Annotated in this window: 54 protein-coding genes and 8 pseudogenes (2 of these 62 running past the window's edge); 24 read left to right on the top strand and 38 right to left on the bottom strand. The window is 68.8% G+C overall.

What is annotated here, in order from left to right; all coding sequences use genetic code 11:
* Nucleotides 1-286: pseudogene (locus tag L6444_RS18895) on the top strand (ISL3 family transposase) (it extends 988 nt beyond the left edge of the window).
* 120 nt (nucleotides 287-406) lie between these two features.
* On the opposite strand, the gene L6444_RS18900 reads toward L6444_RS18895, so the two are convergent.
* Nucleotides 407-2092 carry a PE family protein gene (locus tag L6444_RS18900; RefSeq protein WP_236976517.1) on the bottom strand — a complete coding sequence of 562 codons (1686 nt, stop codon included), beginning with the start codon at nucleotides 2090-2092 and terminating at the stop codon, nucleotides 407-409.
* A gap of 122 nt (nucleotides 2093-2214) precedes the next feature.
* Nucleotides 2215-2697, bottom strand: a complete 483-nt coding sequence (locus L6444_RS18905; RefSeq protein WP_236976519.1) for a Fur family transcriptional regulator — start codon at nucleotides 2695-2697, stop codon at nucleotides 2215-2217.
* A gap of 137 nt (nucleotides 2698-2834) precedes the next feature.
* On the opposite strand from L6444_RS18905, the gene nicT reads away from it, so the two are divergent.
* From nicT to L6444_RS18965, 13 genes and pseudogenes are all read left to right on the top strand, one after another.
* Entirely contained in the window at nucleotides 2835-3935 is a 1101-nt protein-coding gene (gene nicT / locus L6444_RS18910) for a Nickel transporter NicT (RefSeq protein WP_236984257.1), read from the top strand.
* An 88-nt stretch (nucleotides 3936-4023) separates the two neighbouring features.
* Nucleotides 4024-4359, top strand: a complete 336-nt coding sequence (locus tag L6444_RS18915; protein WP_236976521.1) for a hydrogenase maturation nickel metallochaperone HypA — start codon at nucleotides 4024-4026, stop codon at nucleotides 4357-4359.
* A gap of 196 nt (nucleotides 4360-4555) precedes the next feature.
* On the top strand, nucleotides 4556-5611 hold the full coding sequence (locus L6444_RS18920) for an NADH-quinone oxidoreductase subunit B family protein (RefSeq protein ID WP_236976523.1): 1056 nt from the start codon (nucleotides 4556-4558) through the stop codon (nucleotides 5609-5611).
* A gap of 54 nt (nucleotides 5612-5665) precedes the next feature.
* Complete coding sequence (locus L6444_RS18925; RefSeq protein WP_236976524.1) at nucleotides 5666-7465, top strand: nickel-dependent hydrogenase large subunit; 1800 nt, start codon at nucleotides 5666-5668, stop codon at nucleotides 7463-7465.
* 8 nt (nucleotides 7466-7473) lie between these two features.
* Entirely contained in the window at nucleotides 7474-8358 is an 885-nt protein-coding gene (locus L6444_RS18930) for a NifU family protein (protein ID WP_236976526.1), read from the top strand.
* Nucleotides 8355-8996 (top strand): DUF5947 family protein, encoded by a 642-nt coding sequence (locus tag L6444_RS18935; protein ID WP_236976528.1) that lies wholly within the window; start codon nucleotides 8355-8357, stop codon nucleotides 8994-8996. The genes L6444_RS18930 and L6444_RS18935 overlap by 4 nt, the downstream gene beginning before the upstream one ends.
* Nucleotides 8993-9652: a DUF6084 family protein gene (locus tag L6444_RS18940; protein WP_236976530.1), complete on the top strand. Its 660-nt coding sequence runs from the start codon at nucleotides 8993-8995 to the stop codon at nucleotides 9650-9652. The genes L6444_RS18935 and L6444_RS18940 overlap by 4 nt, the downstream gene beginning before the upstream one ends.
* Nucleotides 9649-10995 (top strand): hypothetical protein, encoded by a 1347-nt coding sequence (locus L6444_RS18945; protein WP_236976532.1) that lies wholly within the window; start codon nucleotides 9649-9651, stop codon nucleotides 10993-10995. The genes L6444_RS18940 and L6444_RS18945 overlap by 4 nt, the downstream gene beginning before the upstream one ends.
* Entirely contained in the window at nucleotides 10983-11102 is a 120-nt protein-coding gene (locus L6444_RS31215; protein ID WP_373877349.1) for a DUF6893 family small protein, read from the top strand. The genes L6444_RS18945 and L6444_RS31215 overlap by 13 nt, the downstream gene beginning before the upstream one ends.
* Before the next feature lie 19 nt (nucleotides 11103-11121).
* Nucleotides 11122-11584, top strand: a pseudogene (locus L6444_RS18950) (hydrogenase maturation protease); the annotation flags it as partial.
* Nucleotides 11585-11612: 28 nt separating this feature from the next.
* Nucleotides 11613-11879 carry a HypC/HybG/HupF family hydrogenase formation chaperone gene (locus L6444_RS18955; protein ID WP_236976534.1) on the top strand — a complete coding sequence of 89 codons (267 nt, stop codon included), beginning with the start codon at nucleotides 11613-11615 and terminating at the stop codon, nucleotides 11877-11879.
* Between the two features lie 26 nt (nucleotides 11880-11905).
* Nucleotides 11906-12626: pseudogene (locus L6444_RS18960) on the top strand (DUF6390 family protein).
* A gap of 20 nt (nucleotides 12627-12646) precedes the next feature.
* Nucleotides 12647-13762 carry an alkaline phosphatase family protein gene (locus L6444_RS18965; protein WP_236976536.1) on the top strand — a complete coding sequence of 372 codons (1116 nt, stop codon included), beginning with the start codon at nucleotides 12647-12649 and terminating at the stop codon, nucleotides 13760-13762.
* A gap of 62 nt (nucleotides 13763-13824) precedes the next feature.
* On the opposite strand, the gene L6444_RS18970 is transcribed toward L6444_RS18965, so the two are convergent.
* A complete protein-coding gene (locus L6444_RS18970) occupies nucleotides 13825-14559 on the bottom strand; it encodes a TVP38/TMEM64 family protein (protein WP_236976538.1) in 735 nt (244 codons plus the stop codon).
* Between the two features lie 44 nt (nucleotides 14560-14603).
* On the opposite strand from L6444_RS18970, the pseudogene L6444_RS18975 reads away from it, so the two are divergent.
* Nucleotides 14604-15555, top strand: a pseudogene (locus L6444_RS18975) (class I SAM-dependent methyltransferase).
* Here L6444_RS18975 and L6444_RS18980 read toward each other — a convergent pair.
* From L6444_RS18980 to dxr, 12 genes are all read right to left on the bottom strand, one after another.
* Nucleotides 15542-16318, bottom strand: coding sequence for a 3-oxoacyl-ACP reductase (locus L6444_RS18980; protein WP_236976539.1), 777 nt, complete (start codon nucleotides 16316-16318; stop codon nucleotides 15542-15544). The pseudogene L6444_RS18975 and the gene L6444_RS18980 sit on opposite strands and share 14 nt — an antisense overlap.
* Complete coding sequence (locus L6444_RS18985; protein ID WP_236976541.1) at nucleotides 16315-17682, bottom strand: aldehyde dehydrogenase family protein; 1368 nt, start codon at nucleotides 17680-17682, stop codon at nucleotides 16315-16317. Before L6444_RS18985 ends, L6444_RS18980 begins: the two co-directional genes overlap by 4 nt.
* Nucleotides 17679-18581 (bottom strand): gamma-glutamyl-gamma-aminobutyrate hydrolase family protein, encoded by a 903-nt coding sequence (locus L6444_RS18990; RefSeq protein ID WP_236976542.1) that lies wholly within the window; start codon nucleotides 18579-18581, stop codon nucleotides 17679-17681. The genes L6444_RS18985 and L6444_RS18990 overlap by 4 nt, the downstream gene beginning before the upstream one ends.
* The gene (locus L6444_RS18995; RefSeq protein WP_236976543.1) at nucleotides 18562-19911 is read right to left on the bottom strand and encodes a glutamine synthetase family protein; all 1350 of its coding nucleotides are present in this window, start codon (nucleotides 19909-19911) and stop codon (nucleotides 18562-18564) included. Before L6444_RS18995 ends, L6444_RS18990 begins: the two co-directional genes overlap by 20 nt.
* A gap of 11 nt (nucleotides 19912-19922) precedes the next feature.
* The gene (locus tag L6444_RS19000; RefSeq protein WP_236976544.1) at nucleotides 19923-20465 is read right to left on the bottom strand and encodes an alpha/beta hydrolase; all 543 of its coding nucleotides are present in this window, start codon (nucleotides 20463-20465) and stop codon (nucleotides 19923-19925) included.
* A gap of 53 nt (nucleotides 20466-20518) precedes the next feature.
* Nucleotides 20519-21376 (bottom strand): type I methionyl aminopeptidase, encoded by an 858-nt coding sequence (map, locus tag L6444_RS19005; protein WP_236976545.1) that lies wholly within the window; start codon nucleotides 21374-21376, stop codon nucleotides 20519-20521.
* Between the two features lie 29 nt (nucleotides 21377-21405).
* Entirely contained in the window at nucleotides 21406-21969 is a 564-nt protein-coding gene (locus tag L6444_RS19010) for a DUF1707 SHOCT-like domain-containing protein (RefSeq protein ID WP_236984259.1), read from the bottom strand.
* A gap of 57 nt (nucleotides 21970-22026) precedes the next feature.
* Complete coding sequence (locus L6444_RS19015) at nucleotides 22027-23835, bottom strand: penicillin-binding transpeptidase domain-containing protein (protein ID WP_236976546.1); 1809 nt, start codon at nucleotides 23833-23835, stop codon at nucleotides 22027-22029.
* 161 nt (nucleotides 23836-23996) lie between these two features.
* Nucleotides 23997-24851: a GNAT family N-acetyltransferase gene (locus tag L6444_RS19020; protein ID WP_236976547.1), complete on the bottom strand. Its 855-nt coding sequence runs from the start codon at nucleotides 24849-24851 to the stop codon at nucleotides 23997-23999.
* A 61-nt stretch (nucleotides 24852-24912) separates the two neighbouring features.
* Nucleotides 24913-26085 (bottom strand): flavodoxin-dependent (E)-4-hydroxy-3-methylbut-2-enyl-diphosphate synthase, encoded by a 1173-nt coding sequence (ispG, locus tag L6444_RS19025; protein ID WP_236976549.1) that lies wholly within the window; start codon nucleotides 26083-26085, stop codon nucleotides 24913-24915.
* 21 nt (nucleotides 26086-26106) lie between these two features.
* A complete protein-coding gene (locus tag L6444_RS19030) occupies nucleotides 26107-27318 on the bottom strand; it encodes a M50 family metallopeptidase (protein ID WP_236976551.1) in 1212 nt (403 codons plus the stop codon).
* A complete protein-coding gene (gene dxr, locus L6444_RS19035; protein ID WP_236976552.1) occupies nucleotides 27318-28523 on the bottom strand; it encodes a 1-deoxy-D-xylulose-5-phosphate reductoisomerase in 1206 nt (401 codons plus the stop codon). Before dxr ends, L6444_RS19030 begins: the two co-directional genes overlap by 1 nt.
* A 76-nt stretch (nucleotides 28524-28599) precedes the next feature.
* On the opposite strand from dxr, the gene L6444_RS19040 reads away from it, so the two are divergent.
* From L6444_RS19040 to L6444_RS19050, 3 genes are all read left to right on the top strand, one after another.
* Nucleotides 28600-30330 (top strand): cytochrome c biogenesis protein DipZ, encoded by a 1731-nt coding sequence (locus tag L6444_RS19040; protein ID WP_236976553.1) that lies wholly within the window; start codon nucleotides 28600-28602, stop codon nucleotides 30328-30330.
* Nucleotides 30331-30467: 137 nt separating this feature from the next.
* Nucleotides 30468-31001, top strand: coding sequence for a fasciclin domain-containing protein (locus L6444_RS19045; RefSeq protein ID WP_236984261.1), 534 nt, complete (start codon nucleotides 30468-30470; stop codon nucleotides 30999-31001).
* A gap of 72 nt (nucleotides 31002-31073) precedes the next feature.
* A complete protein-coding gene (locus L6444_RS19050) occupies nucleotides 31074-31328 on the top strand; it encodes a DUF2631 domain-containing protein (RefSeq protein ID WP_236976554.1) in 255 nt (84 codons plus the stop codon).
* On the opposite strand, the gene L6444_RS19055 is transcribed toward L6444_RS19050, so the two are convergent.
* The 8 genes and pseudogenes from L6444_RS19055 to pyrH all read right to left on the bottom strand — a co-directional run bounded on the left by L6444_RS19055 (nucleotide 31321) and on the right by pyrH (nucleotide 37697).
* Nucleotides 31321-32139: a DUF4097 family beta strand repeat-containing protein gene (locus L6444_RS19055; RefSeq protein WP_236976555.1), complete on the bottom strand. Its 819-nt coding sequence runs from the start codon at nucleotides 32137-32139 to the stop codon at nucleotides 31321-31323. The genes L6444_RS19050 and L6444_RS19055 overlap by 8 nt on opposite strands.
* Nucleotides 32140-32162: 23 nt before the next feature.
* Nucleotides 32163-32633, bottom strand: a complete 471-nt coding sequence (locus tag L6444_RS19060; RefSeq protein WP_236976556.1) for a histidine kinase — start codon at nucleotides 32631-32633, stop codon at nucleotides 32163-32165.
* A 4-nt stretch (nucleotides 32634-32637) separates the two neighbouring features.
* Nucleotides 32638-33527, bottom strand: a pseudogene (locus L6444_RS19065) (cytochrome c biogenesis CcdA family protein).
* A gap of 4 nt (nucleotides 33528-33531) precedes the next feature.
* Entirely contained in the window at nucleotides 33532-34041 is a 510-nt protein-coding gene (locus tag L6444_RS19070; RefSeq protein WP_236976557.1) for a redoxin domain-containing protein, read from the bottom strand.
* Nucleotides 34042-34109: 68 nt separating this feature from the next.
* Entirely contained in the window at nucleotides 34110-35222 is a 1113-nt protein-coding gene (gene rlmN, locus L6444_RS19075) for a dual-specificity RNA methyltransferase RlmN (protein ID WP_236976558.1), read from the bottom strand.
* 13 nt (nucleotides 35223-35235) lie between these two features.
* Nucleotides 35236-36208 (bottom strand): annotated as a pseudogene (locus L6444_RS19080) (phosphatidate cytidylyltransferase).
* 31 nt (nucleotides 36209-36239) lie between these two features.
* The gene (gene frr, locus L6444_RS19085; RefSeq protein ID WP_236976559.1) at nucleotides 36240-36797 is read right to left on the bottom strand and encodes a ribosome recycling factor; all 558 of its coding nucleotides are present in this window, start codon (nucleotides 36795-36797) and stop codon (nucleotides 36240-36242) included.
* A 120-nt stretch (nucleotides 36798-36917) separates the two neighbouring features.
* Nucleotides 36918-37697, bottom strand: coding sequence for a UMP kinase (gene pyrH / locus L6444_RS19090; protein WP_236976561.1), 780 nt, complete (start codon nucleotides 37695-37697; stop codon nucleotides 36918-36920).
* A 300-nt stretch (nucleotides 37698-37997) separates the two neighbouring features.
* On the opposite strand from pyrH, the gene mbp1 reads away from it, so the two are divergent.
* Both mbp1 and L6444_RS19100 read left to right on the top strand, forming a co-directional pair.
* Nucleotides 37998-38234: a microaggregate-binding protein 1 gene (gene mbp1, locus L6444_RS19095; protein WP_236976563.1), complete on the top strand. Its 237-nt coding sequence runs from the start codon at nucleotides 37998-38000 to the stop codon at nucleotides 38232-38234.
* A gap of 217 nt (nucleotides 38235-38451) precedes the next feature.
* Nucleotides 38452-39192: a winged helix-turn-helix domain-containing protein gene (locus tag L6444_RS19100; protein ID WP_236976564.1), complete on the top strand. Its 741-nt coding sequence runs from the start codon at nucleotides 38452-38454 to the stop codon at nucleotides 39190-39192.
* Between the two features lie 13 nt (nucleotides 39193-39205).
* Here the strand turns inward: L6444_RS19100 and L6444_RS19105 are convergent, their stop codons facing one another.
* Nucleotides 39206-40141 carry a lysophospholipid acyltransferase family protein gene (locus L6444_RS19105; RefSeq protein WP_236976565.1) on the bottom strand — a complete coding sequence of 312 codons (936 nt, stop codon included), beginning with the start codon at nucleotides 40139-40141 and terminating at the stop codon, nucleotides 39206-39208.
* An 84-nt stretch (nucleotides 40142-40225) separates the two neighbouring features.
* A complete protein-coding gene (locus L6444_RS19110; RefSeq protein ID WP_370653107.1) occupies nucleotides 40226-40942 on the bottom strand; it encodes an MPT63 family protein in 717 nt (238 codons plus the stop codon).
* Nucleotides 40943-41476: 534 nt separating this feature from the next.
* Here L6444_RS19110 and L6444_RS19115 point away from each other — a divergent pair.
* Entirely contained in the window at nucleotides 41477-41905 is a 429-nt protein-coding gene (locus L6444_RS19115) for a MarR family winged helix-turn-helix transcriptional regulator (RefSeq protein ID WP_236976566.1), read from the top strand.
* A 61-nt stretch (nucleotides 41906-41966) separates the two neighbouring features.
* On the opposite strand, the gene tsf is transcribed toward L6444_RS19115, so the two are convergent.
* Both tsf and rpsB read right to left on the bottom strand, forming a co-directional pair.
* On the bottom strand, nucleotides 41967-42791 hold the full coding sequence (gene tsf / locus L6444_RS19120) for a translation elongation factor Ts (RefSeq protein ID WP_236976567.1): 825 nt from the start codon (nucleotides 42789-42791) through the stop codon (nucleotides 41967-41969).
* A gap of 13 nt (nucleotides 42792-42804) precedes the next feature.
* The gene (gene rpsB, locus L6444_RS19125; protein WP_236976568.1) at nucleotides 42805-43626 is read right to left on the bottom strand and encodes a 30S ribosomal protein S2; all 822 of its coding nucleotides are present in this window, start codon (nucleotides 43624-43626) and stop codon (nucleotides 42805-42807) included.
* A gap of 330 nt (nucleotides 43627-43956) precedes the next feature.
* Between rpsB and L6444_RS19130 the strand changes: the two genes are divergently transcribed.
* Nucleotides 43957-44592, top strand: a complete 636-nt coding sequence (locus L6444_RS19130; RefSeq protein WP_236976569.1) for a M23 family metallopeptidase — start codon at nucleotides 43957-43959, stop codon at nucleotides 44590-44592.
* On the opposite strand, the gene L6444_RS19135 is transcribed toward L6444_RS19130, so the two are convergent.
* The 8 genes and pseudogenes from L6444_RS19135 to L6444_RS19170 form a co-directional block, all read right to left on the bottom strand.
* Nucleotides 44529-45431 carry a tyrosine recombinase XerC gene (locus L6444_RS19135; protein ID WP_370653106.1) on the bottom strand — a complete coding sequence of 301 codons (903 nt, stop codon included), beginning with the start codon at nucleotides 45429-45431 and terminating at the stop codon, nucleotides 44529-44531. The two genes, L6444_RS19130 and L6444_RS19135, sit on opposite strands and share 64 nt — an antisense overlap.
* A 38-nt stretch (nucleotides 45432-45469) precedes the next feature.
* Entirely contained in the window at nucleotides 45470-46630 is a 1161-nt protein-coding gene (locus L6444_RS19140; protein WP_236976572.1) for an alpha-hydroxy-acid oxidizing protein, read from the bottom strand.
* A 47-nt stretch (nucleotides 46631-46677) separates the two neighbouring features.
* Nucleotides 46678-47529 (bottom strand): siderophore-interacting protein, encoded by an 852-nt coding sequence (locus L6444_RS19145; RefSeq protein WP_236976574.1) that lies wholly within the window; start codon nucleotides 47527-47529, stop codon nucleotides 46678-46680.
* A 34-nt stretch (nucleotides 47530-47563) separates the two neighbouring features.
* Nucleotides 47564-48709, bottom strand: a complete 1146-nt coding sequence (dprA, locus tag L6444_RS19150) for a DNA-processing protein DprA (protein ID WP_236976576.1) — start codon at nucleotides 48707-48709, stop codon at nucleotides 47564-47566.
* A pseudogene (locus L6444_RS19155) lies at nucleotides 48706-50218 on the bottom strand (YifB family Mg chelatase-like AAA ATPase). The gene dprA and the pseudogene L6444_RS19155 overlap by 4 nt, the downstream one beginning before the upstream one ends.
* The gene (locus L6444_RS19160; protein WP_236976578.1) at nucleotides 50218-50586 is read right to left on the bottom strand and encodes a YraN family protein; all 369 of its coding nucleotides are present in this window, start codon (nucleotides 50584-50586) and stop codon (nucleotides 50218-50220) included. The pseudogene L6444_RS19155 and the gene L6444_RS19160 overlap by 1 nt, the downstream one beginning before the upstream one ends.
* A gap of 111 nt (nucleotides 50587-50697) precedes the next feature.
* Nucleotides 50698-51522, bottom strand: coding sequence for a formate dehydrogenase accessory sulfurtransferase FdhD (gene fdhD / locus L6444_RS19165; protein WP_236976580.1), 825 nt, complete (start codon nucleotides 51520-51522; stop codon nucleotides 50698-50700).
* 34 nt (nucleotides 51523-51556) lie between these two features.
* On the bottom strand, nucleotides 51557-52567 hold the full coding sequence (locus L6444_RS19170; RefSeq protein ID WP_236976582.1) for an NAD-dependent epimerase/dehydratase family protein: 1011 nt from the start codon (nucleotides 52565-52567) through the stop codon (nucleotides 51557-51559).
* Nucleotides 52568-52703: 136 nt separating this feature from the next.
* Between L6444_RS19170 and L6444_RS19175 the strand changes: the two genes are divergently transcribed.
* Complete coding sequence (locus tag L6444_RS19175; protein ID WP_236976584.1) at nucleotides 52704-54059, top strand: WS/DGAT/MGAT family O-acyltransferase; 1356 nt, start codon at nucleotides 52704-52706, stop codon at nucleotides 54057-54059.
* Between the two features lie 5 nt (nucleotides 54060-54064).
* Complete coding sequence (locus L6444_RS19180) at nucleotides 54065-54862, top strand: GAF and ANTAR domain-containing protein (protein ID WP_370653105.1); 798 nt, start codon at nucleotides 54065-54067, stop codon at nucleotides 54860-54862.
* A gap of 12 nt (nucleotides 54863-54874) precedes the next feature.
* Here the strand turns inward: L6444_RS19180 and L6444_RS19185 are convergent, their stop codons facing one another.
* The 3 genes and pseudogenes from L6444_RS19185 to lepB all read right to left on the bottom strand — a co-directional run.
* Nucleotides 54875-55180, bottom strand: coding sequence for a DUF2469 domain-containing protein (locus L6444_RS19185; protein WP_012393608.1), 306 nt, complete (start codon nucleotides 55178-55180; stop codon nucleotides 54875-54877).
* Complete coding sequence (locus L6444_RS19190; protein ID WP_236976588.1) at nucleotides 55177-55938, bottom strand: ribonuclease HII; 762 nt, start codon at nucleotides 55936-55938, stop codon at nucleotides 55177-55179. Before L6444_RS19190 ends, L6444_RS19185 begins: the two co-directional genes overlap by 4 nt.
* A 13-nt stretch (nucleotides 55939-55951) precedes the next feature.
* Nucleotides 55952-56607: pseudogene (gene lepB, locus L6444_RS19195) on the bottom strand (signal peptidase I); it runs 198 nt beyond the window's last position.

Genomic DNA, 56607 nt, shown 5'->3' on the forward strand with positions numbered 1-56607 from the left:
CCGACGCCGCGCCAAGACCATGATGACCGCGATCATCAACTCGTTACGCCGCGGCGTCCCCGCGATCCTCGCCGAACTGGCCCAACTCGGCCGTACCCTGCACCGCCGCCGCGCCGACATCCTGGCGTTCTTCGACCACCGCGCCTCTAACGGGCCCACCGAGGCCATCAACGGCCGCCTGGAAGCCCTGCGCCGCAACGCCCTTGGCTTCCGAAATCTCCCCCACTACCGATGGCGCTCACTGCTACACAGTGGCGCCTTGCACTCACTGGTCGATGCACTCTGAATTACGAAGAGCCGGAAAACCGCCACTACACAAGTGTTGTCGCGTGCCTAAGGGTTGCCGCGGCGACCCGGGACTGCGCTGAGTGAACAGCGACCCCTGACAACGCGACCGCGGCCGGCGCTAGAGGATCGACGAAAGCGCCCAGAGGCCGAGAATCGTCCACACGCCGGTAGTGGCCGCAATCGGGTTTCCGATCGCGTTGACCAACCCCATCGGATCGCCGGCGAACAACTGCTGCATTCCGTCCGCGAACAGCGCGAGGTCGTACTGCGGAACCGAGATGAAAGCCGCCGCAGCCAGATCCACCAACGGAGTCAGCACCGGCACACCGGTGACGGCAGCCGCCTGCATGCTGTCGAACACCGAAGTCCCCGACGGGATCGTCAGCGTGGGCGGCGTGACGGAGGCCAGCGCGCTTGGTGTTTGCGCGACGCCGGCCATCGACGGCAGCAACGGCGACAACAACGGCGAGAACTGCCCAAAGGTGATGTCGTTGACGAATGCCGCGGCACCCTGCCCGGCCCCCGACACCAGATCGCCGGCGAAGCTGATCGGATTGATCGCCGGCAACAGCCCGAATCCGGTTGGCACATCGGCAAACCCGGTCGAGTAGCCGTAGTGGGGGTCGCCGTAACCCCAGTTGACCAGGTACGTCAGGTCCGGTTGCACCAGATCCGCCAACGGGTTGCCGATGATCGGGATCGCGCGCAGCGGCTCGAGCAGCGGCAGGTTCGGGTAGGTGATCATGTAGTAATTGGTCGCCACGTCGCTCGAAGAGACCGGCAGCTGGACCAGGTGCGCGAAGCCCGGCAGGTTGCTCGGGTCGAGCCCGGCGTACGCGCCGTGGACGAACAGAATGCCCGCGGCCGCATTCAGGTCCGCGAGGAAATTGATCGGATACCGCGGGAAATCGGCGTAACCGTCGTACTGCAGCGTGATCACATTGGTGGGGTACGGCGTGTTCGACGGCGTCGCACCGTAGAAATCCAGGCCGATGCTCGGCAGGCTCAGGCCGGGGAAGCGCGACAGGAAACCCCCGTTGGGATTCACCGGGTTGCCCAACAGGGTGAAGGTGATCTGACTCTGGTAGGGGCTTCCCGCCGCGAGCAGGTTGTGCAACTCGAACGAGTTGATGATGGCGCTCTGCGAATAACCCACCACCGTGACGTTGTTACCAGCCGTAATCTGTTGTGCTATAGCAGAATTCAGCAGCGACACGCCACGCGCCACCGACTCGTTGAGGGTCAGGGTACCCAGGCCGGTGAGCGGATACAGACCCTCAGGTGTGAACACGCCCCGGGAGCTGGTGTAGGGAAAGGCGACGTACTTCAGCACGACGTCGATGTAGGCCTGCGTAGGTGTGGGCATGCCACTGCCGCCCATCACCAGCGCGACGGGATCCACGAGCGCGGGGCCCGTTCCGGCCAGCGCCGACACCAGCGACCCCGCCGATGACGTGCTCGCAGCACCACCCCACAACGACCGGATCGGAGCTACCACGGAGTCCAGCTGCGCCCGCACGGCGTTGGCGGTTTCGGCCTCGGCGTAGGCGAGCCCACCGGTGGCCAGCTTTTGCGCGAAGGCGTCGTGGAATGCCGTGATCTGGGCGAAGATCCCCTGAAAATCCTGGCCGTATGAGCCGAACAGCGCCGCGATAGCCGTCGAGACCTCGTCGGCGGCCGCCGCCGCCAGGCTGGTCGTCCGGACCCCCGCGGCGGCACCGGCCTGGCCGAGAGCCGTTCGAATATCCACCAAATCGGTTGTGGCCGTTGCCAACAAGTCCGGGTGCACACCCAGGTATGCCATCGACTCGCCCCCGACCCGTCTCCCGCTCCCCGGGAATAATCCCCAGCACTAACGACGTGCAGTTTGTCATTATTTGACGGGGACGTCATCCGAACCGCCAATTCCCGCGGCCACCAATCCTGCTAGGGCCGCGCCGGACGATCCTTGCCCTGACACTGCGGGCACAGACCGTGCAGCGTCAGACCGGCCCGCTCCGAGAGCGCGAAGGAACTGCCCGCCATCGCATGCTCCAGCGCCGAACTGAGCTGACGGGCCGGCACCTCGATGATCGAGCCGCACCGGGTGCACACCGCATGATGATGCGGGGCGGTGGCCATCCCGTAGGTGGTGACGCCGCCGTCGAGGGTCAGCGCATGCAGGACACCCTGGTCCACCAGCATGGTCACCGTGCGGTAGATGGTCGCCAGGTCGGGCAGCGGGGTTCCCCCGGCCAAGTGGGCCGGCAGCCGCTCGCGGATCTCGGCCACCGACAGATGCCCGTTGAACGGTTCGAGCACCGCCAGCACCTGAATTCGTGACGGCATCCGCCGCAACCCGCGGGCACGGAGGAATTCACCCAGGCGTTCGGCGGCCGCCGGGTCCAATCCCGCCGATTCGGTGGTCACCCGCCCAGTGTCGCGCCGACGGCCCGGGATTGCCAGCGCGCGCGGCCAGCAGACGGATCAGTACTTGCAAGTCACTTGCACTCAGCTTGTCGGCGAACCTACAGTCGGTGCGTCTCTCGCTCGTGGGAAGGACCCGGATGGCCAGCGGCCTGCTCGACCGGTCCCGCCTACGCGACGCCTTGTCGACGGCGGAGTGGAGGCGGTTGGCACTGATGCTCGCGGTGATCACCGCGCTGCACCTGATCGGCTGGGTCACCCTGGTTATAGTGGTCGAGCCGGCCCATTTGAGGTTGGACGGCAAGGCATTTGGCATAGGCATCGGGCTTACCGCATACACCCTGGGCCTGCGGCACGCTTTCGACGCCGACCACATCGCCGCCATCGACAACACCACCCGCAAGCTGATGGGCGACGGGCAGCGCCCACTGGCAGTCGGATTCTTCTTCTCCCTCGGCCACTCCACCGTGGTGTTCGTGTTGGCACTGCTGCTGGCGGCGGGAGTGCGGGCAATCTCCGGCCCGGTCGAGGACGACTCGTCGCGGCTGCACCATTACACCGGGCTGATCGGCACCAGCGTCTCGGGCGTGTTCCTGTACCTGATCGCGCTGCTCAACGTCGTCGTCCTGGTGGGCATCGTGCGGGTGTTCGCGAAATTGCGTCGCGGCCACTACAGCGAAAGCGAACTCGAACGCCAGCTGGAAAACCGCGGACTGGTCAACCGCTTATTGGGCCGCTTCACCAGGTCGATCACCAAGTCCTGGCACATGTATCCGGTCGGACTGCTGTTCGGGTTGGGATTCGACACCGCCACCGAAGTCGCGTTGCTGGTGCTGGCCGGAACCAGCGCGGCCTCCGGGCTGCCGTGGTACGCCATCCTGTGCCTGCCGGTGCTGTTCGCTGCCGGCATGTGCCTGTTGGACACCATCGACGGCTCGTTCATGAACTTCGCCTACGGCTGGGCCTTCTCCAACCCGATCCGCAAGATCTACTACAACATCGCCGTGACCACGCTGTCGGTGGCCGTCGCCCTGCTGATCGGGACGGTGGAGCTGCTCGGCCTGTTCGCCGACCAACTGCGCTGGCACGGTCCGTTCTGGGACTGGCTGGCCGGGCTCAACCTGAACACCGTCGGGTTCGTCGTCGTCGCGATGTTCGTTCTCACCTGGGCCGTGGCGTTGCTGGTCTGGCGGTACGGGCGCATCGAAGAAAGATGGGGCGCCGAAACCAATCCCGAATAAGCGCTACCGGTCCCGACTCGGCAGTGTAGAGCGGGCAGAGCGGTGTAGAACGGTGCCCATGGGCATTCCGGGACTCGGGTGACCGCCGGTGCATGAGCTGTCGCTGTGTCAGGCGATCGCCGGTGTGGTCAGGTCCCACGCCGACGGACGGCACGTCGAGGTGGTCCGGGTGCGGGTGGGGGCGCTGCGGCAGGTGGTGCCGGATTCGCTGTCGTTCTGCTGGACGCTCGTCCGGGATTGGGAGGCCATGCCCGACGCGGAGCTGGAACTGGAACTCGTGAGCGCTGAAGTGCGCTGCCGGGCCTGCGGAGAGCAGTCGGAGATTACCTCGGCGTGGTCGATCTGGTGTCCGGCGTGCGACAGTCCCGACGTCGAGGTGGTGCGCGGCAACGAATTCTTGGTGACATCGCTCGACGTGACGTGAAATAGCTTCGCAGCGAGCGGGATTCACCTGCAAACCGTTCGCAATTGGAATCCCCCTACCTCCCACCGAATTTCACGCGGCAGCCGTTGACAACGCCAAGCCGCGGGGGTAGACCCAAAAACAGCGCCGCGCAAGTGGGCCGACGGTCGACTCCGGCGGCGCAGGGGCCACCGCCCGGGCCCCGGAAAGCTGCAGCATGCCAACAGAAGCGGCAGTCAAAGCAGAACAAACATTGATCCATGTGTTGTGGATCAACGCTGGTCTCAGTTGTGACGGCGACTCGGTGGCGTTGACTGCCGCCACCCAGCCCAGCGTCGAGGAAATCGCCCTCGGGGCCCTGCCCGGGCTCCCACAAGTCGCCGTGCACTGGCCGCTGATCGACTTCGAGTGCGGACCAACCGGGGGCGCCGACGACTTCCTCGAGTGGTTCTTCAAAGCCGACCGCGGCGAACTGGAACCGTTCGTGCTCGTCGTCGAAGGCTCCATCCCCAACGAGCGGATCAAGGCCGAGGGCTACTGGTGCGGGTTCGGTAACGACCCGGCCACCGGCCAGCCCATGACCACCAGCGAATGGCTGGACCGGCTCGCACCCAAGGCCACCGCGATAGTCGCGGTGGGCACCTGCGCCACCTACGGCGGCATCCACGCCATGGCGGGCAATCCGACCGGCGCCATGGGCGTGCCCGACTACCTCGGCTGGGACTGGAAGAGCAAGGCCGGCATCCCGATTGTCTGCGTGCCGGGCTGCCCGATCCACCCGGACAACCTCTCCGAGACGCTGACCTACCTGCTCTACATGGCGACCGGTCAGGCGCCGATGATCCCGCTCGACGATGCGCTGCGCCCCAAGTGGTTGTTCGGCAACACCGTGCACGAGGGCTGCGACCGGGCCGGCTACTACGAGCAGGGCGACTTCGCCACCGAGTACGGGTCACCGAAATGCATTGTCAAACTGGGCTGTTGGGGTCCGGTGGTGAAGTGCAACGTACCCAAGCGCGGCTGGATCAACGGCATCGGCGGCTGCCCGAATGTCGGCGGCATCTGCATCGGCTGCACCATGCCGGGCTTCCCGGACAAGTTCATGCCGTTCATGGACGAACCGCCGGGCGGCAAACTGTCGAGCACCACGTCTGGTCTGTACGGCTCGGTGATCCGCGGCTTGCGGCACATCACCGAGCACACCCTCGACAAGGAGCCGCGCTGGCGGCACAAGGGCACCGAACTGACCACCGGAGCGCGCCGCACCTGGTAGGTGCCCCGTGCTTTTCCCCTTCAAAGCCGTATGCGGCGGAGAGCAGTATTCGCTATGACAACCATCATCCCCGAGCCGTCGACATCCAAGCGGGAGCCCGGTCAACTCGTCGAGATGGCGTGGGACCCCATCACCAGAATTGTTGGCAGCCTTGGCATTTACACCAAGATCGACTTCGAGAACCGGGAAGTCGTGGAATGCCACAGCACCTCGTCGATCTTCCGCGGCTACTCGATCTTCATGAAAGGCAAGGACCCGCGCGACGCCCACTTCATCACCAGCCGGATCTGCGGCATCTGCGGCGACAACCACGCCACCTGCTCCTGCTACGCGCAGAACATGGCCTACGGTGTGAAGCCGCCGCACCTCGGCGAATGGATCGTCAACCTGGGCGAGGCCGCAGAATACATGTTCGACCACAACATCTTTCAGGAGAATCTGGTCGGCGTGGACTTCTGCGAGAAGATGGTCGCCGAGACCAACCCCGGCGTGCTGGCCAAGGCTGAGAAGACCGCTGCCCCGCACGCCGACGCGCACGGCTACAAGACGATCGCCGACATCATGCGCTCGCTGAATCCGTTCAGCGGCGAGTTCTACCGGGAGGCTTTGCAAGTCAGCCGCTGGACGCGTGAGATGTTCTGCCTGATGGAGGGCCGCCACGTACACCCGTCCACGCTGTACCCCGGCGGCGTCGGCACCGTGGCGACCATCCAGTTGATGACCGACTACATGACCCGGCTGATGCGCTACGTCGAGTTCATGAAAAAGGTTGTGCCGATGCACGATGACCTGTTCGACTTCTTCTACGACGCCCTGCCCGGCTACGAGAAGGTCGGCCTGCGTCGCACCCTGCTGGGCTGCTGGGGTTCGTTCCAGGACCCCGAGGTGTGCAACTTCGCCTACAAGGACATGGAACGCTGGGGCAACGCCATGTACGTCACCCCGGGTGTGGTCGTGGACGGCAAGCTGGTCACCCACTCGCTGGTCGACATCAACCTCGGCATCCGGATCCTTTTGGGCAGTTCGTATTACGACGACTGGACCGATCAGGAGATGTTCGTGCACCGCGACCCGCTGGGCAACCCGGTGGATCGCCGGCACCCGTGGAACCAGCACACCAACCCCCATCCGCAGAAGCGCGAGATGGACGGCGGCAAGTACAGCTGGGTGATGTCGCCGCGCTGGTTCGACGGCAAGGACCACCTGGCATTGGATACCGGCGGCGGCCCGCTGGCCCGGCTGTGGGCGACCGCGCTGGCCGGACTGGTCGACATCGGCTACGTCAAGGCCACCGGCAACAGCGTCCAGATCAACCTGCCCAAGACCGCACTCAAGGGTCCGGTGGAGTTCGAGTGGAAGGTGCCCAAGTTCGGCAGCAACACCATCGAGCGCGATCGGGCCCGCACCTACTTCCAGGCCTACGCGGCGGCCTGCGCGCTGTACTTCGCGGAGAAGGCGCTGGAAGAGATCCGCGCCGGGCGTACCAAGACGTGGGAGAAATTCGAAGTCCCCGACGAGGGCATCGGCTGCGGGTTCACCGAAGCGGTGCGCGGCGTGCTCAGCCACCACCTGGTGATCCGGGACGGCAAGATCGCCAACTATCACCCCTACCCGCCGACTCCGTGGAACGCCAACCCGCGGGACAGCTTCGGCACTCCGGGGCCCTACGAGGACGCGGTGCAGGGTCAGCCCATCTTCGAGGAGAACGACCGGGAGAACTTCAAGGGCATCGACGTGATGCGCACGGTGCGCAGCTTCGACCCGTGTCTGCCCTGCGGCGTGCACATGTACCTGGGCAAGGGGAAGACCCTGGACAGACTGCACACGCCGACCCAGTCGCCGGTCGGGGAGTAGAGCCCGGTATGACTCGGCCGGATCGCCCGCAGGCTTCAGCAGATGACGCGCAGTGGCGCACCGCGGGCGATCGGATCCAGACCCTGCTGGATTCCTGCGCGGCCGGCGGGACGGCGACTTACGAACGGGCCGCGCAGTTGGTCCGCGAGGTGGTCGGGCTCTACGGGGCCGCGCTCGAACGGATTCTTGCCCAAGCCGGTCCCGATTTAGCCGAGCGGCTGGCCACCGACGACCTGGTGGCCAGCCTGCTCCTGGTGCACGGTTTGCATCCGCATGACCTGCACCGCCGGGTGAGCGACGCGCTGGACCGAGTGCGGCCCTACCTCGGTTCGCACGGCGGCGACGTGGATCTGCTGGAGATCGTTCCCGGCGAAGGACCGGGAGAAAGTACCGTGCGGCTGGCGTTCCAGGGCAGCTGCAAATCGTGCCCGTCGTCGGCGGTGACGCTGGAATTGGCCGTCGAGGACGCGGTCCGCGCCGCCGCTCCGGAGATCGCCACGATCGAGGTGGTGACGACCGCGCCCACCCATGTCATCGCGGCGGAATCGCTGCTGTCGCGGGTGCATTCGAGCGGCTCGTGGCAGCCGGCGCCGGAGCTGGCCTTGTTGGCCGCCGGCGAGGTGGCGGGTTTCTGGATCGCCGGAGTCGGCGTGCTGGCCTGCCGGGTCGGCGAGCGGACGCTGGCCTACCGCGACCATTGCCCGGTCTGCCTCGACTCGCTGGCCGGCGCGCGGTTGACCGGCAACTCACTGCAATGTCCGCGTTGCACAACGGAATTCGATGTCGTACGGGCGGGCGTTGGACCGGATGGGGCGCATCTCGAGCCGTTGCCGCTGCTGCCCCGCGACGGGGTGCTGTCGGTGGCGCTGCCGGTGTTGGGGGCGCCGGCGTGACCGGCCCGTACGACGTCCTGACCCGCATCACCAACCGGCGGCAGCCGCAGCCCGCCGGTGAACGTTGCGAGATGTGCGCCGAGTCGATCGCCGACGAGCACCAGCATGTGGTGAATGTGGCGGGGCGGCAACTGATGTGCGTGTGCCGCGCCTGTTATCTGCTGTTCACCGACCCGCACGCCGCGTTGCGCTACCGCGCCGTTCCCGATCGGTATCTGGTGTTTCCGCGGTTCGCGCTGGACCGCCGGGCCTGGGAGGCGCTGCAGATCCCGGTCGGCGTGGCGTTCTTCTTCACCAACTCCGACCTGGGCCGCACGGTCGCGTTCTATCCCGGCCCGGCCGGTGCGTGCGAGTCCGAGCTGGATTTGGAGCTGTGGAATTCGATCCGAGCCGCCGACCCCCGGGTGCAGATACTGGCCGACGACGTGGAGGCGCTGCTGGTGCGGGTCCCCGACAACCCGGACGGTCCAGACGGCGGCGCGCCGCAGACGTTTCTGGTGCCGATCGACGCCTGTTACGAGTTCGTCGGGCGGCTGCGGATGTTGTGGCGCGGGTTCGACGGCGGCCAGCAGGCGCGGCAGTTCATCGACGACTTCTTCGCCCGGGTCGCCGGGCGGGCGCGGGAGGTGCCGCGATGACCGAGCAGCCGATCGACGTGAGCTTCGCGGTGCTCGACGTGACGCCCGAACCGTACGCCGTCACCCCGGTGCTGACGGCACGCGTCGGCGTCTGCGCCGACCCGGACGACCCGGTGCACGCCATCGCACTGCGCTGCCAGGTCCGGATCGAACCGCTGCGCCGCAACTACACCGACGCCGAGGCCGCCGGTTTGACCGACCTGTTCGGCACCCGAGACCGGTGGGCCACCACCCAGCGAACTTTCCTGTGGCAGCATTGCAGCGCAATGGTTCCCGGCTTCGCCGGCACCACCACGGTGGCGCTGCCGCTGGACTGCACCTACGACTTCGAGGTCACCGCCGCCAAGTACCTGCATGCGTTGAGCGATGGTGCGCTTCCCCTCCAATTCCTGTTCAGCGGAACGATTTTCGTCAAATCCGAACGCGGATTCTCGGTGCAGCAGGTGTCCTGGGACTGCGAGGACCGCTACGACATGCCGATCCGGGTCTGGCACGATCTGATCGCGCTGCACTACCCCAACACCGGTTGGGTGCGGCTGCGTCACGAAACCGTCTGCGCGCTGGCCGGCTACAAGTCGGCCCGCGGGATGCTCGACCTCGATCACGCGGTGAGCACGCTGCTGACCGAGTCGGCGCAGCGCGAGGTGGCGCCATGAGCGCGGGTTGGGACCGCGCCCGCGCCGTCGCCGACGCGGTGCTCTACGAGGGCTACCTGCTGTACCCCTACCGCGGGACGTCTAGCAAGAACCGATCACGTTGGCAATTCGGCGTTCTGGGCCCACCCGGAGCGGCCGACGCCGGGCTCGGCGAAGACGACTCGCTGGCGACGCAGTTCCTGGTCGAGTCGGGACAGGCACTCACCGTGGTGGTGCGGTTCCTGCAGCTGCAGCGCCGCCAGGCTCAGCGCCAGACCCCGACCGGCTTCGAACCCGCCGACGAGTTGACCACGCCGTCGGGCTTGTGGCTGACCTGGGACGAAGCGGTGGAGTGCGAAATAGCTTTCAGATCACTGCGATTCGACGAATTTCCACTGACGCTGCCGGTCCTGGCGCCAGCGGGAACGGACGTCGAACCCGTCGCGGGCGGGCGCCTGGTCCGGCAACGCCAGGAGATCCGCGGCGAATTGACGCTGCGCGCCGAACCCGACGGGGAGCTGCTGCGAATCTCGTTGCGGCTGGCCAATACCGGTGCGACGGCGTCGGATAAGGACGACGCCACCGCCCGGTCCATGATCGGCAGCCACCTCATCGCCGAAGTCGTTGACGGGGCGTTCGTTTCGCTGTTGGAGCCGCCGCCCGGCGCCGCCGATGCGGCCGCACGCTGCAGCCAGCACCGGTGTTTCCCGGTGCTGGCCGGGCCGCCCGGGGCGCACGACATCCTGCTGGTGTCGCCGATCATCCTCTACGACCACCCGGAAGTGGCCGAACAGAGCAGCACCGCGCTGTACGACTGCACGGAGATCGACGAGATCCTGACGCTGCGGGTGATGACCATGACCGACGAGGAGAAGGCGCAGGCGCGCGCCACCGATCCGCGGGCCGCGCAGCTCATCGACCACTGCGACGCCATGTCGCCCGAGGCGATGGCCCGCCTGCACGGGGTGCTGCGCGACCCGCACACCGCATCGGGGTTGATCCCCGAGATCCCCGAAGGTGTCGACTGGTGGGATCCGCGGGCCGACAACGCGGTTCGCCCTGAGATCGACGCCGTGCTGGTGAACGGCACCCGGGTGGCCCGCGGCAGCCGGGTGGTGTTGCGGCCGCGGCGCAACGCCGACGCACAGGACATCTTCGTCGCCGGCAAGACCGCGCGGGTCGCGTCGGTGCACGAAGACGTCGAGGGCAACAGGCACGTCGGCGTGGTGGTCGAAGACGATCCGGCCGCCGAGTTGCACGACTGGTACGGGCGCTACCTGTACTTCTCCCCCGACGAGATCGAGCCGGTCGCCGAACAATCAGGCGCCGAACAAGTCGAAAGGAATGTGCCATGGATGTCCTAGGTCGGATTTTCGCCGTCCTCATCGCGGTGGTGTTGGTGGTGGCGGTGGTGATCGGCGTCGCCTCCTTGCCCGATGCCAAACGCTATCTACGCCTTCGGCGCATGTGAGGCGCATCCAGGCAGGATTATGGCGACGCGCATTCTGGTAGCCGGGATCGGCAACATCTTCCTCGGCGACGACGGGTTCGGCTCGGAGGTGGTGCGGCACCCGGCGATGCCGCAGCACGGGTCCGACGTGCGGGTGGTCGACTACGGGATCGGCGGCATGCACCTGGCTTACGACCTGCTCGACGAATGGGACAGCCTGGTCCTGATCGACGCGATACCCAACCGCGGCAATCCCGGTGCCCTGCACGTCTTTCAGGCCGACCACGACGCCGACGGCGGTGCCGTCGGCTTGGACGCACACAGCATGGATCCGCAGACGGTGTTCGCCAGTGTGCGGGCGCTGGGAGGCAGCCCGCCGTACACGGTGATCGTCGGGTGTGAAGCCGGCAGCGTCGATGAGGGCATGGGCCTGACCGGACCGGTGGCCGCCGCCGTCCCCCCGGGCGGTCAACGCGGTTCGCAAAATCGTTGCGGCACTGCGGTGTTCAGCACCGGAGGGGGCACTGACCCATGTGTCTGGGTATCCCGGGGCGAGTGATCAGGATGCTGGAGGGCTACGAAGGCCAACTGGCCCTGGTCGACGTGATCGGTGAGCAACGCCGAGTCAACGTCGCCATGTTGCCCGAAGAGACGTTCTCGGCCGGCGACTGGGTGATCATCCACATGGGTTTCGTGGTGGAGAAGACCGATCGGGCCGGAGCCGAGCAGGCGATGGCCGGGCTGGAGCTGATGGGTCGGGGTGACGCCGGCCCGGCGGCCGGGCTGAGCGCCGGCTAGCGGTCGAGATGACCGAGGGCGCCGAGATGTTCGCGCGGTATGCCTATGCCCCGAACGCCCTCGGCTTCTGCGGTCCCCCGCTGGGCGCCACCTTGCGGGACGGTTCGGAGGACGACGTGCGGGCCGCGGCCCGCACGTTCTCCGGCGCCTGGCCGTATCTGCGCGTGCTGGCGCAATTGACCGGTATCGCCGACCCGCTTGATCACCGGCTGGTGCAGTCGTACTGGCTCGGTGGCGGGGTGGGTGCGAACCTGGCTCCCGAGCAGTTCTACGACGAACTGCTGGCCATCATCGGACCGCGGGCGGGACATTACTGGTCGCACCTGACGCCCGAGCTGGCCTGCGAAGCGGCCGGAAATCATTGCTTCCACGTGTTCGGCGTGTACCCCTGGTCGAGGTTTCTGGGACGCGGCGGCCCCACCGCCGTCGAGCATCCGCTCTATGTGCTCGACAACTGCCGGATCAGTTGGGGCACAGTGCTTTCCCGGACCGACGACGTCGTCGAAGTCAGCTGCCGGCGGCTGGTCTGGGACGGCCGCGCGCTGACGCTGTCCGATCCGGCACCGCGGCGGCTCGAGTTGTGGACCGACGGCTACTGCGCGGTGCCCGACGTCTCCCCCCGGCGAGGACGTCGCGGTGCACTGGTCGCGGTTGTGCGGGCGGCTGGCGCCGACGGAGGTGCGTGCGCTCGAGGACAGCACCCGGCGCCAGCTGCTGCTCACCAGCCGACGACTGGCACACGTCTGATTCCGTGCCAGACTGACCGCGTGCCCGGTTCCATCTGTGACGTGCTGCCCAGCGTGGCCGCCCTGCTCGGGGTGGCGGGGGTAGCCGACACGCTCGGGCTCGCCGACTGGACGGGACGCGTCGACCGCATCTGCGTCGTACTGGTGGACGGTCTGGGTTGGCACCTGCTTGCCGACCTGCTCGACGACGCGCCGCTGCTGGCGTCGGTGCTGACCGGCCGCGCCGGCCGGCTGCAGCGGCTGGACTGCACGTTTCCGTCCACCACGCCGACCAGCCTGGTGTCGCTGGGCACCGGCGCGCAGCCCGGCGAGCACGGCGTCCTGGGCTTCACCCTCACCGTCCCCGGTGCCGACCGGGTGCTCAACCACATCCGGTGGCGCGACGACCCGCCGCCCGCACAGTGGCAACCACTGCCGACGTGGTTCCGGCGGCTCCACGACGCCGGTATCAGTGCCCGCGCCGTGCTGCCGGAGTGGTTCATCGGCAGCGGGCTGACCGAAGCCGCTTACGGCGGTGCGCAATTCGTCGCCGCCCGCGCCGACGACGACTACCCGGGCCGGCTGACCGATCAGCTGCGCGCCGAACCGGGGCTGGTGTACGGCTACACCGCCGACCTGGACACCGCCGCGCACGTGTTCGGTATCGGGTCGCCGCACTGGCATGATGCGGCGGCGCGGGTGGATACGCTGCTGTCCCGGGTGGTCGATGCGCTGCCCGGCGGCGCGGCCCTGCTGATGACCGCCGACCACGGCGGCCTCAACGTGCCCCCGGACGCCCGTATCGACATGGACGCCGACCCGCGGCTGACGGCCGGAGTGCGGGTGGTCGCCGGCGAGCCTCGGGTGCGTTACCTGCACACCGATCCCGGCGCGACCGCCGACGTGGTGGCCACCTGGGCCGAGTTGCTGGCCGGCCGCGCCGACGTGCGCACCCGCGACGAGGCCGTCGGCTCCGGGATGTTCGGCACCGTGTCGCCGCGCAATCTGCCCCGCATCGGCGACGTGGTGGTGACCTGCACCGGCGACGCGGCGATTCTGGCCACCGGCCACGAACCACCGGAGACGGCCCGGCTCATCGGCTTTCACGGCGCGGCGACCGAAGCGGAGCTGGCGATCCCATTGATCGCCATCGGCTAGGCCGTGCGCGGCGGCCTCGGCCGGGTACCAGGTCGGCGACGCGACCCAACCCGCCCGAGCCGTCAATCCGAGAGTTCACCGTTCTCCCCGGCCTCGACCCGGTGCGCGCGCCAGTGCCGGAACCCGCGGCGCGCCACCACCACGCCCACCACCGCGGTCACGCACCACACGCCGATGGCCGCATACGCCAACACCGGCGACTTGTCGCCGATCGACGCGCCCAGCGCGGTGTAGACGAAAGCCCGTGGCACCGAACCGATGAAGGCGCCGACGGCCATCTGCCACAACGGAACCCCGAACGCCCCGAAGGCGTAGGACGCCAGCGCGTCGGACAAGCCGGGAACGAAACGCTGACCGACCACAGCCCACAGGCCGCCGCGTTCGATCATCGCGTCGAGCCGCTCGGTGCGAGCAGCCCCCAGCAGCGCGCGGGCGCTGTCCCGGCCGGCTCGCCGGCCGAGCAGGCTCGCGACCACCGCGGTGCCCACCGTCGCCCCCAGCGTCACGAACACGCCCAGCAGCGGCCCGAACAGCAACCCGCTGCTGGCGGCCAGGATGGGTCCCGGCACAAAGATCGCGCCGAGCACCGCCGACACCACGATGTAGGCCAGCGGCGCCGCCGGACCGGCCGCCGCGACCACGCGGCGCACGTCCTGGATGTCGACCAGGTGCCGCACGGCCAGCAGATAGAACATCACGGCGAGAAAGGCCGCGAAAACGGCGAGCCGCACGATGTGCGGTCGCCGCGATACCGGTTCGGGCTGCTCGTGGGTCTCGGAGTCTGCTTGGGAGTCCATTGACCGCAATTCTTGCCCATGACCGGTTCACGTAGGGTGCAGCCGTGGCGAGAACCGATGATGACACCTGGGAAATCACCGAAAGCGTCGGCGCGACGGCACTTGGCGTGGCCGCGGCGCGCGCGGCCGACACCGAAAGCGACGACCCGCTGATCGACGACCCGTACGCGCGGATCTTCCTCGACACCGTCGGCGACGGCGTGTTGGAACTGGTACGGCGCTCCCGAACTGCCCGCCGAGGTGGTCGAGGCCGAACCCGACATGCCGGCGCGGATGCGCGCACTGGTCGATTATTTCGCCACGCGGACAAAGTTTTTCGACACCAGCTTCGTCGAGGCCGCCGACGCGGGCATCCGTCAGGCGGTGATCCTGGCCGCGGGTCTGGACGCCCGGTCGTGGCGGTTGCCGTGGCCGGACGGCACCACGGTCTACGAGCTGGACCAGGACAAGGTGCTGGACTTCAAGGCCGCGACGCTGCTCGAGCACGGCGCGCAACCGCGGGCCAACCGGGTCGCCGTCGCGGTCGATCTGCGCCAGGACTGGCCTAAGGCGTTGCGGGACAGCGGATTTGATCCGTCATTGCCGAGCGCGTGGTCGGTCGAGGGGCTGTTGATGTATCTGCCGGCGGCGGCACAGGACCTGTTGTTCGAACGTATCCATTCCCTGGCCGCCCCCGGTAGCCGGCTGGCCGTGGAGGGTCTGGGCCCGCAGTTCGCCGACCCCGAAGGCCGGGCACAGCGCCGCGAGCGGATGGACCGGATCCGCGAGTTGCTGGCCCGTACCGATTCCAAGCTGGTGGTGCCCAGCACCGACGAGCTGTGGTACTTCGAAGAACGCGAGGACGTCGGCGACTGGTTGCGCCGCCACGGCTGGGAGGTGACGGCGACGCCGTCCGAGGAGCTGATGGTCCGCTATGGCCGCGCGCCGGTGCCGGGCCTGGACGGCGCCTCCCCGACGCACCTGTTCGTCTCCGCCCTGCGCACTACAGGGGGGTGACGTAGGCCGAGCTGATACCGCCGTCGACCAGGGACGTCGACGCGGTCACGAAGGAGGCGTCGTCGCTGGCGAGAAAGGCTACGGCGGCGGCGATTTCGTCGGGCTCGGCGAACCGGCCCAGCGGCACGTGGATCAACCGGCGGGCGGCCCGCTCGGGATCCTTGGCGAACAACTCAGCCAGCAGCGGTGTGTTCACCGGCCCGGGGCACAGCGCGTTGACCCGGATGCCCTGGCGGGCGAACTGCACCCCGAGTTCGCGCGACATCGCCAGCACCCCACCCTTGGAGGCGGTGTAGGAGATCTGCGAGGTCGCCGAACCCAGCACCGCGACAAAGGATGCCGTGTTGATGATCGAACCCTTGCCGGCCGGCACCATGTGCCGCAACGCCGCCCGGCAACACAGGTACACCGACTTCAAGTTCACGTCCTGGACGTGTTGCCATGCCGCCAGTTCGGTGTTCTCGATCACGTCGTCCTCGGGCGGCGAGATACCGGCGTTGTTGAAGGCGATGTCCAGCGAGCCGCAGGCGTGCGCCGCGGAGTCGAACAGTTTGTTCACCGAGTCTTCGTCGGAAACATCAACGGGCACATACAAACCGGAGAGCTGCTCGGCGACCGCGCCGCCCGCGTCGGCGTCGATGTCGCCGATCACCACCGTGGCGCCCTCGGCGTGCAGCCGACGCGCCGCGGCCAGGCCGATGCCGCTGGCACCGCCGGTGATGACGGCCACCCGGCCGGCCAGCCGCTGGGTCAGGTCGATCACTGCTCCTCCTTGATCGCGATGAAGACGTTCTTGGTCTCGGTGAAGTGCAGCGGCGCGTCCGGGCCGAGCTCGCGGCCCAGCCCGGACTGCTTGAACCCGCCGAACGGGGTGTTGAACCGCACCGAGGAGTGCGAATTCACCGACAGGTTGCCCGATTCCACTGCACGCGACACCCGCAGCGCACGGGACAGGTCGTCGGTCCAGATCGACCCGGACAGGCCGTACTCGGTGTCGTTGGCCAGCGTGATCGCATCGTGCTCGTCGTCGAAGGCCAGCACGGTGACCACCGGCCCGAATATCTCTTCGGTGACGCTGCGGTCGGTGCGCGCCGGGGTGAGAACCGTTGGCGGAAACCAGAATCCGGGACCCTCGGGAGCGGCGCCGCGGAAGGCGACCGGGGCGTCGTCGGGCACGTAGGAGGCGACCTTGTCGCGGTGCGCGCGGGAGACCAGCGGGCCCATTTCGGTGTCCCGGGACCCGGGATCGCCCACCGCGACCGCCTTGATGGCGGGTTCGAGCAACTCCATGAATCGGTCATAGACGCTGCGCTGCACCAGAATCCGGCTGCGGGCACAGCAGTCCTGGCCGGCGTTGTCGAACACCCCGGCCGGCGCGGTCGCCGCCGCACGCTCCAGATCGCAGTCGGCGAAGACGATGTTGGCGCTCTTGCCGCCCAGTTCCAGCGTCACCCGCTTGACGTGTGCCGCCGCCCCCGACATCACCCGCTTGCCGACGTCGGTGGACCCGGTGAACACCACCTTGCGCACTCCCGGGTGGGTCACGAAACGCTCCCCCACCACCGCGCCGCGGCCGGGCAGCACCTGCAGCAGGTCGGGTTCCAGGCCGGCCTCGGCGGCCAGCTCACCGAGGCGCAGCGTGGTCAGCGGTGTCCACTCGGCGGGTTTGACCAGCACCGCGTTGCCGGCGGCCAGTGCCGGCGCGATCCCCCAGGTCGCGATCACCATCGGGAAGTTCCAGGGCGTGATCACTCCGACCACGCCCAGCGGCTCGTGGAACGTGATGTCGATGCCGCCGGCCACCGGAATCTGCTTGCCGGACAACCGTTCCGGGCTGCCGGCGTAGAACTGCAGCACGTCGCGGACGTTGCCGGCCTCCCATTCCGCCGACGCGATGGGGTGCCCCGAGTTGGCCACCTCCAGCGCGGCCAGTTCGTCGACGTGGGCGTCGACGGCGGCCGCGAAAGCCCGCAGCCCGGCCGCGCGTTCGGCCGGGGCCAGTGCCGCCCAGCGCTGCTGCGCCGCCCGCGCGCGGGCCACCGCGTCGTCGACGGCGGCGACGTCGGCATGCTCGACGGTGCGCAGCACCTCCTCGGTGGCGGGGTTGATCAGCTCGGCGGCGGTCATCGGGCCGCGTACGATCTCGCGGCGTCGATCAAGGCGGTGAACAACCGCAAGTCGTCCAGCGACTGTTCTGGATGCCATTGCACCGCAACGGCGAACGCGTCGCCGGGCAACTCCACGGCCTCCACCACACCGTCGATGTCCCACGCCCCGACGACCAGCCCGTCGCCCACCTTGTCGATGGCCTGGTGGTGGTAGCACGGCACGTCGATGCCCTCGCCGATCAGCGCGGCCAGCCGGGTGCCCGCCACCGTGCGCACCGGCAGCCGGCTGAACACGCCGCCGCCGGCCCGGTGCCCGGAATGCCCGATGACCTCGGGCAGATGCTGGTGCAGGGTGCCGCCGAACGCGACGTTGAGCAGCTGCGCACCACGGCAGATGCCCAGTACCGGCAGGCCCCGGTCTAACGCCCCCCGCAGCAGCGCGAACTCCCAGGCGTCGCGATCGGTGCGCGGCTGGTCGGTGCTGGGGTGCGCCTCTTGGCTGTAGGCGGCCGGGTCCAGGTCGTAGCCACCGGTGATCACCAGGGCGTGCAAGCTGTCGAGCAGTCCCTCGACGGTGTCGGCGGCCACCGGCTGCGGGGGCAGCAGTACCGGGACGCCGCCGGCCAGCACCACGCCTTCGAAGTAGTCCGACGGCAGGTAGGCGGCGGGGACATCCCAAGTGCCGCTCTGGATCTGCTCCAGATACGTCGTCAGCCCCACGACCGGACGGCTCCGTGGCGATCGCAAGTGCGGCGCAGCCGGACGCAGCGGGTCGCCACCATCAGGCTCCCGTGGCGATCGCAAGTGCGGCGCAGCCGGACGCAGCGGGTCGCCACCATCAGGCTCCCGTGGCGATCGCAAGTGCGGCGCAGCCGGACGCAGCGGGTCGCCACCGGGGTCAGAGCCGTTCAAAACCACGCTTCCTCTCCCAATCGGTGACCGCCGCGTTGAACGCCGCCACTTCCACGCATGCGTTGTTCAGATAGTGGTCGACCACGTCGTCGCCGAAAGCGGACCGGGCCAGCTCAGATGCCCCGAAAATCCCGGCGGCCTCGCCCAGGGTGGCGGGTAGCCGCTCGACATCGGTTGCCTGGTAGGCATTCCCGGTGTAGGGCTCGCCGAGTTCCAGGCCCTGTTCGATACCGTACAGGCCGCCCGCGATCAGCGCCGCGACGGCCAGATACTGGTTGACGTCGCCGCCGGGGACCCGGCATTCGACCCGCATGCCGGGTCCGTGCCCGACCACCCGCAGCGCGCAGGTGCGGTTGTCCAGCCCCCAGGCCACCGCGGTAGGGGCGAAGCTGCCATCGGCGAATCGCTTGTAGGAGTTGATGTTCGGGGCGTAAAACAACGTCAGCTCACGCAGCGACGTCAGCAGGCCGGCGACGAAGTGGCGAAACAAGGCCGACATGCCGTGCGGCGCATCGGCTTCGGCGAATAGCGGACCTTGCGCGTCACGCAGCGACAGGTGGATGTGACAGCTGTTACCTTCGCGCTCATCGTATTTCGCCATGAACGTCAGGCTCTTGCCGTGCCGGTCGGCGATCTCCTTGGCGCCGTTCTTGTAAACCGCGTGGTTGTCGCAGGTGACCAGCGCCTCGTCGTAGCGGAAGCCGAGTTCCTGCTGGCCGTTGTTGCATTCGCCTTTGACGGCCTCCACGCGCAGACCAGCGCCCGCCATGCCCAGCCTGATGTCGCGCAGCAGCGGCTCCATGCGCGTCGATGCCAGGATCGCGTAGTCGATGTTGTAGTCGCTGGCCGGCGTCAGGCCGCGGTAGCCGTCCGCCCAGGCCTGCCGGTAGGACTGCTCGAACACGATGAACTCGAGTTCGGTGGCGACGTCGGCGACCAGACCCCGCCCGCTGAGCCGGTCGAGTTGGCGGCGCAACACCGCCCGCGGCGCGGCGGTGACGGGGCTCCCGTCGGCCCAGGACAGGTCGGCGATCACCAGCGCCGTCCCGGGCAACCACGGGACCAGCCGCAGCGTGGCCACGTCCGGGGTCATCACCATGTCGCCGTAGCCGGTTTCCCAACTCGACATGGCATAGCCGGGCACCGTGTTCATGTCGACGTCGACGGCCAGCAGGTAGCTGCAACATTCGGCGCCGTGACCGGCCACCTCGTCGACGAAGAAGCGACCCGCCACCCGCTTGCCCACCAGCCGGCCCTGCATGTCGGTGAACGCCACGATGACGGTGTCGATGTCACCGTCGGCGACCAGTGCCGCCAGTTCGGCCTCGGACAACATGTCGACGACCGCTACCAACCGCTAGTGCGCAGAATGATCTCGGTGGCCAGCTGCGCGGTCGACTCGGTGGCGTTGCGCCGGCCGAGCATGTCCACCACCCGGTAGTCGCCGAAGACCAGCCGCTGGCCGGCGCGGGCGGCGTCGCGCAGCGCCGGCGAACTCACCAGCACGGTGGTGGCGATCTCGACCGGCGGACAGTTCTCGTCGCCGGCCTTGGACAGCCGGGGATGGACGCGGTCGATGACGACCAGCCCCACGAAGCGGCCCAGTCTGGTCGCCGCGAGTTCCCAGGCCAGTTCGGCGCCGTCGCGGTCGCCGACCACCACCGCCCACGAGATGCCCAGCGAGTCCAGGATGCCGATCACCGATTTGGGCGTCAGTCTCGGGTCGGCGCCGATGACCACGGTGCGCAGTGACGCGTTGTGCAGCCGTTCGCAGACCGCGTCATACGCTGCCGGCGCGCGTTGTTCGGCGGCCAGTATCACCACGACCGTGCCGTTCTGCGGGCCGGCAACACCGACCGGGACGGCGAAACCGTCCAGGGTGGTCATCATCGGGGACACCCTCGCAAATTACCGGAAACCACCGCGGCCGGCAGCCCGGATAATCACGGCAGGGTGAGGATCTCGGCGCCGGTGTCGGTGACCAACAGGGTGTGCTCGAACTGCGCGGTCCACTTGCGGTCCTTGGTGACCACGGTCCAGCCGTCGTCCCAGATCTCGTAGTCCAGGCCGCCCAGGTTGATCATCGGCTCGATGGTGAACGTCATGCCCGGCTGGATCACCGTCTCGACGGCCGGCTGGTCGTAATGCAGGACCACCAGCCCATTGTGGAAGGTGGTGCCGATGCCGTGGCCGGTGAAGTCGCGAACCACGTTGTACCCGAACCGATTTGCGTAGGATTCGATGACCCGGCCGACCACCGACAACGCCCGGCCCGGCTTGACGGCCTTGATCGCCCGCATGGTCGCCTCGTGGGTGCGTTCGACGAGCAGCCGGTGCTCCTCGGAGACGTCGCCGGCCAGGAAGGTCGCGTTGGTGTCGCCGTGCACACCGTTGATGTACGCGGTGACGTCGATGTTGACGATGTCGCCGTCCTCGATCACCGTCGAGTCGGGAATGCCGTGGCAGATGACCTCGTTCAGCGACGTGCAGCACGACTTCGGGAAATGCTTGTAGCCCAGCGTCGACGGATACGCGCCGTTGTCGACCATGTACTCGTGCGCGATGCGGTCAAGCTGGTCGGTGGTGACGCCGGGGGCGACGGCCTTGCCGGCCTCCTGAAGTGCGCGGGCGGCGATCTGTCCGGCGACGCGCATCTTCTCGATCACCTCGGGCTCCTGCACCCACGGTTCGGTGCCCTCTTTGGCGGTGTCCTTGCCGACGTATTCCGGACGAGCGATCCACTTCGGCACCGGCAGCGTCGGGGACAGCACGCCGGGGGAAAGCGCGGTACGCGTGGGCATGACCGCCAGTCTAATCAGCGCGTCGGGTCTCAGAACAATTTGGGACGACGCAGCAACGCCCGCCGCGGACCGCGGATGATCACCGAACCGAACACCAACTGACCGGACAACACGACGTGCGGATTGCCTTCCGCCGGTGGGTCTTTACGCCGATCCACGGCGGTGCCCACATAGGCCTCGACGTTGTCGATGGAGGCGCTGGCACCCTCGGGCAACCGCAGATCCAGGTTGCCGAACTTCATGTCGATCTCGATGACGACGACGGGCCCGGCGAACCGGGCCTTGGTGAGGTCGAGGTCGATCGAGCCGAACCGTCGCACCAGCGACAGCCGGGTCGGCACCGTCCACTCGCCGTGCCGCTTGAGCGAGCCCGCCCAGCCGCGCAGCTCCACCCGGTCGGTGGCCGAGGTGACGACGGCACCCGGCCCGGGGAGGTCGCCGACCAGGCTGTCCAGTTCGTTACGGGTGCGCGCATAGGACACCTGCCGGGACCGCTGCTCGAACTCGTCGAGGTCGATCAGCCCGAGCGCCAGGGCGTTGTGCAGGCGGCGCATGGTGCCGTTGCGGTCGGCGTCGGACACCCGCAACGCCATGTCCCCGTCGGTCACGGCGTGCTCTGAAGTTCGGCGCCCACCCTCGCAAACTTACCGTCAAGCCAGGTAGCCAGCCGGTAGCGAGTCGAACATCACCTTGGTCATCCGGACCGCATACTCCGAGCTGCCGCCACCGACGATCAGCGCCGCGAACGCCAGGTCGCCGCGGTACCCGGCGAACCAGGAGTGCGATCCGCCCGGGAACTCGGCCTCACCGGTCTTGCCGTAGACCTCGCCGCAGCCGGCGATCTCCTTGGCGGTGCCATTGGTGACCACCAGCCGCATCATCGGCCGCAGCGCCTCGACCATTTTCGGGGTGATCGGGGTGTTGTCGCCGTTCACCGTCGTCGGACGACCGGCGATCAGCTGCGGCACCGGGGTCTTGCCGGCGGCGACCGTGGCGGCCACCAGGGCCATGCCGAACGGGCTGGCCAGCACCCGGCCCTGGCCGAAACCGTCCTCGGTGCGCTCGGTCAGATCCACCGTGGGCGGCACCGAGCCGGTCACCGTGGTGATCCCCTCCACCTGGTAGTCCAGCCCGATGCCGTAGCGGCTGGCGGCCTGGGTCAGCCCGCGTGGCGGCAGCTTGCTGCTCAGCTCGGCGAACGTGGTGTTGCAGGAACTGGCGAACGCCCGCGACAGCGGCACCACGCCGAGGTCGAAGCCGCCGTAGTTCGGAATCGTGCGGTGGCCGATGTCCAGGTGACCGGGGCAGCCCATCATGGTGTTCGGGGTGGCCATGTCGCGGTCGACGGCTGCGCCGGCAGTGATCATCTTGAACGTCGATCCCGGCGGGTAGAGGCCGGTCGTGGCCAGCAGCCCCTCGGCGTTGGCGCCGCCGTTCTGCGCGATCGCCAGGATCTCCCCGGTCGATGGCTTGATCACCACCAGCATCGCCTTGCCGCCGCGGGTGTCCACCGCGTGTTGGGCGGCGTTCTGCACGGCCCGGTCCAGCGTGATGGACACCGAGGGCGCCGGCGCGCCTTCGACCTCGTGCAACACCGCGACGTCGACGCCGTTCTGGTTGGTGCTGACGATGCGCCAGCCGGCCTGACCGTCGAGCTGGTCGACCACCGCCTTCTTCACTTCGGCCATCACCGCGGGCGCGAAGTGCGGATCGGTGGGTAGCAGTTCGGGTCGCGGCGTCACGACGACACCGGGCAACGTGCCGATCGCCGGGAACACCCGGTTGTTGTCGTCGGGCAGCAGCGTGACCAGGTCCACGGGCTGGGTACCGGAGCTGGCCGTTTCGGCGAGCAGCTGCGGGTCGTTGAGCTGGTCGTTGAACGGGTGCAGGGCGTCGATCACCGCGTGCGCGGTGTTGATCAGCTCGGGTCCGGCCTGGGTGGCGTCCAGCGAGTAGTTGTACAGGTAGCCGGGTGCCAACACGTCGCTGCCGCCGAGCTCGTTGACCGAGGCGCGCCGCGGCTGCTCGGCGCGCAGCGCGAAGGTCTGGTGCTCGCCGAGCTTGGGGTGCAGCCCGTTGGGAGTCCAGCGGACCTGCCAGCGTCCCTCGTCGCGGGCCATCTTCAGTTGCCCGTCATAGGTCCAGGTGCGGTTCTTGGGCAGATGCCAGGTGAACCGGTAGGTGACGGTACCGGTGTCCTCGGCGTACTTCGCGCTGAGCACCTGAGCGTCCAGGTGGCTGGCCTGCAGGCCGGCCCACGCCGCGTTCAGCGCTTCGCGGGCCTCGTTGGGGTTGTTGCTGAGCTGCGCGGCGGTCGCGGTGTCGCCGACCGACAGCGCGGCCAGGAACTTCTGTGCCGCCGGACTCGGCCCCTCGGGCTTGGGTGTGCAGCCGGGCAGCACCACCAGCGCGACGAGCAGGCATGTGACAACTGGGGCTAATGTTGCTCTAGTGACCATCGATGCTGATGTTAAGAACTTCAGCCGTGACATCGGTGCCGACACACCGAGACCGAACCGTTATGCCTGTGCGCCTCGCCGCGCGGGCCACTTGGTTGCCGAATTCCGCCCCGGATTTCACGGTGTGGTCGCACTCGCGGGCTGGAAGGCCAAGCGAAGCCTCAGTCCAGCAGGACCGTCGCGAAGGTGCCGACCTCTTTGAACCCGATCCGCGCGTAGGCCGCCCGGGCCACGGTGTTGAAACTGTTCACGTAGAGGCTGGCGATGCGCCCGCTGCCGACGATCACCGCGGCCAGCGTCGCGGTGCCCGCGGTGCCCAGCCCCAGCCCACGTCGCTCAGGATGCACCCAGACGCCCTGGATCTGACCGACCGACGGAGACTGCGAGCCCACCTCGGCCTTGAAGACCACCTGCCCCTGCTCGAAGCGGGCCCACGCCCGCCCCGCCGCGATCAGGCTGGCCACCCGGCGACGGTAGCCACGACCGCCGTCACCGAGCCGGGGATCAACCCCGACCTCGCCGATGAACATGTCGACGGCGGCGACCAGATAGGCATCCAGCTCCTCGGGCCGCACCTGCCGCACCTCGGTGTCCAGCGTGCAGTTCGGGTGGCTGTTGATCGCCATCAGCGGCTGGTTGTCGCGCACGTCGCGCGCGGGACCCCAGGCGGATTCGAGCCGCTGCCACATCGGCAGCACCAGGTCGGCCCGGCCGAACAGCGACGAGCAGCGGCGCGCCGTGCTCTTGGCCTCGTCGGCGAACGCGTTCAGGTCGATCAGGTTGCCCCGCAACGGGATCAGGTTCGCCCCGGCGAAGCACAGCGACTCGTCCACGCCGCCGCGGGTCCACAGTTCTCCGCCGATCGCATTCGGCTCGACGCCGTAATCCGCGACCCGTGCGGCCACCATGCAGGACTCGACCGGATTCTCGTTCAGCACCCGCCAGACCGCGGCGGCGTCGCGCACCACGGACACCCGTCTCTCGCCAACCAGGCGCAAGATGGGCGGAGCCGACATCTCATAACTCTCTGTGGTGCGAACCCGTATTGCGATCGAGGGCCGGTGAGTCAGGCCCTCATCAGCTTACGGTCACAATAGGCGAACCGCTCGCTGCCGTCCCCGGATCTTTTTCCGATTCGTCAACCATTTGCTCGGCCAGGCGCATCGCTTCCTCGATCAGCGTCTCGACGATCTGCGACTCGGGCACCGTCTTGATCACCTCGCCCTTGACGAAAATCTGCCCCTTGCCGTTGCCGGACGCCACGCCCAGGTCGGCTTCGCGGGCCTCCCCGGGTCCGTTGACCACGCACCCCATTACCGCCACCCGCAGCGGCACGTCCAGGCCGTCAAGTCCGGCGCTCACCTCGTTGGCCAGCGTGTACACGTCGACCTGGGCGCGTCCGCAGGACGGGCAGGACACGATTTCCAGCCCGCGGGGCCGCAGGTTGAGCGACTCCAGGATCTGGGTGCCGACCTTGACTTCCTCGACCGGTGGAGCCGACAGCGACACCCGGATGGTGTCGCCGATCCCCCGCGACAACAACGCGCCGAACGCGACGGCCGACTTGATGGTGCCCTGGAAGGCCGGACCTGCCTCGGTGACGCCCAGGTGCAGCGGGTAGTCGCACTGGGCGGCCAGCTGCTCGTAGGCGGCGACCATGACCACCGGGTCGTTGTGCTTGACGCTGATCTTGATGTTGCCGAAGCCGTGCTCCTCGAACAGCGAGGCTTCCCACAACGCCGACTCGACCAGCGCTTCGGGGGTGGCTTTGCCGTACTTCTCCATGAACCGCTTGTCCAGGGATCCGGCGTTGACGCCGATCCGGATCGGGATGCCCGCCGCGCCGGCGGCTTTGGCGACTTCGCCGACCCGCCCGTCGAACTCCTTGATGTTTCCCGGATTCACCCGCACGGCCGCGCAGCCGGCGTCGATGGCCGCGAAGATGTACTTCGGCTGGAAGTGGATGTCGGCGATCACCGGGATCTGGCTGTGCTTGGCGATCTCGGCCAGTGCGTCGGCGTCCTCCTGGCGCGGGCAGGCGACCCGGACGATGTCGCAACCGGCCGCGGTCAGCTCGGCGATCTGCTGCAGGGTGCTGTTGACGTCGTGCGTCTTGGTGGTGCACATCGACTGCACCGCAATCGGATAATCACTACCCACCCCGACGTCGCGCACCATCAACTGACGCGTTTTCCGCCGGGGGGCCAGCGTGGGCGCCGGGGGTGCCGGCATTCCCAGGCCAATGGACACGTTGAACTTCGCCTTCTCTCGTTACTGGAAGATGCGGATCGGGTTGACCACGTCGGCGGTGACGGTCAGCAGCATGTAGCCCACCACGAAGAGCAGCACCACGTACGTGGCCGGCATCAGCTTGTAGTAGTCCACCGGGGCGGCGGCCACCTTGCCCCGCGCCGACCGGATCGAGTTGCGGATCTTCTCGTACACCGCGACCGCGATGTGGCCGCCGTCGAACGGCAACAGCGGCAGCAGGTTGATCGCGCCCAGCACCAGGTTCAGCTGGGCCAAAAAGAACCAGAATGCCACCCACAAGCCGTGGTTGACGGTGTCGCCGCCGACGATGCTGGCACCGACCACGCTCATCGGGGTGTCCTTGTCGCGCTCGCCGCCGCCGATCGCGTTGACCAGAGCGCCGACCTTGGTGGGAATCGCAGCCAGCGACTTGCCGACCTCGACGGTCAGCTCGCCGGCGAAGACGACGGTGCCGGGTATCGCGGTCAGCACGTTGTAGCGGGTGGGCTCGTTGCGGGGCGGGCCCACCCCGATGGCACCGACGGTGGCCAGGTGGTCCTTGTCCTTCGCGGTGGGGTCGTAGCGCTGGGTTTGCTGGATCGTCACGTTGGTGGTGACCTGACGGCCGTCCCGTTCGACGACGACGGGCACCGTGCCGTGCAGGGTGCGCACCGCTGCGGCCAGCTGCGCGAAGGTGGACACCGGGGTGTCACCGACCTTGACCACCACGTCGCCGGGCCGGATCCCGGCCAGCGCCGCGGGCCCCTGGCCCTCGCACGGACCCTGCTTGTTCTTGTCGATATCGGCTGCCACACAACCGGTTACACCGACGATCGCCTTGTCGGACGGGTGCAGGTTGGGCAGTCCCCAGATCACCGCGATGACATACATCAGCACCAGGCAGATGACGAAGTTCATGCCGGGACCGGCGAACAGCACCGCCACCCGCTTCCATGTCTTCTGCTTGAACATGGCGCGGTCCTGCTCGTCGGGCGCGAGGTCCTCGGCGGGGGTCATGCCGGCGATGTCGCAGAACCCGCCGGCGGGGATGCCCTTGATGCCGTACTCGGTCTCGCCGCGCCGGGTGGACCACAGGGTGGGGCCGAAGCCGACGAAGTAGCGGCGCACTTTCATGCCGGTGGCGCGGGCGGCCCACATGTGGCCGCACTCGTGCAGGGCGACCGAGATGAGGATGGCCAGTGCGAACAGCACTATGCCGATAACGAACATCATCAGCCTGTTACGACCTTTCTCACGCCGGCTGCCTCGATCGCATGTTGCGCTCGCTCACGGGCCCAGCGCTGGGCATCGAGTACGTCATCCACGGTAGCCGGTGGGTGGCCCAATTGCGGGGCCCATTGATCTGCGGCGTGCAGCACGTCGGCGATGGTGGCGACGATCCCGGGGAACGAGAGCCGCCCGGCCAGGAACGCGGCCGCGGCTTCCTCGTTGGCGGCGTTGTAGACCGCGGTCATGCACCCGCCGGTCTCACCGGCGTGGCGGGCCAGCTCGACAGCCGGGAAGACCTCGCTATCCAGTGGCTCGAATTCCCAGGTCGAGGCGGTGGCGAAGTCGCAGCAGGCGGCCGCGCCGGGCACCCGGTGCGGCCAGCCCAGCGCCAGCGAGATGGGTAGCTTCATATCAGGGGGGCTGGCCTGGGCAATGGTCGACCCGTCGGTGAAGGTGACCATCGAATGAACAATCGACTGCGGATGCACAACGACGTCGATGCGGTCGTAGGGGACGCCGAACAGCAGGTGCGTCTCGATCAGTTCCAGGCCCTTGTTGACCAGTGACGCGGAGTTCAGCGTGTTCATCGGGCCCATCGACCAGGTGGGGTGGGCGCCGGCCTGTTCGGGGGTCACGTCCTGCAGGTCGGCGGCCGACCACCCGCGGAACGGCCCGCCGGAGGCGGTGAGCACCAGCCTGGCGACTTCGTTGGGGGTGCCGCCGCGCAGGCACTGGGCCAGCGCGGAGTGCTCGGAGTCGACCGGCACGATCTGGCCGGGTCGCGCCGCGGCCAGCACCAGTGGCCCGCCGGCGACCAGGGATTCCTTGTTGGCCAGCGCCAGCCGGGCCCCGGTTTCCAGCGCGGCCAGGGTGGGACGCAGGCCCAGCGCTCCGACCAGCGCGTTGAGCACGACGTCGGCGTCGGTCTCCTGCACCAGCCGGGTGACGGCGTCGGGACCCTGGAACCGGATGTCGCCGGCCCGCTGCGCGGCGGCTATGTCGGCGACTGCGATGTTGCTCACCCCGGTCTCGGCGCGCTGGCGCAGCAGCGTGTCCAGGTTGCCGCCGCCGGCCGCCAGCCCGACGATTTCGAAGCGATCCGGATTGGCGGCGATCACCTCCAGCGCCTGGGTGCCGATCGACCCGGTGCTGCCCAGCACCAACACCCGCACCCGGCCCGCAGCGGACCCGCCACCGGAAAATGTCACCCGTCCATTGTGCCGCCTGGGTACGTCAGTGCCCGCATGAACCAAACCGGACCCGGCATCGTGACGAATATCTGACATGTGGACTCTTGCGCTGGTCGGCTTCCTCGGCGGCGTGGTCACCGGAATATCGCCATGCATCCTGCCGGTGCTGCCGGTGATCCTGCTCTCCGGCGCGAACCGAACCGTCGCCGAACCCGAATCGGGAAGCGGCGTCACGGTGACCACCCGGCCGACCCGGTCGGAAACGCTGCGCCCCTATCGGGTGATCGGCGGTCTGGTGCTCAGCTTCAGCGTGGTCACCCTGATCGGCTCGGCGCTGCTGTCGGCGCTGCACCTGCCGCAGGACGCGATCCGCTGGGTCGCGCTGGCCGCGCTGGTGGCGATCGGCCTCGGACTGATCTTCCCGCGGTTCGAACAGGTGCTGGAGAAGCCGTTCGCCCGCCTGCCGCAGCGCCAGATCTCCTTGCGGGGCAACGGCTTCGGTCTGGGCCTGGCGCTGGGGGTGCTCTACGTCCCGTGCGCGGGGCCGGTGCTGGCCGCGATCGTGGTGGCCGGCGCGACCGCACACATCGGCGCCCCGACCGTGGTGCTCACCGCCGCGTTCGCGCTCGGCAACGCGCTGCCGTTGCTGTTCTTCGCGCTGGCCGGTCAGCGGATCGCCCAGCGGGTGAACGCGTTTCGGCGGCGTCAGCGCGAAATCCGGGTGGTCGCCGGCATCGTGGCGCTGCTGCTGGCGGTGGCGCTGGTGTTCGACCTACCGGCCGCGCTGCAGCGGGCCATTCCCGACTACACCGGCTCGCTGCAACGCAGCGTCGGCGACTCGACCGCACTGCGGGACGGCCTCGGGCATCGACCGAGGGATCCCAACGCCCGACTGTCCGGCTGCAGCAATGTCGACACCCGACTGCAGGACTGCGGGCCCGCACCTGATCTCAAGGGGATCACCGGGTGGCTGAACACACCCGGCGGTGCACCCGTGACGCTGAGTTCGTTGCGCGGCAAGGTGGTGCTCGTCGACTTCTGGGCGTACTCGTGCATCAACTGCCAGCGGGCCATCCCGCACGTCGTCGGCTGGTATGAGGCCTACCGGGACGACGGCCTGGTGGTCATCGGGGTGCACACACCGGAATACGCGTTCGAGAAGGTGCCGCAGAACGTCGCCAAGGGTGCCGCGGACCTGGGCATCAAATACCCGGTCGCGCTGGACAACAGCTTCTCGACCTGGACGAACTATCAGAACATGTACTGGCCGGCCGAGTACCTGATCGACGCCGACGGCACGGTCCGGCACGTCAAGTTCGGCGAGGGCGAGTACGACGTCACCGAACGGCTGATCCGGCAACTCCTGGCCGATGCCAAACCGGGCGTCGCCCTGCCGCCGCCGGTGGACGCGCCCGACCTCACCCCGACCGGCCTGCTGACGTCCGAGACCTACTTCGCCGTCGGCAAAGCGGACAACTACGGCGGCGGCGGGCACTACGACGAGGGGTCGGCGACCTTCGAGTATCCGCCGACCCTGGCGCCGGACCGCTTCGCGTTGCGCGGCCGCTGGACGCTGGACCACCAGGGCGCCACCGCCGACGGCGACGACTCGGCCATCAAGCTGAACTACCACGCCAAGAACGTCTTCGTCGTCGTCGGCGGCACCGGCACCCTCACCGTGACCCGCGACGGGACATCCACGACGATGCCGGTGAGCGGGCCCCCGAACAACCGCCAGATCGTCGCCGACGACCAGCAGACGTCGGCCACCGTCGAGGTGCGGCCCAGCAAGGGACTGCAGGTCTTCTCCTTCACTTTCGGCTGAATTGCCGTCCGGCACCCGGCCCGCTCCGAATCACTGACGGGATGTCAGCGGGGTGGCACCAGCCATCCCGGCACGCACAAGGAGGAGCACAATGAAATTGCAAAAAATCAACGGCGACAACACTTTTCGCGGCTGCACTGGCGGCAGGCGCGGTGGCCGTCGCCCCGACCGCCGCGGCCGGTGACCTGGTGGGTCCGGGCTGCGCGAACTATGCGGCGATGAATCCGTCGGGTCCGGCGTCGGTGCAGGGCATGTCCGGGGTGCCCGTCACCGAGGCCGCGGCGAACAACCCGATGCTGACCATGCTGACGGCGGCGTTGTCGGGCCAGCTCAACCCGCAGGTGAACCTGGTCGACACCCTCAACAGCGGTCAGTACACGGTGTTCGCGCCCACCGACGCCGCCTTCAACAAGCTGCCGCCGGCCACCGTGGATCAGCTCAAGACCGACTCGGGCCTGCTGACCAGCATCCTGACCTACCACGTGGTGCCGGGCCAGACCAGCCCGAACATGGTCGCCGGCACCCACAAGACGCTGCAGGGCGCCAACCTGACCGTCACCGGGCAGGGCAACAACATCCGGGTCAACAACGCCGGCTTGGTGTGCGGCGGGGTCACGACGGCCAATGCAACGGTCTACATGATCGACACGGTGCTGATGCCGCCGTCATAGGACCTGCCCTGCGGCGGACGGCCTGTGCCAGAATGTCAGGGTCTCAAGTCCAGTCCGACCGGAGGGATCGCCGTGGCCAGTACTGAGGTGGAGCCGTTCGCCGGCGTCGACGAAGCTGAGGTGCCGTCCGCGCGGTGGGGCTGGAGCAGGATCAACTACCGCACCTGGTACGGCGTCGGCGCGTTCATCTTCGTTCTGCTGCTGGCGTTTCTGCGCGGCAACCACGTGGGCCACGTCGAGGACATCTTCTGCGTCGGCTTCGCCGCGCTGGTGCTGTTCATCCTGGTGCGCGACATCTGGGGCCGCCGCCGCGGCTGGCTCAGGTAGCGGACTGCCGGGTCAGCTCGCCCGCCGGGTCCCGGTGCAGATGGACCTCGCCCGAACCGGTGCGCACGTGCAGTGCCAGGGTTTCGTCGTCGGGTTCGGGGCCGTCCGCCGGCTGTAAGTGGTTGGTGACGGCGCCCGACCCGGCGACGATGTCCATCCGCACCGCGGTGCCGTCGGGAACGCCGACCGCGACCGCGCCGCTGCCGGTGTGGGCCGAGACGCTGCCGCGCACCGCGGCTTCGACGATCACCGAGCCCGAGGCGGTGCGTGCCTTGAGGTTGCCGCGCAAGGTGTCGACGGACACCGAACCGCTGGCGGAGGAGAACTTCACGTCGCCGTCGAGGTCGTGCACCCGCAGCGTGCCCGACGCCGTGGCCAGCGAGGCGTACCCCACGACCGAACGCACGGTGACCGAGCCGGACGAGCTGGCGGCCTTGATCCGTCCGGTCACGGTGTCGATCTCGGCGTCGCCGCCGGCCGCACTGATGCGGACGTCGGCGAACTCCCCTTCGGCGCGCAGGGACGCCGAGCCCAACTCGGCATGGATGCGAGACTGCGACGGCAGCTCGATCTCGATCTCGACGGCCCCGGTGCGGGGCATACCTCGCTTGGCCGCGGCCACCGTCAGTTTGCGCTCGTCGCGCAGATCTACGCGGAGTTGCTCGGCCGCGCGGACGTCGGATTCCCGGGTCTGGTCGTGCGGGCGAACCTGGACGACGGTGTCGGCGCGGTCGGCGGCGACCAGGCGCACCGATCCCGCACCGACCGTGACGCGAACGCTGATCGGCTCGGGCGTGGCGAATGTCGGCATTGGCGATCTCCTTCGATGGCGGTTCAGCGCACCCAGCCGGTTACCCGGTGAGAGTTCTTGCGCGCGTGGTGATTTGGTCCCTGGCTTGCTTTGGCGGCGACTCGCACCAGCCAGCCGTTGAGCGAGGTGCCGTCGCGCCGGGCCGCCGCCTCCACGGGCGCGCGCAGCCCCTCCGGCAGCCGCAGCGTGATCCGCCAGGTGGCGCCGCCGTCCTCGTCGTAGACGAGCGGCTCTGCCGGTTCGGCTGAGTCGTCGGGCACGTCGACGACGAATTCGGGGTCGCGGCCGCGCAGCCGGACCTCGACGGAACCGGATCCCAACTCGCCGCTGATCTCCTCGGTGGCCGAGGACAGCGCTTCCAACAGCGCCAGCCGCAGCGCCGAGTCCAGCGGTGCGCTCAGCCGCTCGGCCAGTTGCTGCGCATCGGGCCCGGCGGCGGCGGCCGCCAGCGTGAGTTCGTGACGGACGACGTCGACGTATGGCTGCAAATCCATAACGTCATGATGACACCATTGTGGTGTCATCTGCAAGTGGGATGGTGTCACGACGATGTCGCCGGTACCGCACCGCGGCCAGCGCGCCGACCGCCACCAGCACCACCCCGGCCAGCCACGGCCACGCCCCGTGCTGGTGCACCCAGCCCGCCAGCTGACCCTGCACCCGGCCCGCGGCGGCGATCACCGCGTCGTCGGGATTTCCGTTCGCGGTGAACAGTCGCACCTCGTAGAGCCCGTAGTAGCCGACGTAGAGCCCCACCACCACCAGCAACCCGCCGCCCACCCGGTTGACGAACGGCAGCACCCGCCGCAGCCGGCCCAGCAGCGCCGAACTCGCGGTCGCCACCCCGACCGCCAGCGCCCCGACCACCAGGGTCAAACCCCGACGTAGGCGGCGTAGACCGCCGCGCCGGCCAGCGCCGAACCCGTCCGCAGCGCGGCGCCGGTAACCGCCAGAAACGGGCCGACGGTGCACGACAGCGATGCCAGCGCATAGCTGATCCCGTAGCCGTACATCGAACCCAGCCGCATGGTTGGCGCCCAGCGCGGCCCCAGCGGCCGGACGGAGACGAGTTCGCGGCCCGCCAACAGCCAACCGCCGAGCCCGATCAACACGACGCCGACCAGCACCGTCGCGTACGGCAGGTAGCGCTGCACGGTGGCGGCCGCCGAGATGGTCAGCGCGCCGAACACGCCGAACACCGTCACGAAACCGAGCGCCATGCCCAGCGTGGCGGCCAGCGCCCGCCCGACCGCGACCAGCGGCGTCCTGGTCGCACCGGCGCCGCGCACCACCAGCACCAGGTAGGCGGGCAGCATCGCAAACCCGCACGGGTTGACCGCGGCCACCAGTCCGGCGGCGAAAGCCAAGCCGATCAGAGACTGGTTCACCCGGTCACGACGTCAGCGCGGCGACCCGGCCGGACAACTCCTGCTGGGACATCGCCGAGGTGGTGTTGTTGACGAACGTCGACGAGCCGTCCGGGCGGTAGAACACCCACGCCGGCTGCCAGGGCACCCCGTAACGGGCCCAGATCGCGCCGTCGGCGTCGTTGAGGTTGGTGAAGTTCAGGCCATACTTGGAGACGAAGCCCTGCATCTGCCCGACGTCGGAGTGCGCCGCGATGCCGACGAAACTCACCGCGGGGTGAGCGGCGGCGACCTGGGCCAGCGCCGGCGCCTCGGCGTTGCAGAACGGGCAGAACGGCGTCCAGAACCACAACACCGCGGGCTTGCCCTGCAGACTGGCGCCGTCGAACGGGGCACCGGACAGGGTGGTTCCAGTGAAGTTCAGGCGGTCGTCGGCGGCGAGGGCGCGGGGCGCCGAGACGACACCGGTGAGCAGGATCAGGGCGACAAGAGCGGCGACCGGCAGCTTGACCGGGCGCAAGAGACGACGAATCATGATGGGACCTTTTCGTTAGGCGGTTGCCTGGAGTCACGGTTTACCCACACCCGTGGTTCACCAAGCGCTCAACCTTCGGCGGCCAGCTGCCCACACGCCGCACTGATCTCCCGACCGCGGGTGTCCCGCACAGTACACGAAACACCTTGTGCGCGAACACGTTTGACAAACTCACGCTCTACCGGTTTGGGGCTGGCGTCCCATTGGCTGCCCGGCGTCGGGTTGAGCGGAATGAGGTTGACGTGTACCAGCGGACCCAGCGCGCGGTGCAGCCGCTTGCCCAGCAGGTCGGCCCGCCACGGCTGGTCGTTGACGTCCCGGATCAGCGCGTACTCGATGGACACCCGACGGCCGGTCACCTCGGCGTAGTAGCGGGCGGCGTCCAGCACCTCGCTGACCTTCCATCTGTTGTTGACCGGAACCAGGGTGTCCCGCAATTCGTCGTCGGGGGTGTGCAACGACAACGCCAGCGTCACGCCGAGCCGTTCGTCGGCCAGCTTTCGTATCGCCGGGGCCAGACCCACCGTCGACACCGTCACCGAACGCGCCGAAATCCCGAACCCAGACGGCGGCGCCTGAATGATGCCGCGCACCGCCGCCACCACCCGGGCGTAGTTGGCCAGCGGCTCGCCCATCCCCATGAACACCACATTGGACAGCCGCTGGGGATCCGGGCCGAAGCCGTCGCGCAGCGCCACGGCCGCGGCACGCACCTGCTCGAGGATCTCGGCGGTGGACAGGTTACGGGTCAGCCCGCCCTGACCGGTGGCACAGAACGGGCAGGCCATGCCGCAGCCGGCCTGCGAGGAGATGCACACCGTGTTGCGCTGCGGATAACGCATCAGCACCGACTCGACGGTGGCGCCGTCGACGCAGCGCCACAACGTTTTCCGGGTTTCACCGGCGTCGCAGGTGACCTCGCGCACTGGCGTCAGCAGCGTCGGGAAGATGCTCGTGGCGACCTGCTCGCGCACCGCCGCCGGCAGGTCAGTCATCTGGCGGGGATCGGCGATCAGTCGCCCGAAGTACTGGTTGGCCAGCTGCTTGGCCCGAAACGCCGGCAACCCCAACTCGGCGACCGCGGCCGCGCGGCCGGCCGCGTCGAGGTCGGCCAGGTGGCGCGGCGGTCGCCGAATCGAGCCGCGCCGCGGCGGCTCCTCGAACACCAACTGCTGGACCATGACCAGTCCAGTATCAGGGCAACAGCGTCAGAACCGCCCACGCGGCCACCGATGACGGCAGGATGCCGTCCAGCCGATCCATCAGACCGCCGTGGCCGGGCAGCAACCGGCCCATGTCCTTGATGCCCAGATCGCGCTTCACCTGCGACTCGATCAGGTCACCGAGGGTGGTGGTGAGCACGAAGAGCAGACCGAGCAGGGCGCCCACCCACGGCGGCTGGCCGGCCAGGAACGTCGCGGTCAGGATGGTCGCGGTGATGCCGAAGACCAGCGAGCCGGCGAAACCCTCCCACGACTTCTTCGGGCTGATCTTGGGCACCATCGGATGCTTGCCGAACAACGCACCGATCGCGTAGCCGCCGGTGTCGGAGCACACCACCGCGATCATCATGCAGAACACCCGCGCCGGCCCGTGCTGCGGGTCGTAGACCAGCATCGCGGCGAACGAGCCGAACAGCGGCACCCAGGCGCACAGGAAGACGGTCGCCGACACGTCGCGCAGGTAATTGCTCGGCGGCGGTGCGCCCTCGACGTTGTCGGCTTCGCGGTTGTCCTGCATGAACAACCGCCAGATCATGCAGACCACCACCACGCCGCCGAACCCGGCCGCCGCCCCCTCGGCGCCGTACGGCCAGGTCAGCCACACCGTCACCTGCCCGCCGACCAGCAGCGGGATCACCGGGATCAGATAGCCGGCCTCGCGCAGCCGGCGCACCACCTCGTGACTGGCCAGCAGAATCGCCCCGGCGCAGAGTGCCACCCCAGAACCGCGGAAACCACAGCAGCGTCGCGATCAGGACGGCGCCGATGGTGACACCGACCGCGATGGCGGCCGGCAGGTTCCGTCCGGCGCGAGACTTCTTCTTGCCCGGTTTCTTTCCGGTCTCGGCCGGCGGCTTCTGTTCGGCCGGCGACGCCGACTCGCCCGGCAGCGTCTCGACCGGCTCCTCGGACGGGCTGCCGGCTTCGGCGTCGGTGGTGGCCACGGACTTCAATGGACTCGGCTGCTGTCGGCCGCTAGACCTCGAGCAGCTCGCCCTCTTTGTGTTTGACCAACTCGTCGATCTGCGCGACGTACTGGTGGGTGGCTTTCTCCAGATCCTTCTCGGCCCGGCTCACCTCGTCCTCACCGGCTTCGCCGTCCTTGCGGATGCGGTGCAGCTCCTCCATCGCCTTGCGGCGGATGTTGCGCACCGAAACCCGTGCGTCCTCACCCTTGGCCTTGGCCTGCTTGACCAGATCGCGGCGGCGCTCCTCGGTGAGCTGCGGGATGGCCACCCGGATGATGGTGCCGTCGTTGGTGGGGTTGACGCCCAGGTCAGAGTTGCGGATCGCCGTCTCGATGGCCCCGAGCTGGCCCGCCTCGTAGGGCTTGATGACGACCATGCGCGCCTCGGGGACGTTGATGCTGGCCAGCTGCGTGATCGGGGTGGTCGCACCGTAATAGTCGATGACGATCCGGGAGAACATGCCCGGGTTGGCGCGACCGGTGCGGATCGTCGACAGGTCGTCCCTGGCCACCGACACCGCCTTCTCCATCTTCTCCTCGGCGTCGAACAGAGCTTCGTCAATCATTGCGCCACTCCTCCTCATCGCTACGCTCTGCATCGTCGCCAGCGCGAATCATCTGCGCCACTCCTCCTCATCGCTACGCTCTGCATCGTCGCCAGCGCGAATCATCTGCGCCAATCCCCCTCAGGTGGTGACCAGCGTCCCGATCTTCTCACCCGCGACCGCCCGAGCGATATTTCCGTCGGTCAGCAGGTTGAACACCAGGATCGGCATGCCATTGTCCATACACAGGCTGAACGCGGTAGCGTCGGCCACCCGCAAGCCGCGGTCGATGACTTCCCGGTGGCTGATCGCGGTCAGCAATTCGGCGTCCGGGTTCTCCCGCGGATCCTCGGCAAACACGCCGTCGACCGCCTTGGCCATCAGGACCACGTCGGCGCCGATCTCCAAGGCCCGCTGCGCCGCGGTGGTGTCGGTGGAGAAGTACGGCAGACCCATGCCGGCGCCGAAGATCACCACCCGCCCTTTTTCCAGGTGGCGCACCGCCCGCAGCGGCAGGTACGGCTCGGCCACCTGCCCCATCGTGATCGCCGTCTGGACCCGGGTGGCGATACCTTCCTTTTCCAGGAAATCCTGCAGCGCCAGGCTGTTCATCACGGTGCCGAGCATGCCCATGTAGTCCGACCGGGTGCGCTCCATGCCGCGTTGCTGCAGCTGGGCGCCGCGGAAGAAGTTGCCGCCACCGATCACTACGGCCACCTGCACGCCGTCGCGGACCACCTCGGCGATCTGCCTGGCCACCAGTGCGACGACGTCGGGGTCCAGCCCGACCTGGCCGCCACCGAACATCTCGCCACCAAGCTTGAGCAGCACCCGGGAGTACTTCGACGGCGATCCCGTCACCGCGCCGCTGGTTGCGTTCGGCCCCGGAGCCGCCGAACCGGCGATGTCGGACTCCGCCATCAGTCTCCTCGTATGACAGGTGTCTCCCCGGCCATTCCCGTCCGCCCGGGGCCATCATGGCAAATACCCGGAAACGGCCGCCCTCATCCTGCCTCATCGCCGCGCTCTGACGTGGGCGGGGTCGGTGTGAGCCTCCGGCAGGTTTGGTGATTCCCGGGTTTGGGAATCCGCTGTCCGCGGCGGCGAGGCCGCGGTCTTGAGGAGAAGGATCGCACCGCTCGATGCCGCGCCGGCCGTTTCTTCGGTCGGGCTCAGTCAATCTGAGCGCCCCATCCATCGCGGTTAACTGAGGAGGAACTCATGGCGGACAGCAACTCGGGACCCGTGGAAGCGGTCAAGGGTGTCGTCGAGGACGTCAAGGGCAAGGCCAAGGAAGCCATCGGAACGGTGACCGGCGACGGAGACCTGATCAACGAGGGCGAAGCGCAGCAGGACAAGGCGGAGGCACAGCGCGACGCCGCCAAGAAGGAAGCCCAGGCCGAAGCGGCCCGCGCCGCGGCAGACGTCGCCGAGCAGCGCCAGAAGGCCAACCAGTAAGACTTGGTGGAAGGATGGGCCCGGTCCGTGTCAACGGGCCGGGCCCATCGAATATCTCCGGCCCGACATTGGCAGTACCGGCGGTAACAAATTATTGGAATAATCGCCCTCCGGGTGGGGTATCCAGCGCTGCGCCGGGGCCGCGGGAGTGGCTGCACGGACGCGGCGACGGGTGGGGTTATGCGGGCATCACCCTCATAAGGTTTGGAGATGGCGGTTGGACGTTCTACTGCTTACCGATGCGGCCGATTTCGAATCCGTGCTGGAGCTGGATTCGTTCGCGCTGACGGTGCGCAGCGCACCCCTGAGGGACGGCGCCGACGGCGCGGTCAGCGGTGCCGACGTAGCGATCATCGACGCCCGAACCGACCTGGTGGCAGCCCGCACCACCTGCCGGCGGCTCACCGCCAGCGCGCCCGGGTTGGCGGTGGTGGCGGTCGTGGCGCCGGCCGACTTCGTGGCCGTCGACGTCGACTGGAACTTCGACGACGTGCTGCTACCCGCCGCCGGGGCGGCCGAACTCCAGGCTCGGTTGCGGTTGGCGATCACCCGCAGGCGCAACGCCGTCGGCAGCACGCTGCAGTTCGGTGACCTCGTTCTGCACCCGGCCAGTTACACCGCGTCGCTGGACGGCGCCGACCTGGGCCTGACGCTGACCGAGTTCAAGCTGCTCAATTTCCTTGTCCAGCATGCGGGTCGGGCGTTCAGCCGCACCCGGCTGATGCACGAGGTGTGGGGCTACGACAGCAACGGCCGGGTCCGAACCGTTGACGTGCACGTGCGCCGGCTGCGCGCCAAACTGGGTCCGCGGCACGAGTCGATGGTGGACACCGTGCGCGGTGTGGGTTACATGGCGGTGACGCCGCCGCAACCGCGCTGGATCGTCTCAGAGCCGGTGCTCAGTCCGGCATGGGTATCGGAAACCGGTGTGCGGCAACCCGATTCGTTGACACGATAATCCGTTCAGGACGCTATCCGAAGACGGGCAGCGCGCGTTTGCGGGCCAGCGCATCCATGCCCTGCTGGATGCTGTCCTCCACCTCGTGGTACTTGGCGTCGATGTAGTCGTCGTCCTCGGCGCGGGCGGGATCGGGGTCGATTTCGACCGCGGGCATGAACCGGGTCCGGATCTTGGCAGGCAGCGGCAGCTGCGGCAGCGCGGCCGGCGCGATACCCCACGGCAGCGAGATGGCCAACGGAAATACCTTGAGCCGCAGCACCTTATCCAGCCGAAGGGCCCGTGACAGGCGATCGCCACGGATCAGCACCGGCATCGCGTCGGCGCCGCCCACGGTGGCGATCGGCACGATCGGCACTCCGGCGCGGATCGCCATCTTCACAAACCCCTTGCGTCCGGCCAGGGTGGCCCGATCGCGTTCTGCCCAGGGGCGCAGCGAATCCACTTCACCGCCGGGCCACAGCGCCACGTCGCGGCCCTCGGCCAGTGCCGTCGCGATCGCGTCGGGAGCCGCCGGTAACACACCCATCGCGCGGAAGTACCGGCCGATGCCGGGAATCGCCATCAGCGCGTCGTGGGCCGTGCCGTGCAACGGGCGGTCCGGACCGAACCGTCGCCACCACTGCAACCCGACGGTCCACGCGTCCCAGACGAATGGGGCGCCGGAGTGGATGCCGATCAACAACACCGGTGCCGGTCCGACGTTCTCCCAGCCGTCGATCTCCATTCGGAACCAGTAGTCGACCAGCGCGTTCCAGAAGAACTTCTGCCGGTGCATGGTGGCCTCGCTCTGCCCGTCGAGGTCCCATTGCCCGGCCCGCTCCGCCACCCAGCCACTGACGCCGCCGTCCAGCTTCTCGCGCTTTTCGGCCATGGCCTCCCGGGCCCGCTCGGCGTGCTGCTGCGCTTGGTCTTGGACTTCGGGGGGACGGTGGTCAATTTGAGTCATACCGACCGGGTACCCAGATCGCTCCTGTCAAACGCAAACCTCCCCGCGCCATGGCCGTGGCGCGGGGAGGCAGGCTAGCTGCGATTAGCTGCTGTGCACCGGCGAGTTGGGTGCCACCTCAGGCTCCTGGTCGGCGCCAGGAACCGCGTTGGTCTGACCCGGGGTCGTCTGGCCCGGCATGGTCTGACCCGGAGCCGTCTGGCCCGGCATGGTCTGACCCGGGGCCGTCTGACCCGGCATGGTCTGGCCCGGGGCCGTCTGGCCCGGCATGGTCTGACCCGGAGCGGTCTGACCCGGAATCGAGTTCGGCGCGGGGTTACCGGCCGCACTGCTCTCCCAGACCAACACGTCCTGTGCACCGTCGTTGTAGGCGACTCGGGTCGGAGGCGCACCGGTCACGTCGAAGTAGATCTTCCCGGTCGCGGTGCCACCCTGGGCGATCGGCGCGGGGCTGAGGCCCTGCGGGGCGGCCGGAGCGCTGATCACGCGGTAGCTCTGCTCACCGGCGCTGGCGTTGAAGTTGGACACCACCGGTGTCACGACGCCGGAGTTGGCCTTCACGTGCACGTCGGCCTGCCACAGCTGGCCGGCCGGGGTGTAACCCGGGATGGTGACATTGGCGGGCTGCAGGCCGCTGACCGTGTAGTCAGTCGACATTGCGCCGTCAACCAGCGTCTCCGGGGTTCCGAGCCCCTCGACAATGGTGGGAGCCGCCGAAGCCGATGCCGCCCCGAAGAGGCTGATCGCGGCAATCCCGGCAGCACCGAGGGCCGTCTTCGCAGTCGTTTTGGTGAACTTCACGCTGAATTCCTTTCCGTTGGTGTCGTTCTAAAGCAGTCGGCAGCATTGAAGCGAGCCAACCGCGCATTCATCGCTTACCCAACGGCCACAGCCTCAAACGACAGCCGAGTAGGCCAATTGCCTTGTGCAGGCTGCCTAGCTGCGCGAACACGGCGAAATTGATCTGCGCCACAATCTTATTCGCCGATCAACTCGCGCCACTTTCTCACCATTAGAAACAGTTCAGCGCCAGTACATTCCACCGTACGCCGCTGTCCCGCAAGCGGACACCGGCAGATGTTCCCAACGAATCGCCCAATAGGCCAGTCGGACAAGAACATCGACGGGCTTACCGTACTCCGCCCCCGCCGCGGCCCAATACCATTGCAGCGGTTCTCGATTGGACCGGGTGTCCACTCGTTGCCGACGGTGGGCGGTGAAAGGTTCTGCCAGCATTCGGAACTGGATTATCTCGTAGATGTTCCGCCCCACGGTCAGCGCGTTCAACACCTCGTTCGGCAACGTCCGGCCGCACTATATGTCAATATCCTTGATATGAGTCAGGGAGAACAGGCCCAGGACGCCCCGCTGGGCTATTTGCTGTACCGGGTGATGTCCGTATTGCGGCCCGGGGCGACCGCGGCGCTGGCACCGCTCGGCTTGACGCTGCCGGAGTTCGTCTGCCTGCGCATCCTGTCCCGGTCACCGGGCTCGTCCAGCGCGGAGCTGGCCCGGCGCGCCGCCGTCACGCCCCAGGCAATGAACACGGTGCTGCGCAGCCTGGAAGACATCGGCGCGGTGTCGCGGCCCGCGTCGGTGTCCTCCGGGCGCGCGCTGCCGGCCGCATTGACCAGCCAGGGCCGAGCCCTGCTCAAGCGCGCGGAGGCAGTCGTGCACGCCGCCGACGCACGGACTCTGGCCAAATTGACCGAGCCGCAGCAGCGCGAGTTCAAGCGGATGCTGGAAACACTCGGCTCCGACTGAGCTCTCAGCCGTCAATCCGGCGTCGCCACCGGATACGCGGGTACGCGGACCCCGGGACGGCTCAGGCCTGTCCGACCTCGAAACGCACGAACCGGGTCACCGTCACGCCGGCCTCGTCGAGCAGCGCCTTGACGGTCTTCTTGCTGTCGGACACCGACGGCTGCTCGAGCAGCACCGCGTCCTTGAAGAAGCCGTTGAGCCGGCCCTCGACGATCTTGGGCAGCGCCTGCTCCGGCTTGCCCTCGGCTTTGGCGGTCTCCTCGGCGATGCGGCGCTCGCTGGCCACCACGTCCTCGGGCACGTCGTCGCGGGACAGGTAGCGCGCCTTGAGCGCGGCGATCTGCAACGCCACCGCATGCGCGGCCTCTTTGGCCGAGGCGCCGTCGCCGGTGTACTCGACCAGCACGCCCACCGCCGGCGGCAGGTCGGCCGCCCGCTTGTGCAGGTAGGTCTCGACGGTCCCGTCGAAATTGGCGACGCGACGCAGTTCCAGCTTCTCGCCGATCTTGGCCGAGAGCGCGGCGATGGCCTCTTCGACCGTCTTGTCACCGGCGCTCGCGGCTTTGAGGGCCTCGATGTCGGTGGCCTTGGACGCCGCGGCAGCCGCGACGATCTGGTTCGCCAGCTCCTGGAACTCCGCGTTCTTCGCGACGAAGTCGGTCTCGGAGTTCAGCTCGACCAGGGCGCCGTCCTTGGCGGCGACCAGGCCCTCGGCCGTCGCCCGCTCGGCCCGCTTGCCGACGTCCTTGGCGCCCTTGATCCGCAGCGCCTCGACCGCCTTGTCGAAGTCGCCGTCCGAATCGGCCAGCGCGTTCTTGCAGTCGAGCATCCCTGCACCGGTCAGCTCCCGAAGTCGCTTGACGTCGGCAGCGGTGAAGTTCGCCAATGCTCAGCCTTTCCTAGGATGCTTCTGTGGTTGATTCGGCCGCGGCCGGACCGTCCGGCGGGGCGGCGCCGGCCAGTAGTTCCTGCTCCCACTCGGGCAGCGGCTCGGCCGTCTCGGCCTCCGGCTTGCCGTCGCCGCGACCCAGGCCGGCGCGGGCCTGCAGGCCCTCGGCCACCGCGGAGGCGATCACCTTGGTCAGCAGCGCGGCCGAGCGGATCGCGTCGTCGTTGCCCGGGATCGGGTAGTCGACCTCGTCGGGGTCGCAGTTGGTGTCCAGAATCGCGATGACCGGGATGCCCAGCTTGCGCGCCTCACCGACGGCGATGTGCTCCTTGTTGGTGTCGACGACCCACACCGCCGACGGCACCTTGGCCATGTCCCTGATCCCGCCCAGGGACCGCTCCAGTTTGTTCTTCTCGCGGGTCAGCCCGAGGATCTCTTTTTTGGTGCGGCCCTCGAAGCCACCGGTCTGCTCCATCGCCTCGAGCTCCTTGAGGCGCTGCAGCCGCTTGTGCACGGTGGAGAAGTTGGTGAGCATGCCGCCCAGCCAGCGCTGGTTCACGTACGGCATGCCGACGCGGGTCGCCTCGGCGGCGACGGACTCCTGCGCCTGCTTCTTGGTGCCGACGAACAGCACCGTGCCACCGTGGGCGACGGTCTCCTTGACGAACTCGTACGCCCGGTCGATGAAGGTCAGCGTCTGCTGCAGGTCGATGATGTAGATGCCATTGCGGTCGGTGAAGATGAACCGCTTCATCTTGGGATTCCAGCGACGGGTCTGATGCCCGAAGTGGGTGCCGCTGTCCAGCAGCTGCTTCATGGTCACAACAGCCATGACTGTGCCCAGCTTTCGTGTGTCGCGGCGGTGATCGGCTGGCACGACTAAGAAGCCGGCAGCGGGCCACCACCATTCGGTTGCCGCCCGGCGTCGGGTGAAGCCGGGCCCTGGCGTCTGCTGCGGTGCCGAACCCGCCCTGGGGCGGGACCGCTCGGCATGCTGATGCGGATCCCTGAACTACTGGGTCGCGGTGCAGACGCGCGAAGTCAGCCCGCTGATGCGAGCTGCGTGGAGCAGTTTACACGGAATCGGCGGGTGCTTTTCCCCTCGTCCACAGCCGTCGGCTGGTGACTGGCCGGACGTTCGCCGTAGCGGTGCACTGAGCAGGTGCGATGGGTGTTGCTGGTGCTGCTGCTGGGCTGGGTGCTGCTCAACGCGCCGCCGGCGGACGCCGCCGGCGGTCGGCTGGGCTGGCCGCTACGGCCGGCACCGGCGGTGCTGCGTGGCTTCGACCCGCCGTCGCAACGCTGGCTGGCCGGGCACCGCGGAGTCGATCTGGCCGGGCATCCGGGACAGCCGGTCTATGCCGCCGGCGACGCGACGGTGGTGTTCGCCGGGCTGCTGGCGGGCCGGCCGGTGGTGTCGCTGGCCCATCCGGGCGGGCTGCACACCAGCTACGAGCCGGTGCGCGCGGTCGTGCGGGCCGGTCAGTTCGTAACGGCAGGGGCGACGCTGGGTGCGCTGCAGGCAGGGCACGCCGGCTGCCCGGCCGCGGCCTGCCTGCACTGGGGCGCGATGTGGGGTCCGGCGGCGCGCGCCGACTACGTCGACCCGTTGGGCCTGCTGGAGTCGACGCCGGTGCGGCTCAAGCCACTCGCACCACACCCCGCGCAGTCGCGAGCGGGCCCGGGATGCGGTGTCACCGTCCAGCGCGGTCCCGCGGCAGCCGCGGCCCGGCGTCACGCGCGCGGATGGGCCTGGTCGTGCACCGCCCGCAGCCGGGAGACTGCCACGTGGGTGTAGAGCTGGGTGGTGGCCAGGCTCGAATGGCCGAGCAGTTCCTGGACCACCCGCAGGTCGGCGCCGCCCTCGAGCAGGTGGGTGGCGGCGCTGTGGCGCAGCCCGTGCGGTCCCATGTCGGGCGCGCCGTCGACCGCGGCGACGGTCTGATGCACCACCGTGCGAGCCTGCCGCACGTCCAGGCGCCGGCCGCGCGCCCCCAGCAACAGCGCCGGCCCGGACTCGGCGGTGATCAGCGCCGGGCGGCCGTCGGACAGCCAGGCGCGCAGCGCCTCGGCGGCCGGCTGCCCGAACGGCGCACTGCGCTGCTTGTTGCCTTTGCCCAGCACCCGCACCAGCCGATGTGTGGTGTCGACGTCGTCGACGTCCAGGCCGCACAGTTCGCTGACCCGGATGCCGGTGGCGTACAGCAGCTCCACGATCAGCCGGTCCCGCAGCGCCAGCGGATCGCCCTGCTCGGCGCCGGATTTCGCGGCCGTCATGGCGGCCAGCGCCTGGTCCTGGCGCAGCACCGCCGGCAGTGTCCGGTGGGCTTTGGGTACCTGCAGCCGCGCGGCCGGGTCGGTGGACAGCAAACCCCGCCGGACCGCCCACGCGGTGAACGCCTTGATCGACGAGGTGCGCCGGGCCAGCGTGGTGCGGGCGGCGCCGGCGCCGGCCGCGCCGGCCAGCCAGGCCCGCAGTACCGGCAGGCTCAGCGCCTGCAGGTCGGCGCCGCGGTCGGCCAGAAAATCCAGCAGCGAGCGCACGTCGCCCAGATACGCCCGGCGGGTGTGCGCCGAGCGGCCGCACTGCAGGTGCAGGTACTCGTCGAACTCCTCGAGGATCACCTCAGCGGTCACCGGCACTCCCCCACGCTGGCAGATCGCGCGGCGCTGGTTCAGGTGACGCGCCGCAGTGTGTCCGGGGTGAGATCTTTGCGCGCCGGATAGCCGTCGACTGCCATGATCAGGTCGGCCTCGGCCAGCAGCATGCGCAGCACGTGCACGACGCCGCCCACGCCGCCCAGCGCCAGGCCGTAGGCATAGGGGCGGCCGACACCGACCGCGGTCGCGCCCAGGGCCAGCGCCTTGACCACGTCGGCGCCGCTGCGGATGCCGGAGTCGAACAGCACCGGCAGCCCGTCGGCCGCCTCCACCACCCCCGGCAGACAGTCCAGGGCGGGCAGGCCGCCGTTGGCCTGCCGCCCGCCGTGGGTGGAGCAGTAGATGCCGTCGACGCCGCCGTCTCTGGCGCGCCGGGCGTCGTCGGGGTGGCAGATGCCCTTGATGAGCAGCGGCAGATCGGTCAGCGAGCGCAGCCAGGGCAGGTCGGCCCAGGTCAACGGGGCACCGAACAGCTGCACCCAGCGCAGCACGGCGGCCTGCGGGTCTTCTTCAGGCGGTTTGGCAAGGCCTGCCCGGAAGACCGGGTCGCTGGTGTAGTTGCTCAGGCAGTGGCCGCGCAGCTGCGGGAAGTTGGCGGTGCTCAGGTCACGAGGGCGCCAGCCGGGGATCCAGGTGTCCAGGGTGACGACGATCGCTTTGTAGCCGGCCGCTTCGGCGCGCCCCACCAGGCTGGCCGCCAGGTCGCGGTCCTTGGGTGTGTAGAGCTGGAAGAACCCGGGGGTGTCCCCGAATTGCGCGGCGACGTCCTCCAGCGGATCGGCGGTCAGCGTGGAGACCATCATCGGGACACCGGTACGTGCCGCCGCGCGGGCGGTGGCCAGGTCGCCGTGTCCGTCCTGGGCGCACAGCCCGATCACCCCGATCGGGGCCATGAACAGCGGCGAGGGCAGCTTCAGCCCGAACAGCTCCACCGACAGGTCGCGGTCGGCGGCGCCGACGAACATGCGCGGCATCAGGCCCCAGCGGTCGAAGGCATCGCGGTTGGCCCGCTGGGTGCGTTCGTCACCGGCGCCGCCGACGACGTAAGACCACACCGAGGGCGGCATCGCCGTCGCGGCCCGCGCCTCCAGCTCCGCGTAGGCCATCGGCAGCTCCGGCGTCACCCCGGATAGGCCCTGCAGGTAGATCTCGAATTGGTAATCCGCGAATGCCATGCGTTCAGAATGGCATTCAGAACGGCGTCGCCGATCTCAGCCCGGCACTACCGGGACCCGGCCTCCTGGTCGGCGAGTTCCTTCTTCCACTGCCGGAACGACTCTTCGGTGCGGCCGCGGCGCCAGTAACCCGAGATCGACGACGCCCACTGGGCGGGGACGCCGCGCTCCTTGCGGATGTAGGGCCGCAGGTTGTGCATGACGGCCTGGGCCTCGCCGTGGATGAACACCTGCACCTGGCCGGGTAGCCAGAATGCGGTGGTGACCGCCTCGATCAGCGGCGCGTGATCACCGGCCCGGTCTTCGGGCACCAGGTCGGCACGGCCACCCCGGTACACCCAGTTCACCTCGACCGACTCCGGGGCGCGCAGCGGTATCTCGTCCTCGGGTCCGGCGACCTCGATGAACACCTTGCCGACCGCGGTGTCGGGCAGTGCCTCGAGGGCCGCTGCGATGGCCGGGATCGCCGACTCGTCGCCGGCCAGCAGGTGCCAGTCGGCGGCCGGGTCGGGGGTGTAGGCGCCGCCGGGTCCCATCAGGTAGACCGGTTGGCCCGGTTGGGCCGACGCGGCCCACGGGCCGGCCACGCCGTGCTCGCCATGGATGGCGATATCCAGGGTGATCTGCCCGGCCTGCTCGTCGACGCGGCGAACGGTCAGGGTGCGCACCGCGGGCCGCTGCTCGGGCGGCAGTTCGGCGAAGCTGTCCAGCGTCAGCGGCTCCGGCAGCGCCGCGACGTCGATGCCGTCGGCGACGAACACCAACTTGACGTAGGAGTCGGTGAACTTGCTGGGGACGAAGGTGTCGAAGTTGTCGCTACCCAGCACCACCCTGATCATGTGCGGCGTGAGCTGCTCGGTACCGACCACCTTGAACGCCTGCAGAGGCCGACCTGCCACTGAATCCTCCTGTCAGAACCCCGATCCCACTCGACTATACGAGCCGTGGTCGTTCACTACGGCGTCGAGCGATGCGCCAGCACCCGTCCTCACACTCCACCAGCCCGCCTACTTCCAACAACGCCAGCGGCCCCAGCACCTGCTCGGGCGCCAGCCCGGACGCGACGGCGATCTCGTCGACGGTGGCGGCGCCGCGACCCGGCAACGCGTCATGTACCCGCCGCTCGGCGTCGCCGAGCCCGTCCAGCGCGGTAGCGGGTCGCAGCTCGTCCTCGGCCAGTTCGCCGATGTGCCCGACGAGTTCGACGACGTCGTCGGCACGCGTGACCAATTCGGCGCCGTCGCGCAGCAGCACGTGACACCCCGCCGACGCCGACGAGGTCACCGGTCCGGGCACCGCGGCCACCACCCGGCCCAGTGCCCGCGCCCAGGCCGCGGTGTTGGCGGCGCCGCTGCGCAGGCCCGCCTCGACCACCACCACCGCGCCGGCCACCGCGGCCACCAGCCGGTTGCGGGTCAGAAACCGGTGCCGGGCCGGCCGCACCCCCGGCGGATATTCGGTGACCAAAAGGCCGGTCCGGCCGATTCGGTGCAGCAACGAGGAATGCCCGGCCGGGTAGGGGACGTCGATTCCGCCGGCCAGCACCGCCATGGTGGTCCCGTCCGCCGCCAGCGTCGCCCGATGTGCCGCGCCGTCGATGCCGAAGGCCCCGCCGGAGACCACCGCGACGTCACGTTCGGCCAGCCCCGCCGCCAGGTCCGCCGCGACGTGCTCGCCGTAGCTGGTGGCGGCCCGGGTGCCGACGATGGCAGCCGACCGGTAGGACACCTCGTCCAGCCTGGCCGGGCCCAGCGCCCACAACACCGGCGGCGGCCCGCCGCGCGGGCGCACCGCGGTGTTGCCGAAAGCGGCGAAGGCCAGCACCGGCCACTCCGCGTCGTCGGGGGTGATCAATCTCCCGCCACGGCTGTCCAGGAGCCGCAGATCGGCCTCGGCCTGCTCGATGCGGCGGCGCGCCTCGGTGTGGCGGGCCAGATCGTCGTCGACCGCACCGCCCCGGATGCGGTCGGCGGCCTCCTGCGGCCCCACCGCGTCCACCAGCGCGGCCAGTTCCGCGCAGGGCGGCTCGGCTACCCGCGACAGGTAGGCCCACGCCAGTCGCCGGTCGGCGGCGCTCATCGTGCCGCTCCCGACTGCCGAAAGCTCAGTGCCGCAGCGACTTCCGCGACCCCTGGGGAGGTGCGGCCGGCCAGGTCGCTCACCGTCCAGGCGACCCGCAGCGTGCGATCGAGCCCGCGGATGCTGAGGATGCCGCGCTCCACGGCTTTGCGCAGCGGTTCCATCGCGGCGGCGCCGAGGCGGAACCTGCGCCGCAACAGGGCGCCGCTGACTTCGCCGTTGGTGCTGAAGCCGTACGGTCCCCAGCGTTGGGCCGCGGCCTGCCGGGCCTGGGCCACCCGGTGGCGCACCTGCGCGGTGGACTCGCCGTCCGCCACCGCGAACGCACCGGCCCGCACCACGTGCATCTGCACCCGTAGGTCGACCCGGTCCAGCAGCGGACCCGACAGCTTGCTCAGGTAGCGCCGCCGCACCGCGGCGGGACACGCACAATCCTGCGGGTCGGCCGGGGCACACGGACACAGGTTCGCCGCCATCACCAGCTGGAACCGGGCCGGGTAACACGCCACCCCGTCGCGGCGGGCCAGGCGGATCTCGCCGTCCTCCAGGGTGGTGCGCAGCGCATCCAGCGTGTGCCCGCCGATTTCGGCGCATTCGTCGAGGAACAGCACCCCCGCGGTGGGCCCGGCTGACCGCGCCGGGGCGGGCGATACCCGTCCCGCCGCCGATCAGTGCGGCCACGCTGGAGCTGTGGTGCGGCGCCACGAACGGCGGGCGGGTGATCAGCGGCGTGTCTGCGGACAGCAGACCCGCCACCGAATGGACCGCGGTGACCTCCAGCGCCTCGCTGTGCGTCAGCGGCGGCAGCAACCCCGGAAGACGTTGCGCCAGCATGGTTTTGCCGACCCCAGGCGGCCCGGTCAGCAACAGGTGGTGTGCCCCGGCCGCGGCGACCTCGACGGCGTAGCGGGCCTGCGACTGCCCGACGATGTCGGCCATGTCCACCACCGGCTCGGCCACGGCGTCCGCGGTAGGGCCCGGCTCGTCCAGCCGGACGGAGCCGTCCAGCCAGTTCCGCAGCTGCCCCAGGGTGCGCACACCGGCGACGTCGATGCCGTCGACCAGACCGGCCTCGGCGAGGTTGGCGGTCGGGACGACGACCAGGGGCCACCCCTCACGCTTGGCCGCCAGCACCGCGGGCAGCACCCCGCGCACCGGCCGCACCCGCCCGTCCAGGGACAACTCCCCCAACAGGACGGTCTTTTCCAACCGGTGCCAGGGCTTCTTGCGCTGCGCCGAGAGCACCGCGGCCGCCAGCGCGATGTCGTAGACCGACCCGACCTTCGGCAGCGTGGCCGGAGACAGCGCCAGGGTCAGCCGCGACATCGGCCAGCTGTCGCCGCTGTTGGTGACGGCGGCGCGGACCCGGTCGCGCGACTCCTGCAGCGCCGCGTCGGGCAGACCCACCAGATGCACTCCGGGCAGCCCCGAGGTGATGTCCGCTTCGATCTCCACGAGGTGCCCGTCGAGTCCCTGGATGGCCACCGAGAACGCACGCCCGAGCGCCATCAGCCGACGCTCTTGAGGTGGGTGAGTTCGGGGACCGGGCGCCGCCCGATCCGCACCCCGATCACGTCGATGCGCAGTGCCGCCCAGCTTTCGTCCTGACCGGCCAGCCACAGCCCGGCCAGCCGGCGCAGCCGACGCACCTTCGCCTCGGTAACGGCCTGCTCCACGCCGCCGAAGCCGTCGCCGGTGCGTGTCTTGACCTCCACGAAAATCGCAGTGCGACTTGATGTGTCGCAGGCGATCACATCGAGTTCACCGTAGCGGCAGCGCCAGTTGCGGTGCAGGATCGCCAAGCCGAGCGAGCTCAGATGGTCAACAGCCAGTTGTTCGCCCAGCGCCCCCAGCTGGGCCCGCGTCAACGTCGTCATGCAGCCAAGCTGCCAGCCCGCCCCGACACCGGCGGCGCGGCTGCGCCCCGAATGGCCTGGCCGGCGGTTGGTTATCCCCAGTCAATGCTTCATCCACAGGCCCGCGGCGGGTCAGCGCGTGACCCGGTCCACGCGGGCGTAGACGTTCATCGAGTCCTCGCGCAGGAACCCCACCAGGGTGATCCCCGACTCCTCGGCCAGCGACACGGCCAGCGACGACGGCGCCGACACGGCGGCCAGCACCGGGATCCCGGCCATCAACGCCTTCTGGGTCAGCTCGAACGAGGCCCGACCGCTGACCAGCAGCACCGAGCCGGTCAGCGGAACCTGCTCGTGTTCCAGCGCCCAGCCGATCACCTTGTCGACCGCGTTGTGCCGACCGATGTCCTCGCGCACGGCCAGCATGGTCCCGTCCGCTCCGAACAACCCGGCCGCGTGCAACCCGCCGGTAGCCGCGAAAACCTTTTGCGCGCTCCGCATTTGGTCCGGCAGCGCTTGCAGGACGGCGACGCCCACGGTGACCGGGTCGTCGCCGGGCGCGTAGAGACTGAGCAGCCGGACCGCGTCCAGCGACGCCTTGCCGCAGACCCCGCACGACGACGTGGTGTAGAAGTTGCGGGTCACATCCAGACTCGGCGGCGCGACGCCGGGCGCCAACGTCACGTCGAGCACGTTGTAGTTGTTGACCCCGTCGGTGTCGCGGCCCTCGCAGTAGCGAATGGTCTGCACGTCGGCCCGCCGGACGATGACCCCCTCGGTGAGCAGAAACCCTTGCGCCAGTTCGATATCCGAGCCCGGCGTTCGCATGGTCACCATGACCGGCGCACCGTTGACCCGGATTTCCAGCGGCTCCTCGACGGCCAGGGCCTCGGGCCGGTCGCCGGCGTGGTCGGCGGCCAGATGCCGGACCCGGCGGCGCGCCGTTACGTGCCCCACAGGAGCCGTTCGGCTGGCGCGGTTATCACGGCCGTCAGATTACCGGGCGTGGCGGCACACCCCCGGCCGCCAGCGCCGCCAGGGTCTCCGCGGAGGTGTATGTCGGACGCCAGCCCAGGTGCCGCTTGGCCCGGGTGGTGTCCACCACCACCGAAGTCCGGGTGACGTGCAGCCAGTGCAGCAGGGACGGCACGTACGGCAGATGCGCGATGGCCGAGGCAGCCGTGGCGGCGGCCGCGGGCATCCTGACCGGCCGCCCGCCCAGCGCCACCGCGACGTCGCTGACCGTCACCACCCCGTTGCCGGCGATGTTGTAAGCCCCGGGCGGTGCGGGACTGACCGCGGCCAGCGCAATGGCCGAGGCGACATCGTCGTGATGCACCAGTTGCAGCGGAAGTCCCGAATCGCACACCACCGGCTTGAGCGCAGGCACCAGCCGCGACACCGCGCGCAGCGGGGCGGGCAGCTGGTTCCAGGGCATCGCCGCGGCCAGCGCCGGAGCGGCCGGACCGGCGACGATACACGGGCGCAGCACGAACACCTGCAGCCCGGACCCGGCAGTCACCTCGGCGAGCACCGCCTCCGACAACGACTTCTGCGTCGAATAATGGTGGCCGCCGGAACCGCGCGCCGGCACGTCCTCGGTCAGCAGCGCGGGGTTGCCCGCGCGGTAGCCGTAGGCATCGGCCGAAGAGACGTAGACCAGCCGACGCGCACGCTCCGAGGATGCCGCCGCGGCGACCGCGGCCTCAAAGACGTTGCGGGTCCCCTGCAGGTTGGCCCGTTCGCTGTCCTCGGGCGAATCGGCATGGGTAAAGGCCAGGTGGATCACCACGTCGGCGTGAGCCACCAAACCCTCGACCGTGCCGCGGTCCAGGATGTCGCCGCGCCGATACACCGTTTTGGCCCAACCCTGTCGCAGCGGATCGAACGGCCGCCGGGCCATCCCGAGAATCCGCTCGACGGCCGGTTCGCGTTCCAGGGCGGTGACGGCCGAGATCCCGATCTCGCCCGTCGGCCCGGTGACCGCGACAGTTAGCCCCACCCCCGGTCAGCTTCCCGACGCCGGCGACTACCAAACGCTTCGACGAGATAAGTCACCAAATGTGTGCGAGACGCCACAGTTGGCTATTACTACCGCGGCCATTTGCGGGTCTGATTTCGGGCAGAGGGGTAAGTACATGAAGTTGATCGCGCCTGCCGACTCGATGTTTCTGCTAGGTGAATCCCGTGAGCACCCGATGCACGTGGGCAGCTTGCAACTGTTCCAGCCACCCGAGGGCGCCGACGAGGACTTCGTGACCGAGGCGTACGAGTCGATGCTCAGCCGTACCGACATCCAGCCGACGTTCCGCAAGCACCCGGCGTTCGTGGGTCCGGTGACCAACCTCGCCTGGGCGATCGACCGTGACGTCGAACTGGATTATCACTTCCGCCGGTCGGCGCTGCCACGCCCGGGCCGGGTGCGTGAGCTGCTCGAAGTCTGCTCACGCTGGCATGGCAGCCTCCTTGACCGGCACCGCCCGCTGTGGGAAGCGCACCTGGTGGAGGGCCTCAGCGACGGGCGCTACGCGGTCTACACCAAGTTTCACCACTCGCTGATGGATGGTGTCTCCGCGATGCGCCTGATGCAGCGCGCGTTCACCGCCGACCCGAACGACGACGAAATCCGGGTGCCGTGGGAGCTCAAACCGCGGCACAAGCCGGACCGGGATGGCGACTCCTCGGCGCTGCGGTCGCTGACCAGCGCGCTCGGGTCGGCGGCGGGCTTGGCTCCGTCGACGTTGTCCTTGGCACGCGCGGCGCTGCTCGAACAACAGCTCACCTTCCCGTTCCGGGCGCCCAAGTCCATGTTCAATGTCCGGATCGGCGGGGCCAGGCGCATAGCGGCGCAGTCGTGGCCGCTGGAACGCATCTTCGAGGTGAAGAAGGCCGCGGACGTCAGCTTCAACGACGTCGTGCTGGCGATGTCCGCGGGCGCATTGCGCACCTACCTGATTGAGCAGAACGCGCTGCCGGACGCGCCGCTGATCGCGATGGTTCCGGTGAGTCTGCGCAAAGAGGGCACCGAAGGCAGCGGCAACTCGGTGGGGACCGTGTTGTGCAACCTCAACACCGACGTCGAGGACGCGGGCCAGCGTCTTCGCGGGATCAACTCGTCGATGACCGAACAGAAGCAGTTGTTCAACCAACTCCCGCAGGTTCAGCAGCTGGCGTTGTCCGCTTTCCTGACCGGCGGGCTGTTCCTGGGGCTGATCCCGGGATTCATCCGCACCGCGCCGCCACCGTTCAACATCGTGATCTCCAACGTGCCGGGATCCAAAGAGAAAATGTATTGGCGGGGCGCGCAGATGGTCGGCAACTACCCGTTGTCGATCACCCTGGACGGGCAGGCGATGAACATCACGGTGACCAACAACGCCGATAATCTCGATTTCGGCTTGGTCGGGGCCCGGGGAAGCGTGCCCCACCTGCAACGCATGCTCAGCCATCTGGACACGTCGCTGAAAGATCTCGAACGCGCCGTCGGTGTGTGACCGCGATGACGGCCGGACTAAGGTACGGCCAGAACGCAGCGCCGAAGGGAGGCAACGACGTGGCCAACGAACCCGAGAACCCGTCTCCGGGCCCACTCACCGCCGATCCGGCGACGGTGTTCGCCGCCCTGGCCGAGATCATCTACCAGGGCTCGGACGCCAACCAGATGTACGCCGCGATCTGTGTGGCCGCGACCCTGGTGGTCCCGGGGTGTGATCACGCCAGCCTGATGATCAAACGCGGTGACCGGTATGTCACCGTGGGTGCCAGCAGTAGCCTGGCCCACCGCGTCGACGAGCTGGAACGTCGCGCCGGCGACGGCCCGTGCATCGACGCAATCGAGGAAGAGACGCCCCAGATCGAATCCGACCTGCGCACCCCGACGCAGTGGCCGAAGTTCGCCGCCAAGCTGCTCGCCGACACCCCGGTGCGCGGGGCGATGGGGTTCCGGCTGCTGATCGACAAACGCAAGGGCGCCGCGCTGAACCTGTTCAGCGAGCAACCCAACGTGTTCGACTCCGAATCCGCAGGGCGGGCGGCGGTGCTGGCGTCCTTCGCCAGCGTGGCCATCAACGCGATCGCGCACGGCGAGGACGCATCCAGCCTGCGGCGGGGGCTGTTGAGCAACCGCGAGATCGGCAAAGCGGTCGGCATGCTGATGATGCTGCACGAGATGACCGAGGACGAGGCGTTCGATCTGCTGCGGCGCCACTCGCAGAGCCTCAACATCAAGCTCGCCGACGTGGCCCGCCGCGTCATCGACACCAGGGGCGTGCTGGAAACCTCCGAGGAGAGTTCCTAGCCGACGCGGCGGCTACTCGGGCAGCCGCAGTTCGGGCTTCTCCACTTCCTCGATGTTGACGTCCTTGAACGTCACCACCCGCACCTGCTTGACGAACCGGGCCGGACGGTACATGTCCCACACCCAGGCATCGGCCAGGCGCAGCTCGAAGTACACCTCGCCGTCGGCGTTGCGGGGCACCATCTCGACGCTGTTGGCCAGGTAGAACCGGCGCTCGGTTTCCACGACGTAGCTGAACTGACCGACGATGTCTTTGTATTCGCGGTACAGCGAGAGCTCCATCTCGGTTTCGTACTTCTCGAGATCCTCAGCGCTCATCTGCTCAGACGTCCTTCATCCTCGAACCTTTGCCCCATCTTTCCGCACTCGTAATCGACGCGCGCGCCCGGACCTCCGGACCCGACCAGCGTCCCGTTCGCCAGCCTCCGCACGTTGATGAACGAGTAGCGGTGCTGCGGGCACGGACCCAACTCGGCCAGGGCGCGGCTGTGTGCGGGCGTGCTGTATCCCTTGTGCTCGGCGAAGCCGTAGCCGGGATGCTCGGCGTCCATGGCGACCATCAACCGGTCCCGGCTGACCTTGGCCAGCACACTGGCCGCGGCGATACAGGCCGCCGCGGCGTCGCCACTGATCACCGGCAGGGACGGGACCGCCAGGCCGGGCACCCGGAATCCGTCGCTCAGCACATATCCGGGCCGCACCGACAGGCCGGCCACCGCGCGCCGCATGCCCTCGATGTTGGCCACGTGCACGCCACGGCGATCCACCTCGGTCGAGGAGATGAACACCACGTGGTAGGCCAGCGCGTAGCGACGGATCACCGGGAACAACTGTTCCCGCACCTTCTCCGTCAACTTCTTCGAATCATCAAGGGCGGCAAGGCTTTCCAACCGGCCCGGGCCGAGCACGCAGGCCGCCACCACCAGTGGCCCGGCGCACGCGCCGCGGCCCACCTCGTCCACCCCGGCCACCGGGCCCAGGCCGTTGCGGTACAGGGCGGACTCCAGCGTGCGCAGACCGGCGGACTTGCGGATCACCGTGCGCGGCGGCCAGGACCGGTTCGCAGCCCGGTTCATATCGAGGCCACGATCACTGACCCTGCTGGGGGTTCACCGAACCCACACCACCCCATCGCGACGGCGGCCACACGATGAACCGGGCCTTGCCGATGACGTTGGCGACCGGCACCGTCCCGGCCGTCGAGTCCCCCGTGCAGCGCATCGGGCAGTGCGCGCGGGAGTCCGCCGAGTGGGTCCGGTTGTCGCCCATCACCCACAGGCGTCCGGCCGGCACCGTGACGGGGCCGAACTCGTTGCCCAGGCAGGCCGGCGGGTAGGCGGTCTGGTCGACCTTGATGACGTTGGGGTCCAGGTAAGGCTCCTGCAACCGTTTGCCGTTGACCGTCAGCCCGGTGTCGGCCCGGCACTGCACGGTCTGTCCACCGACCGCAATAACGCGCTTGACCAGGTCGTTCTCGTCGGGAGGCACAAATCCCAGAAACGACAGCGCGTTCTGGATCCAGCGCACCACGGTGTTGTGCGAGCGGATCGACTTGTACCCGGTGTTCCACGACGGCGGCCCCCTTGAACACGACGACGTCACCGGGCTCGGGTGAGCTGAACCGGTAGGTCAGTTTGTCGACCAGAATGCGGTCGCCCACACAGGTGGGGCAGCCGTGCAGGGTGCTCTCCATCGACTCCGACGGGATCAGGTAGGGGCGCGCGACGTACGTCAGCATGACGTAG

It is taken from the genome of Mycobacterium kiyosense (assembly GCA_021654635.1).
Classification (GTDB): Bacteria; Actinomycetota; Actinomycetes; order Mycobacteriales; family Mycobacteriaceae; genus Mycobacterium; species Mycobacterium kiyosense.

Excerpts from the sequence above, each read along its gene's own strand:
- L6444_RS19020 (WP_236976547.1), bottom strand. The coding sequence starts at position 24,851 with ATGTCGGCTCCGCCCATCTTGCGCCTGGTTGGCGAGAGACGGGTGTCC.
- L6444_RS19185 (WP_012393608.1), bottom strand. The coding sequence starts at position 55,180 with ATGAGCGCTGAGGATCTCGAGAAGTACGAAACCGAGATGGAGCTCTCG.
- L6444_RS31215 (WP_373877349.1), top strand. The coding sequence starts at position 10,983 with ATGGATGTCCTAGGTCGGATTTTCGCCGTCCTCATCGCGGTGGTGTTG.
- L6444_RS19115 (WP_236976566.1), top strand. The coding sequence starts at position 41,477 with ATGAGTCAGGGAGAACAGGCCCAGGACGCCCCGCTGGGCTATTTGCTG.
- L6444_RS18955 (WP_236976534.1), top strand. The coding sequence starts at position 11,613 with ATGTGTCTGGGTATCCCGGGGCGAGTGATCAGGATGCTGGAGGGCTAC.
- frr (WP_236976559.1), bottom strand. The coding sequence starts at position 36,797 with ATGATTGACGAAGCTCTGTTCGACGCCGAGGAGAAGATGGAGAAGGCG.
- L6444_RS19015 (WP_236976546.1), bottom strand. The coding sequence starts at position 23,835 with ATGGTCACTAGAGCAACATTAGCCCCAGTTGTCACATGCCTGCTCGTC.
- L6444_RS18995 (WP_236976543.1), bottom strand. The coding sequence starts at position 19,911 with ATGTTGTCCGAGGCCGAACTGGCGGCACTGGTCGCCGACGGTGACATC.
- L6444_RS19160 (WP_236976578.1), bottom strand. The coding sequence starts at position 50,586 with ATGACGACGTTGACGCGGGCCCAGCTGGGGGCGCTGGGCGAACAACTG.
- L6444_RS19000 (WP_236976544.1), bottom strand. The coding sequence starts at position 20,465 with ATGATGACCACCCTGGACGGTTTCGCCGTCCCGGTCGGTGTTGCCGGC.
- map (WP_236976545.1), bottom strand. The coding sequence starts at position 21,376 with ATGCCCACGCGTACCGCGCTTTCCCCCGGCGTGCTGTCCCCGACGCTG.
- L6444_RS19140 (WP_236976572.1), bottom strand. The coding sequence starts at position 46,630 with ATGGCATTCGCGGATTACCAATTCGAGATCTACCTGCAGGGCCTATCC.
- mbp1 (WP_236976563.1), top strand. The coding sequence starts at position 37,998 with ATGGCGGACAGCAACTCGGGACCCGTGGAAGCGGTCAAGGGTGTCGTC.
- L6444_RS19175 (WP_236976584.1), top strand. The coding sequence starts at position 52,704 with ATGAAGTTGATCGCGCCTGCCGACTCGATGTTTCTGCTAGGTGAATCC.
- L6444_RS18940 (WP_236976530.1), top strand. The coding sequence starts at position 8,993 with ATGACCGAGCAGCCGATCGACGTGAGCTTCGCGGTGCTCGACGTGACG.
- rpsB (WP_236976568.1), bottom strand. The coding sequence starts at position 43,626 with ATGGCTGTTGTGACCATGAAGCAGCTGCTGGACAGCGGCACCCACTTC.
- L6444_RS18925 (WP_236976524.1), top strand. The coding sequence starts at position 5,666 with ATGACAACCATCATCCCCGAGCCGTCGACATCCAAGCGGGAGCCCGGT.
- L6444_RS19055 (WP_236976555.1), bottom strand. The coding sequence starts at position 32,139 with ATGCCGACATTCGCCACGCCCGAGCCGATCAGCGTTCGCGTCACGGTC.
- L6444_RS19040 (WP_236976553.1), top strand. The coding sequence starts at position 28,600 with ATGTGGACTCTTGCGCTGGTCGGCTTCCTCGGCGGCGTGGTCACCGGA.
- dprA (WP_236976576.1), bottom strand. The coding sequence starts at position 48,709 with ATGAGCGCCGCCGACCGGCGACTGGCGTGGGCCTACCTGTCGCGGGTA.
- L6444_RS18920 (WP_236976523.1), top strand. The coding sequence starts at position 4,556 with ATGCCAACAGAAGCGGCAGTCAAAGCAGAACAAACATTGATCCATGTG.
- L6444_RS19190 (WP_236976588.1), bottom strand. The coding sequence starts at position 55,938 with ATGAACCGGGCTGCGAACCGGTCCTGGCCGCCGCGCACGGTGATCCGC.
- L6444_RS18945 (WP_236976532.1), top strand. The coding sequence starts at position 9,649 with ATGAGCGCGGGTTGGGACCGCGCCCGCGCCGTCGCCGACGCGGTGCTC.
- L6444_RS19010 (WP_236984259.1), bottom strand. The coding sequence starts at position 21,969 with ATGGCGTTGCGGGTGTCCGACGCCGACCGCAACGGCACCATGCGCCGC.
- L6444_RS19060 (WP_236976556.1), bottom strand. The coding sequence starts at position 32,633 with ATGGATTTGCAGCCATACGTCGACGTCGTCCGTCACGAACTCACGCTG.
- nicT (WP_236984257.1), top strand. The coding sequence starts at position 2,835 with ATGGCCAGCGGCCTGCTCGACCGGTCCCGCCTACGCGACGCCTTGTCG.
- L6444_RS18900 (WP_236976517.1), bottom strand. The coding sequence starts at position 2,092 with ATGGCATACCTGGGTGTGCACCCGGACTTGTTGGCAACGGCCACAACC.
- rlmN (WP_236976558.1), bottom strand. The coding sequence starts at position 35,222 with ATGGTCCAGCAGTTGGTGTTCGAGGAGCCGCCGCGGCGCGGCTCGATT.
- L6444_RS18985 (WP_236976541.1), bottom strand. The coding sequence starts at position 17,682 with ATGACCGCCGCCGAGCTGATCAACCCCGCCACCGAGGAGGTGCTGCGC.
- L6444_RS18970 (WP_236976538.1), bottom strand. The coding sequence starts at position 14,559 with ATGGACTCCCAAGCAGACTCCGAGACCCACGAGCAGCCCGAACCGGTA.
- L6444_RS19105 (WP_236976565.1), bottom strand. The coding sequence starts at position 40,141 with ATGACTCAAATTGACCACCGTCCCCCCGAAGTCCAAGACCAAGCGCAG.
- L6444_RS19030 (WP_236976551.1), bottom strand. The coding sequence starts at position 27,318 with ATGATGTTCGTTATCGGCATAGTGCTGTTCGCACTGGCCATCCTCATC.
- L6444_RS19180 (WP_370653105.1), top strand. The coding sequence starts at position 54,065 with ATGACGGCCGGACTAAGGTACGGCCAGAACGCAGCGCCGAAGGGAGGC.
- L6444_RS18930 (WP_236976526.1), top strand. The coding sequence starts at position 7,474 with ATGACTCGGCCGGATCGCCCGCAGGCTTCAGCAGATGACGCGCAGTGG.
- L6444_RS19070 (WP_236976557.1), bottom strand. The coding sequence starts at position 34,041 with ATGATTCGTCGTCTCTTGCGCCCGGTCAAGCTGCCGGTCGCCGCTCTT.
- pyrH (WP_236976561.1), bottom strand. The coding sequence starts at position 37,697 with ATGGCGGAGTCCGACATCGCCGGTTCGGCGGCTCCGGGGCCGAACGCA.